This is a genomic window from Levilactobacillus sp. LN180102 (assembly GCF_050106635.1).
GTDB classification, from domain to species: Bacteria; Bacillota; Bacilli; order Lactobacillales; family Lactobacillaceae; genus Levilactobacillus; species Levilactobacillus brevis.
Map to the genome: position 1 here is coordinate 1 of NZ_JBNIIX010000007.1, position 57,671 is coordinate 57,671.

A 57,671-nucleotide genomic window follows, 5' to 3' on the forward strand; every position below is an offset into this window, starting at 1 on the left:
CAATGACAACACGGTTCTGGAATGATAAAATAGTGGTGCTCATCAAGGTCCTTCTTTCTAATGGATTGTGTGGTAACACCATTAAAGACCTTGATGGGTTTTTCTGTCCACTTAAATGTTCAATTTAAATTTTACAATCTGCCTTTCACAAATAAGAGTGTCTCGCCCATAGCGATCTGTGGGGAGACACTCTTTATTTGTGAAATTCCCCTAGTAAATTACATCTATTTTCAAACGACTTCTCTATTAATTTAATTTCCAGTTATTGGACCTAGAGTGTGCCGTGACGCCAGGACTCTTGACGCCAGCTGTAAGGGCCAAACCGGTTAGCATTAGCGTCGACCAAACAGACTGACGCCTAGGATTTGAAGTGACGTCATTGATCCGTCGATCTGGTCGATCTATTTGATGCGTTACTCGGAACGTGAGGAGTCGATGCTGATAATGGTCTGACTTTAACCGTGTGTTAAAAGACGAGACACTAACAAAGCATCAGGAGAAATCTTGTCGCTACTGTCTTTTAATCGATTGCCAATTATTTTCAGATGTAACGTAACAAAAAGCCCGAGACCAATTGTCTCGAGCTTTTGGCGTAACAAACTAGCACACCATGCTACTTAGCGGGTAAGACACTGACACCTTCTGGCACCATAAAGTCTTTTTGAACTAACGTTAACTTGCCGCTTTGCGCATCACGTTCAAATAACGAAGCGTTATCCGAGTTTTGGTTTACCACTAACACTAGTCGCTGGTTGGCAGTCCAGTTAAAGTCACGCGGAAAATCGCCTTCCGTTGAAATCCGCTGAACCAACGTCAACTGACCAGCTTCATCACTGGCAAATACCGCTAGTGAGTTATTGCCACGGTTAGATACATAAACAAACTTACCGTCGGCACTTAACCGAATCGCTGCTGCCCCATTGTGGGCCGTCCAATCGTCTGGAATCGTTGAGACAATGGTCTTTACCGTAAACGTTCCCGTTGCCGTATCGTAGCTTAATGTTGCCACGTTGCTGCTCAACTCACCAACTAAGTAAGCCACACCCTTTTTAGCATCAAACACGATGTGCCGCGGACCATAACCAGCTGGTAAGTCAAGGTGACTAACCGCTGACAACTTGCCAGTTGCGGAGACATCGTACACGTAAACCCGATCAGAGCCTAAGTCACACACGACTAATCGGTTATCTGGCGTTAAATCAGCAAAATGGGGATGGGGCCCATCAGCCTGTTCTGGTGCCGGGCCGACCGGGTCCTGATCGATTACTTGATCTGTCCGCTTCAGGGTGCCATCCGGATTGATTGCGTAGACGTCAACCGCAGCTGTGTGGTAATTGGCCGTATAGACTAATTGCCGGTCTTCATCAACGGCCACATAAGCTGGTGACGAACCCAAATCTAAGAGTTGTTGAATCGCTCGTGGCTTGTCTTCCGACATATCATAGATAATCAGACCACCATGTGTTTGACCATCAGTTTCTTTCTTATTGATAACGTATAACCGCTTGGCGTTAGACTTCGCGATGTAGGTTGGGCTTCCTGCAGAAGCTAACCATTCGCAATCCATCAGCTTGGGTGTGGTCGTATCCACACTTACCCGATAGATCCCGCGACTGATCCGTTTGGTATAAGTCCCAATATAAAACTCTTCCGTCATATTGTGCTACCCCTTTCAACTTACCAATGTTACTTTCAAGTATAGCACAGCTCCCAGTCAAACAGCGATTAAGTCACTGGCTCAACGAGCAAAAGACCGGTACAATATGATTAATGAACTGAAACGGAAAGGATGCACCAGACATGTCTAGCTTTGAAGGGTATCACCCGCTACTAACCCCCATTTTTCGCTTTGATTGGCTAACCCAGTTTAAACTTAAAAATGTCGCCGAATTGACCAAACAAGATCTGGCCGAAACGGCTGACTGGGTAAACGCAACCATGCAACAAACGATGGGCCAAACTGCCCTGACTTGGGGGATTGAACGCCGCCAAACACACAAACTAATTGGCTGGGGTGGCTTTACACACTTAGATCTCAACACACGCACAAGTCAGCTGACCATTCAAGGACGACGACTAACAGCTGTGGAACAACAAGAGATCATTGACCGTCTCGTGCACTTTGGTCAAGACGAGTTACAACTCAAAACCATGACCCTCAGTCAAAGTGCCCACGTTGAACCAACGGTGTTAGCTGCGGCCGGTTTCACCACTCAGAATAACGACTGGATTTGGCAACAACATTAAAAATAGCCACCATCCTCGGTAGACCCACTACCGCAGATGGTGGCTATTTAATTGCATAGATTAATCTTCATTAACCCGCCTGTTCAAATCAACCGCAATCTCAAAAGACTCACTGCGGTAAGCGTCTCGTACCCCTAAGTAGTAGCACACCAGACTCCCGATGACCACCAAAACAAAATCTAAGGGATAAGCCACCCAACCGGTACCACCAAATTCATGGCTTCCAATCAAGGACATGACGGTTAACCAGATCATCTCTAACAACAGCCAGCGACTGCCCCGCAGACTTGCTTGCAGCGCCTGCCAACCAGCTGGACGACGAATTTCATAATAAATATAGAAGATCAGGCCTAGCGCAATGACGCCAAACACCTCAATCGTCGTGGGCCACTTTGCCCAGTAAATTGCTAGACTCGCTAAAACGTAAGCGAGTGGTGCCCACCACCGTAAACCGGCTAAGCGAAAGGGGCGACTAAAATTAGGCGCTTGTCGTCGTAAAGCTGTCACCGTCACCGGCCCCGTTAAATAAGCAATCAGCGTCGATGTCGAGATAACATTCGACAGCGCACTCCAATTACGAAAACCAGCCACCAACACAACCCCCAGCAACATGTTCACAACCATGGCTCGTCGTGGCGTTTGGTATTTACGATTAACTTCACCTAACTTAGTCGGCATGTGCTTACTACCAGTCATCGCGGCGAGTGCTCGACTCGTGGTTGCCACAAATGAAACCCCAGTACCAAATGGTGAAACAAAGGCATCTAGGTACAACAACGTTGACAGCCACCCTAGATTCAGCAAAATCGCCAGGTCAGCAAACGGTGACTCAAAGTTCACCCCTTGCCACCCGTGCTGCAGTGCACTAGCTGGCACGGCACCAATAAAGGCGACCTGTAGCAACGTGTAGATCACCGCACTAATCCCAAAGGCAATCACAATTCCCCATAAGATGTTGCGTTCGGGATGCGCAATTTCATTGCCCATGTTGATCGTGGTTTGAAAGGCGTTATATGAAAAGATAATGCCGGCCGCCGTAGTTGCCGAAAAGATTGCTGCCGTGCCGCTGGGCATAAACCCGGCCGCATGACCAAAATTTTGCGGCTCAAATCCCGTCCCGATCAGTACCAGAATCGTTAACGTAGGAATCGCTAATTTAAAGATCGAAATAAAACTGGTAAACCGCGTGAGCAACTTGACGGACCAAAAATTCAGCAGGGTAAACGCCAGAATAAATAAGAAAACAATGACTAACCCTTCATTAGTGATGTCCCCGTGCCGCAAAAAGCCGCGGGTCCAATTGGCCCACGCCCACGGCCAAGAGCTCATGTACTGCACAGCAGCTACGGCTTCAATGGGGATAATGGTCAGTAGCGATAGCCAATTAGACCACCCCGCAACAAACCCCAACAGCGGACCGTGTGAAAATGCGGCGTATTGACTCATCCCGCCACTCGTGGGAAACATCGTTCCCAGTTCAATATAATTTAAAGCAATTAAGCCAATAATAACGGCACCCAAAATCCAAGAGATAATCGCCGCTGGTCCGGCGATCTGGGCTGCCATCCCCGCGCCAAATAACCATCCAGACCCGATGATGGCACTCAGCGTTAGCATGACTAACGAAAACAAACTCATCTTACGCTTCAAGCCAAATTCCTCATTTCCAAAAGATATTTGACTAATTTTACACTAGCTTTCTGACATTGCAATAAGAAAAGAACAATAGTTTTGTTAGAAGAACTGACCCACGTAATAGTGAATAAACATCGTGATAATTCCCACGATAACGTTTCTGATAATTGCGGTTTTCACGAGTCCATGACCCAATTTGGCACTCAAATACCCGGTTAACGTCACGGACAATAATACGGCTACAATCGTTGCCGGCCACTGGGTAGCTGCTGGAAAGAGTGACATGGCGACTAAAGGAAAAGTTCCGCCCAAGGCCGCGGCAAACAACGAGGAGAAGGCCGCGTTCCACGGATTCATGTAGTGCCCTAATTGAATATCTTCTTTGACGTTAACGACCGTTGCCAGGGCATCCTTAGCCATTAAGTCATTAGCAATAGCTAACGAGGTTTCCGCAGTCACACCCCGATCTTCATAGAATTGCTGCACGGCGGCCAGTTGGTCGGCATAGTTGGTCTTTAACAACCGTTCTTCCTTAGCAACGGCCGCCTTTTCAGTATCCTTTTGTGTACTGACTGAAGCATATTCCCCTGACGCCATGGAAAACGCACAGGCTAGTAAGTCGGCTAGCCCCGCAATAAAAATCGTAAACTGATCGGTCGTTGCGGCGGCCACACTGAATAGCACACCAACAACCGTTAAAATACCATCATTTGACCCTAATACCCCAGCACGCAGCGTGTTGAGCTTCTCGTCCATCGTCTGGTGTTGCTTAACCTTCTTGATTTGTACCTGTTGATTTGCTGCCATTTAACTGCCCCCTAAGCAAATAAGTGCCCGATGCCGTAAGTCACTAGCATCGTCAAAATTCCCGCAATGACGTTCCGCATCGTCCCATTCCGTCGGTTGGCTTTCCCTAATACCGCCGCAATATAGCCGGTAATCGCTAAGGCCACGACCACCGCAATGAAGGTCCCCACGATCCGATAGCCTCTAGGCAATAATGTAATTGAGACCAATGGCAGAATAGACCCAGTTGGAAATGAGATCATGGATGCAATCGCCGCAGAAAATGGATTGGTATATTCACCAACATTAAACCCAAAACGCTCGCGTACCGTGGTTTTTAATGGATCACGGGTCATCATTTCTTTAGTCGCCTGCTCTGCCAATTCCGGCTTAATCCCACTGGCAACATATTTATCACGCACAAAGCCAAACTCCGCCTCATAGTCATCGTCTAAAGCGGTGGTTTGCGTCTCAATCGCCTTTCGCTGGGCATCCTTTTGCGTATTAACTGACACATACTCCCCCATGGCCATGGACACAGTCCCGGCAATCATGCCAGCGATGCCAGAAATAAAAATCGCAAAACTACTGGTTGCCGCACCCGCAACCCCAACAACAATTCCGGCAACCGACAAAATCCCGTCATTGGCCCCCATGACACTCGCCCGCAAGACGTTGATCCGTTGTGCCAACGTTGCAGTCTTCTTCACTTTTGTTTCCATTCTTACGCCACCCCATCTGCAACAATCCCCATCTAATCAGCTTTACTTTCAAAAAGTTAGGGATAGTCAATTTTTATCTCTCTTTAGAATAGTTCTTATCTGCTACTGAATCCATTGTACTCTATCCGTCATAAAAGTAAACCTCTCTAGATTTTATTTTTCATTTTTGTGACGATTTATTCTAAACTAGAGCTTTCTGCTGGAAGTCCTGTTAAAATGTGTTTTAATAGACTTAAACTAGAGTGATTCTTAGAAAGGAGACTTTAGATTTGGCAACGCAACAACAAGAACTTAATGCGGCCATTCAATTACTGCGGGAACATCAAGTACGGGTCACCCCGCAACGCCAGATTATCTTAAAGTATCTGGTCGCACATCACAATCACCCTTCAGTGGAAACCTTATTTCACGCCTTAGAGGATGAACTGCCTAATCTCAGCATGGCGACCGTCTACAACACATTAAATCTCTTTGTTGATCTGGGCATCGTCATTGCCCTCCCCAACGATAAGGGTGGGCTGCGTTATGATTTTTACGGCCGACCACACTACCACATTATTTGTGAAAATTGTGGAAAAATTACCGATGTTTTTGCCCCTAATATCGCCGCAGTTGAGGCTAACTTAAACCACCAAACGCGAGAACAAACCCACTACTTGGTCACTAGCAATCACGTTGAACTTCACGGGATCTGCCCTGAATGTCAACGAAAGCTGCACATCGATCCTGAACAACAGGGATGGACCCAACCAACTAAGTAACCATTACGCACAGGTCGCCGACGCAACGGACGATCTGTTTTTTGCGTGCACTACGCCTCGTGAATGGGAACAAACGGCGCTATGTCAATGTTACAGATAGGTTACGTCCTGTCGTGAAGTTTTAATCTATTTGCAAACACGCTAGGTAAATGCTGTTACCACCGCGCGTTCCCGCGTAATATTACGCAGAAAGCCTGATTTGACGCTTGTCGTTAGCGTCTAACATGTTATAGTGGATAACGAATCGTACAACCACCGACTGAGCAACCAATTTATTGGTTGTCGTAATTAATGACTAGAAAGATTTGAGGGATGATCAGGGTGAACATGCACAAAATCGTTTTAACCACACTGGCTACCCTTGGTGCCGCCGGAATTTTTGGATTATCAACGTCCACAACGACCGCTTCCGCAGCGACTTCCAAGGTTAATAGCTATATTTCAAGTAAAAACATCACGCCAGCTAAAATTACCAAATCAATTTGGAATGGCTTCCCGAAGTACAAGTATCGCCACGGTAAGGGTAAGCCAGAAGGGGTTGTTGTTCATGAAACGGCTAACCCCTCATCAACGATCTATAATGAAATTGCCTATATGAAGAATAATTACCAAAACGCTTTCGTGCATAGCTTCGTTGATGGTTCCCGGATTATTAATATCGCTAATACGGATTACCTGGCTTGGGGTGTTGGTTCCCCTGGTAACTCTCGTTTCGTTCAATTTGAACAAGTTGAAGTCCACAGTAAGTCTGCCTTTGCACACGAAGTTGCTAACGCTGCTTGGTACACCGCCTACTTGCTGAAAGAATATAACCTTAAGCCTAACGATGCTGCTTATGATGGCAAAGGTACCGTATGGTCACATGGGTCCGTTGCCAGTCACTTAGGTGGCTCAACGCATACTGACCCCGTTGGTTATTACTCAGCAACTGGGAAGAAGTATTTTGGCCAAGGCTACACGATGGCAATGTTCTACCAGATGGTGAAAAAGTACTATAACGGTTTCAGTACCTCACACACCAAATTGGTAAACGCAACCTACACGTCAGTGAATAAACAAGCTAAGTTAAGTAGCAAGTACAAGAGCTACTACCTATACAACCACGTCAAGGGGTCCAACAAGAATGCCACTAAACAAAGTTGGTCCAAGATTTCACCTAAGGTTGGTAAGGCTTACTACATCGACATGACGGCTAAGAAGAGTACTGGGTCCATGTGGTACCGTATTCGGCCATCTAAGAACAGTACGAAACGTTACTGGGTCTACTCTGGTAACTTAACCAGCATCAAGGATGTCGCTACCACAACGGCAACTGCAACATCTGCTAGCGTCGAATCATCCAATGCTAGTGCTGCTAGTTCAAGTGTTGCAAGCTCAAGCAGCAGTAACTAATAATGACCGTCTAACGATTACGTTAGGCGGTTTTTATTTAGGTTGTTAGTTCACTAATTTTCTAATTCCACATAAAAAGCGTTAGGACGTGTATCTCCTAACGCTTTTCGTTTACGATAATCTTGTTATAAACCACTCGCATCTACAAATTCATCAAATTCGTCTCCTAACAACTCTCGAAATTCGAAGGTCATATCAGCGTGATAACTATTGTCTGGTAGTCGACCAGTCAAATGGCACTTATTGCCGTCCCTGCTTAAGCTTGTCAAAATATTACTAGCATCAACCCAACGTGGTTTTGCAAAATCCAGAGTTCCTTCATCTTCTGTTCCATCCTGAGCAAACATAATTGTATTAGCTGCTAATTCCCACAAAGGCCTAGTAATATTTTCAAATATTTCAAATCCTTCGGCCTTATTTCCTTCATCATCAAACGTATAAGTCTTGTCCTTATCAGTAATTACTGCATGCAAATTTCTCATATCAAAGGCGTACAGTCCAACTCGTCTTTTATCCAAAGTGAACCGAATCTGATAAGTTGTTGCCAAAGATTTACTCGTACAGCACAACAAATATCTAGCGGCCTTTCCAGGTCCCCTCGAAGTTAGCACAGGCGGATAATAGTCATCATCTTCCCAAAAAATCCCCTTGAATAATAGTCGCCTCATCTTCGGGATCATCATCGTCTTCAATTTCAAAACCTTCTGGCATAATTTCTTCTTTAAAAATATGCCACATAAAATCAGCCAATCGATCATAAGCCGGAAATTCACCCAGCATCTCATAATCTGAAAGCTCCAATTCAGAATATTTCACAGACAAATTTCTTGTTCGTTTAACATTAATGTTTCTTACCATACAGTGAATTCTCATGTTTTTTCTCCATTATCGTCAGTTAATCCTTACTTGGGAGTCTCTTCTTTCGCCGCTCGTTTTCGTTTACCAGCTACCGCGCGGGTCATGACCCAAGTCGTAATTGGCACCGTCAGAATCACGCTGACCATTGCGTACAAGATCATGAGAATCTCCGCTACAAAAATTTTATCATTCAGAATTTCCCCAAATGAGTAGTGCACGCCGGTAAACCAAATGAATAGTGCCAAGAAGCCACCAAAGAACCCAAAGAATAGCGTATTAAAAGTCGTTCCAATAATTTGTTTGCCGACATCGATACCATCTTTTAACAAGTCATTTAACGGGACCTGTGGGTGCTGCTCGAGGATTTCACTCAAGCCCGCAGCAATTGCCATGGCTGCCTCCGCAATCGCCCCTAGCGTGCTTAAAATGGCTGTGGCGGTGCTTACCTGAATGAAGTTAATCCCCACCAAGACCGACAGCCCTTCTAAGTCCTCACTATCTTCGGGACCGAACCCTTGGACCAGTGCCCAATGCTCAACTGGGACAATCAAAGCAATTAAGACCACTAACACCACCGCCGACGCAATAAAGGCGACCGTGCTCGACAGATCATCCCCACTACTCATGAAGATGGTCAGCGCTAACACTAACATTCCCACGACTAACGTCACAATCAAGGGTGAGAAGTGAAACGCCACCAGCACAATAGCGAGATACAAGAGCCCAAAGTTCAAAATGAGGGCTAGAAATGACTGGGCCCCGGCTTTGCCCCCGACCAGAATCATCAGCACTAGCAGGACTAATCCTAACGCCGTAATTGTACTCATGCCATCACCTTCTTTTCCATGAACCGACTAGCCAAAAAGCTCGCCAGAGGAACGGCCAAGACAATGCCAATCCCACTAATCAAGCTTTGAACAACCCCCATCGACATGTTCATCGAAAAGGTGTAGCCCCAACTGTTCCCATTTTTGAGGTACAACATCGCCATAGGAAATGTATCCGCCACAAAAATGAAGAAGAGCACATTAATCAGTGGCCCCATAATCGTACTGCCAATTTGGCGACCAGACTTAAAGACTTGAATAGCTGATAATTCGGGACGCTCTCGTTTTAAGGCAAATAATGACGAGATGATATCAGTCGATTCATCCATGACGGCTCCTAGCGACCCAAGTAAGGTTTCTGCCAAGAACAGTGGTCGTGGCAATTGCGTCACATACTGCATGGATTCATAATACATGCCCTTTTCGTGGGTGAAATGAAAGACGAGTAAGGCCACGATAATAGAGAACGCCGTTCCCCCTAACGTCGTCGCTAAGGTAATCACCATCTGGCGATTGGCCCCTAACACCAACCATAGTGTCAGCGCCGCAAAAACAACGGCCAAGCTACCAAAAATCCATAAGACCTGTGCCCCTTGCGTCGATCCATTTAGTAAAATCGCCAATAAGAACAAGACCCCATTGGCGGCCACACTGAGAAAGGCCATAAATCCACTAAATTGCATGATGAGCAGTAATAGCCCCACAACTAACCACAGCATAAAGACGAGTGGTGTATCACGCTTTATATCCTTAGCCGTCGCACTAAGGTGACCATCCGCATGCGTATGTAGGACCACGAAGAGCTGACTCCCCACATGGTATCGCTGGTCCATAGCCCCCGATTGCGAATAGGTATTCGTAATTGTCAGTTGCCGTCCCCGGTGAGAACCATTTAAAAGCTTGCCGGTTAAGGTCTGCTTAGTCTGGCGATCGACATTATGGAAATCATCGGTCTCCTTAGTTGGTGTCCCCGTCTTAACCTGGGTCACTTGTAAGATCGGATCATGATAAATGCGAGCATCGTGCTGCGTTCCCCAAACCAATAGGCCACCAATGAGTAGCGTGACTAGCCAGGCCCACAGACGTCCGCGCTTCGTTGTCAAAAAATGCATGTTGCCCGTCCCTTCCTTACCTGTTGCTGAATTATTCCCAATATACCACTTTCTGACGGGGGCGTTGACCCGTAATAAAAATTTTAAGCAAATTGCAGTAAACCGCGTGCCAGTAAGCTTGAACATTCATTGATTTACATAGAAACTCCGTAGGCCCTTGCTTTTTCCGTAAATATCCAGTAGAATGACAGTCGATTGTTATTTTAGTTAAGCGAGGGTTTTTACAATGAGAAAAGCACATCCAAATGGCGTTCAAGGCCGGCGGAAGGTTAACCGTAAAAAGGACCGGAAGCGGCGCGACGAAATTTCAGACTTACAACGTTGGTTAAAGAACAAAAAGTAAGTTTGACGCCATATACGTAAAAATGCACTGACAAGTTAATTGCCAGTGCATTTTTGTTTGCATTTAAAGTTTAATCAACAACTAGGACACTACTCTTAGAGTTGTTCACCACATAGGTCGTTGTTGATCCCATAATGGCCCGACCTAGTCCGTGAACCCCTGAACGACCGATTACGGTAAGATCCGTCTTTAATTCATTCGGGAGGGTTTCAGCAATTGTCGGTTTAGGCAAACCAACCTTGAAGCTGGTTTCTACAGGTACCCCCTGCGCCTCAACTTCCTTGACCGCGCTTTGTAAAAACTCAGCCGCTGCATCTTTAAAATGCGTGACAATCTCACTGCCAAATTCCGCGCCGTAGTGGGCATAGGTCTGATCACTAGCGACGGAAACGATGAACAGTTTCGATCCCAATTCCTTAGCGAGTTTGGTGGCCTCCATTAATGCCGCATGGGCATTCTTGCTACCATCCATTGGTACTAAGATCCGTTCATACATAATATCCCGTCCTTCCCATAATAAACCATCGATGTGGTCTGCTTTCAACACTTTTATCATACCAATTCTTTTCCTCACGTAAAAGGGATTTGCACACGCTTTCACGAGATTTTTAGGTTCACCGCTAAAATGTTAGCCAATTCTCATACTCGCTTCCCTAGAAGAATGTGGTAAGATAAACCAAGTAAATTAATCATTGAGGGATGAATATAAAATCATGAAAAAGTTACTGTTGAGCGCCCTGGGATTATTAGCCCTAACCTTAGCCGGCTGTTCAAATAATGCTTTAACCACTAACAAAACCGATTACCATCCAACGGCCTTAACGGCAGTTATTAAGGGTGACGCCAAGACTAAGACGGTCCACTATCGGATCAATAATGGGGCTACTCAGACCGTCAACGTGAAAAGCGGTACTTATTTCTTCCAGGTTCCCGCTTCCACTAAGACCCAAACGGTCAAAGTTAGCGCTGGAACGACCCATAAGACCGTGACAGTTCATCGGGTCAAAGCACTTGGCAACTACCGCAAGTTGGCCGCTAAGTATAACCAAATGACCATTGCTAGCCATTTGCCAGCTAAGGTTCAAAAACAACTGCAAGCCGCACAGAAAAATCAAGCGACGACGCAAAAAAAGCTGACCGCTTTAGCTAAGACAAATCCGACAGCCGCGGCCGCAGCAGCGCAAAAACAGCAAGCAGCAGCCAAACAACTGCAAGCCAAGATGGCAACAGCTAAAAAACAGGCTAAAGATGAGTTACTCCCGACCAGTACATCCGCTGGTGTTAAGAACCTAGTTGCCACTAAGGATGTGACTATTCGGGGCAACGTTCAAAACGGTCAACTGATGGGATTAGCCTTAATCACCCCAACCAAGCAAATGAAGACAACGGCCGGCAAGAAACAATTTGGGACGACCTTCGCTCTGTTAGGTACCTCGCTAGACGCTAAACCTAAGTACGTGATCAAAAAGTTTGAAAAGGTACTGAAGGACGCTAAGAAGAAGAGTACCTCCACGACGACCAAGACCATTTACTCAAATGGTGTGCGCTTCAATACTGGTTTCTCTACCGATCATTTGTATATTTATATGACGAAATAATCCTCTAACCATACTCAAGCGGGCTATTCAGTATATCAATTACTGAATAGCCCATTTTGGGGTTACAGCAAACCACCTTCACTTAGAATACAAGGTGACCTATCTTAGTGACAATGGTCGAGTTCAATTATTTTCATCCCTACCCGTTAGGCCGCATAATAACGGTAGTCTGAGGTAGTGAAGGACCCGACGCGTTGGCGCCGCGTCATTTGCTAAATCGGCCGAATTCGTTTTCCAAGGGGGAGTTATTATGCAAAACGAGGATAGAGTATTTGAAACATTTCTGCGGCAGTACCGTGGTATCTTCCGAGTACTGATCAATGCAGCTGAACAGATCACCAGTCAGTATGCCGTCAGCTTTGAACAGTATCTGTTGCTTAAACAGATTCATGAGCAACGTAATATCACACTGAGCGAACTGGCGGATTCAACACGAACGACCCGTTCCGCTGCCGCTCGGAAGTTACGGGCCCTACTGCTAGATGGCTTTGTCGAACAAGAAGCCAAGCTTGATGACCGCCGCGTAAAATACCTGCGCTTAACCGATAAGGGGACTGACGTTGAGCACGATATTCGGCAAGCCTTTTTGCAAAGCGCTCAGACTTGGGAGCAAATCCCAACCAGTCTGACACCCGCTGACATTACCAGTTTCTTCACCCAGTATCAACAAAGCATTGCCGTTTGGGATCGCAACCGTCCCAAGTTTCAACGCCCCGTGTTACGGGCTAAGAAGGACGAACTAAGTGGTCACTAAAGCTTGGAGGGCTGAGATGCAACTCAGCCCTCCTTTTCGTGTCAGTATTTTGATGAGATTTCGATGATAAAACAATTCCCTTTTGTCGCTGAAAGGGTTAATCTGTTGGTAATCACTAATTTGAGGAGGATTCAGTATGCGACTTAATCATTTTACATCTGATACACCAGCCGGTGGAGCAGCCACCTATCCGGTTGACGAAACCAAGCTCACGCAAGATTTCTACGATGCCGTGAACGGCCAATGGGCTGAACACGCTGAGATTCCCGGGGACCATTCCTCTACCGGGGGCTTCATGGATCTGGTCGATAATATCGAACACACGCTGATGGCTGACTTTGCCGACCTCTTAACTGGCAAACTCACACCAGCCAATCCTGAGATGGCTGAATTCAAAAAGCTCTACACGTTAGCGCGTAACTTTGCTAAGCGCGAACAAGACGGCACCGCGCCACTCAAGCCATTTTTGGATAAAGTAGCCGGGTTAAAGGATTTCGACGATTTGAACGCCCATTTAGCTGAATGGTACCGACTAGGTCTGAGTACGCCAGTAGAACTTAGTGTTGAACCAGATATGAAAGATACCAGTCAATACGCTTTATACGTCGATGCCCCTAGCCTAATTCTACCGGACAAGACGTACTACGAACCGGGTAACGAAGCAGCTAAACAGCTCCTCCCAATCTTTACCCAAACAATCACGAAGCTACTACAACTAGCTGGTTATGATGCAGCCACTGCTGCCAAGATCGTTGACCAGGCCAAGCAATTCGATGCCTTGATTGCGCCACACGTCAAATCAGCAGAAGAATCAGCTGATTACGTGAAGATGTACAATCCCTATCCGTTAGCTGATGTCGATAATAAGATTGACCATCTCGACTTGACGGGAACCATCACGGAACTACTTCACGACACCCCTAAGCAAGTGATCTTGCCACAACCGACCTACTTTGACGCCGTTAATGACTTGCTCACTCCCGAGAACTTTGAGCTCTTGAAGAGTTGGATGTTAGTCGGGGTAGTTTATGATGCGACCGGCGCTTTAACCGAAGAGTATCGCCAAGTCGGTGGCACCTATGGTCGGGCATTATCTGGTCAAAAGCAGGCCCGCTCTCGCGAAAAGGCGGCTTACTACCTGGCAACCGGCACCTTTGGTCAAGTCGTGGGTGATTACTACGGCCGCAAATACTTTGGTGAGGCCGCTAAAGCTGACGTGCGCCAAATGGTTTTGAAGATGGCTGGCGTCTATCAACAACGTTTGAAAACCAACGATTGGTTGAGCGCCGCTACACGTGATAAGGCCATCGTTAAACTGCAAAAGCTCACGATTAAAGTGGGTTACCCAGATGAAATCGATCCACTCTACAGCCAGTTCAGGATTGACGAGAACAAATCGCTCTTTGATAATCTTCAGGCCATTAGTGAAATCATTATCGCTAACCACTTTGGTCACTGGGGTCAACCCGTTGATCGTAAACGGTGGGACATGAGTGCTCAAACGGTTAATGCGTACTACTCGCCGTCAAATAACGAAATTGTCTTCCCGGCTGCGATTCTCCAAGCACCCTTCTATAGTTTGGAACAATCAAGTAGCGCTAATTATGGTGGGATCGGCGCCGTCATTGCGCATGAGATTTCCCATGCCTTTGATAACAATGGTTCTCAATTCGACGAGTTCGGGAACATCAATAACTGGTGGACCGAAGCGGACTTGAAACACTTCCAAGAACTCGCGCAAGCGATGATTAAGGAATTTGATGGCATCGACTTTGCTGGACAAAAGGTCAATGGTAAACTCACCGTTTCCGAAAACATTGCCGATGGCGGTGGACTTAGCTGCGCCTTAGAAGCTGCTAAGTCTGAACCAGACGTCGACCTACGCGCCTTCTTTATTAACTGGGCCAATGTTTGGCGGATGAAAGCTACAACCGAATATATGCAACTCCTGTTGTCCATTGACGTTCACGCACCAGCCAAACTGCGGGCCAACGTGCAGGTCAAGAACTTGGATGACTTCTACACAACCTTTAACGTTCAACCAGAAGATGCCATGTATTTGGCACCTGATGAACGGGTGAAAATCTGGTAATTAGAATACGTTCAATATAAATGAGGCTGTGACATAGCTAGTCCTCGCATAGTGAAATAGGACGAGAAACCGAATTTTGGTTTCTCGTCCTATTCTTTTACCCTTTATATCAAAAGGCTGTCCCATGAGAATCCAAAGGTTCCCATTGGACAGCCTTAGTTATAGCGACTTATGCCACAGCCCCATTTATTTCCACAAAAAAACAAGGATAAAATGTGCTACATTCAATCACGAAATTTTAAAACACTTCATGATCTGGATTCGTATCGTTTTTCAACTTCTTTTGATAAAGAATCACTTTATTTTACGGTATAATTTCCAAATAACGTAAGCGACCCCCACTACCAAAAGAAGAAGAATTAATATGCTCACAATGACGTATATTGAATCAAATACGTAAAATATGCTTAAAGCGTTCATAATTGTCAATCTCCCACTCGCTCTGCTTGATGCAGTGTAGCTGTAGCATTCCTATAACTGTTTGTTCAAGGCTAAATCCGGTTCCTCATTGCCTTAAAAAGCACCTAATTAGTGCTCCCCATTCAATACTCTCATACAAATATTATTTAACGGCGTAATCTTTGTAAGTCTCATATGCGAAAAAGAGACAGATGACCACAAGGGACAGAATTTGAATCCAAGAAAAATACTTGATGTAAAAATTAAAATATATAAAAAGTGCCGTTCCAAGTATTCCTAATGTTAACAGAATCCAATTTGGAATACGTTTAATAAGAATTAAAATCCCCCATAATATATTTATCCATGCTTGAACATTGACAATAGTCCACTTTATTCCCCAAGGGCCCGTTCCCGCCCCCCCGTTGCTTCCTAAGATATCCAATCCATTCCCTAGTGCAATGAATAGTACCAAAAGGCCAAGTATGACGTTAAACCATGTAGCAATAGTCCGCTTCTTATTCATATTATCCTCCTATTTATATGCAATTACTCGATGAATTGCTGTGGGTTTATAGGAACCCTTAAAGTTCCCAACTAATCCATAAGGCGACACTATATGAACTCCTCCCCACCATTGTTTCATGGCCTTTCGAGTTCCCCCCCAATCATAAGCCAAATACACATACTTTGAACAATAACTTGGGCTCTTTTTATACAATTGTTCCCCCTTAAAAATGCTATATTCAGAATTATGGTGCTTCAGCATTTTATAATAAGCATATCTTGCCGCCTTTTTTGCAATATGTGGATGGTGCATAATCCGATACACCATAACATACGCACTTCCACCTGAATGTTGCTTAAAGAAATGCTTTTTTGTTACAATTCGAGCATTCTTTTTTTTACCAACATGTTTAGTGCCTGGCATTTCCATAATATAACCTGATGAATTAACGATTGCAGCGTGCCCAGGGATACTCTTCATACTGTTAGTGTTATGACAAATCAGTATATCTCCAGCCTTCATGTGGTATCCCTTCCGCACTGCTTTTGTTCTGTAATGATAGTATTTTGAAGCTGTAGGCTCCGAAATTGCTGTTGTGACTGAAGCCGGTTTTGAACTTGCTCCAGGATCATCCTGACCATAATAATTATCCCTCATATATTGCGAAAAATTTTCCTCCCCACCATCCTTCAGGTAATTTACATATACTTGGGAAAATTCTTCATTACATTGTTTTTGAAACATAGTAAAAGTTACTTTTTGTTTATTAATAACTTTTGAATTAACACCCTCTTGATATGTTGACACATAGTAGTCCTGATAGTCAGGAGTCGCGGCTGCTCTCCCAATCATGTTACCTGTGGAGATACCGCCCGAAACAGTTGCAACTAATATCGCCCATTTAATCAATATTTTATTCATATCGTAGTCCCCTTATTTTATAAAACGCTCTGTTATTAATTTCCCTAGAAAAAAAACTGGAAGTAGTAGCAGTCCTATCAATGAAACGATAAGGTTACTGTTTTCGTTTGTTTGTGGTAATTCCCGCGTGCCATTTACTACAACAATGCGATTATTTTTGTTTTCTCCAATCACAACTGCTCTCGTATTATTAATCAAATTTTCACGCTTATTGGCCTTTGCCTTAACATTCTTACCTAGTTTTCGCTTCTCATTCGCCGGCCGATTACTTTTAGATATTACTGCGTTCTTGATACTCTTAACAACAATTTTTCCATCTCTAAAAGAATAGGAATAAAGCTTACCAGTGTCGCTTCTAAAGAAACCATTCGATGTTCCATCACTCCATAATTGGATTTTCTGATTATCAGAAAACTTAAATAAGCTCTTCGATGTACCTTTTTTTCCTGTACTATGATTTTGACTAGAAGTAGATGTAAATTTCACCATGGGCTCAGTAATATACTCACCATTATCCAACATATTTAATTTATAAAATGTTACCAAATTGCTGTCATCCGGAAGGGTAAATTGCAAAAACCGAGTCTTGCCACTTGCATCGTAGGCCCATATAACACTAATCCCTTTTGATCTTTTCTCTTTATAAATCAATTCTGAATAGGGAACAGTGATCATTAGATCATGGTCTGGCATGGTCCCTACTAATTGTTTTTCACTAAAATCGTTCCACAGAACCACAAGTTCCCTTTTTTGTAAGTTTGGCACTTGAAAAATGTATTGACTTTGATAATCCTTTTTTGAGACTTGTTCACTAATGACTTTTCCAGTACTTAGATTAACAAGTCTAAGTGTCAATGTGTGTGTGCGCGCTAAAGGATCACTAGTATCATTGGGTACTTCAGTTATTGGTGCCACATATACTGTATCTACGTTATCGCTGACATTAGCCGCTTTATCAATTGTACTGGCACCGGATGCAGAACCGTTTTCTCCATTTGAGACACCCGCATTAACTCTGGTCTTAATTTTCAATGAGTACGTTTCACCAGTTAGCGGCATCGTACTCTGTAGGTAATCACTAGGAAGCGTAACGCTAACTTGGTGGGTTTTGGAATCATATGTAATTAAAGCATCGCTAATCACATTTCCGTTACTGTCTAATAAATTTGCCTGTTGGTAGGTCACTTCACTCGGTAAAGTCACTGTTTGAATCCAAGATTGATAACGCAATAGCGTATCTTCACCTAGAGTATTTACTTGCTGATCTAACTGGTAATTAACGACGTCACCCGCCTTAGCGGAAGTCTTATCAACACTTAAAACCGGTTTAGGTGTCTGCGCTGGGGCGACCGTTGCTGAATTAAAGGTCGTTAAAGCGTAAGACCAATGGTGATTCTTATTTTTTAGGGTGTACCGAGTTGTACCATTCAGGAAAGTAAACGAGTTACCAGCAAGTTGGAAAGTTACAGCCCCATTTTCCGACGTTGGTGCTCCTAATTTATCCGTAAAATCACTTGAGGTCCCTACGTAGGCGTCACCGGTATTGGTAACTGGGTTAGCTTGATACTGAACGACCGAGTCCTCAGTAATATAAACTGACGTATTCGGATTGTCATAGTCAACGTACTCGTTCCCCATCGTGTTAACACTAGGTCCATTTAAGCTGCCTACCGTGATATAACCATCTTTATTGATGATAATTGGATTACCTTGCTCATCGAAAAAGGCAATGGTCACTTCGTCTTGCGCTACGTTATAGGTTTCAATTCCGCCGCCAAAGTCTGGATGAAACTTAATTTGAACCTCATTAGCTGGTAAATTGCTTGGTGCCGGATGATCCTCAGTATGTTTAACTAAGTTGCCCACCGTTACTTTGGCTGTGACGTTCTTTCCCTGATAGGTTCCTACGACACCATACTCGGCAGTAACCATATCTGTGGCCGTTGGATCAGTAATGGTCACGGTCTTAGTAGTATCGTTATAAGCCGAATTATCTGGGTTAGAAGCGGTAACTTTCTTAATATTAGCCACTGAATCCGTACTAATTTTTAACTGATTATCCAAGTGTACGGTGGAATCGTTCTTTTTAATCACCACCAGATTCTTAGGGTCCGCTACTGTCGGTTTAGTTGGATCAGCAATACCTGTCTGGTCGTTATTCGCTCCCGTTGAATTAGTACCGCTAGTGACATTATCCGAAGAATCAGTACCAGTTGCATCGTTAACCGAGGTTGTTTCTGTTACTGATTTTTCGACCTTAGTAGCATCTGAAACGATGCCAGTAGAGCTCCCTGTTCCCGTACTTTCAGTACTCACTTGTCCATTAGAGTCAGCACTTTTTAGTGTATTACTCTTTGGAATGCCAGTATACGTTTTTTCCTGTGAAGCATCACTAACGACCGAACTTTGATCCAAACTATTTGTAGCAGCATGTGCCGTTGTTGATTGACTTTGTAAAAGGGAAAAAGAAAACAACGATATTCCCAGTAAGCCAAGATACTTTGCACGCTCATATCTTACATTCATTTATTCCTGCGCCCCCAAATATTTATTAGTTTGTAAATTATATTACAAATGAAACATTACCACTTTTAAGGATATGTAACAATAAAATTTTCTAATAAACAATATTTTTCCGTTTTATCAATCTTTTCAAACTTCTTTAAATGCCAAGATGATAAGACTTATCAGTTCAAAGAGGCACAAAAGTAATTAATTATCTTCAATTAAGTCATGCACGTGGAAGAGTCATAATTAATATTGGTTAACATAAGAGTCATGTGCGGTGGGCTTAGCTGCGCCTTAGAAGCTGCTAAGTCTGAACCAGACGTCGACTTACGGGCCTTCTTTATTAACTGGGCCAATGTTTGGCGGATGAAAGCCACCACCGAATATATGCAACTCCTGTTGTCCATTGACGTTCACGCACCAGCCAAATTACGGGCCAACGTGCAGGTCAAGAACTTGGATGACTTCTACACAACCTTTAACGTTCAACCAGAAGATGCCATGTATTTGGCACCTGATGAACGGGTGAAGATCTGGTAATTTAGCCACAATCGTTACTGGCAACCACACTAAATAGACTTCCCAAGAATCTTAACGATTCCTGGGAAGTCTATTTGCGTTACCTTTCAAATTCATGGGGGTTATTTACGTTTGCTAGGTACTTCTTGATAGTGGTCTTGGTGATTGACGTAACGTGCTAGAGCAAATAAGTAATCGGATAAGCGATTGAGGTACGTCATGATGGCTGGTTCCAATGTCTGTTCCGTATTGAGCGCCACTGCCGAACGTTCTGCCCGCCGTGCCACTGTCCGGGCGTACTGTAATCGTGCGCCAGCTGCCGAGCCACCAGGTAAGATGAACTCTTTTAGCTCTGGGGTTGCCGCCATGTATTCATCAATCTTACCCTCTAGCCATTCGGTGTCAGCGGGCACCATAGTCTGGTGTCGTTTCACACTAATATCAGCCTGCAATTCATAGAGCTTGCGTTGAATATCACTCAATTCTTCTGCAATCGCCGTTTGCGTGGGTTGTAAGCTCGCTACAACCACACCAAGATAAGACTGCAATTCATCGATATCGCCGAGCGTCACGATTTGAGCGTCCGTCTTCGCCACCATCTTGCCACTAATTTGTTTGGTCATCCCTTGATCACCGACCCGGGTATAAATCTTCATACTACCAGCCACCTTCTTTAGTTAAGTGTCTTTATCATACCTGATTCTGACAAAAACGTCATTTGTTTTTAAAATTATTTATAGGCAAAACCCCTACAACCAGTTGGTTATAGGGGCCTCATCAATTTAAAATATTAGTTGTCAATGTCAGTTTTAACGGATCGGGCAAGCACCACTCTCACAGTCAGATTGATCCACTAATTCAATGTCCTTTTGATCATGATTCCCAGTCATTGCCGCAAACTTCTCCGCCACGTCAGCAGTAATTTCTTGGCATTTAGCGTCATAAGTTGCTGCATCAATTGGTTCCTTAGGTGCTTGCTTGAAATCAGCACCACTATAAGGTAATAGTGACGTTGACTTAATCGTATGCCGATATTGTAACAACAAGTCGCTAATATCTTGGCCCTCTTCGGGTTGGAACGTTACCGTACAACTAACTGCATTATCAGACCAATATGTCTGTAAGAACGCCTGCGTTGCAAACTGTTCCGCCATGGACACCTCACCGGCCGAAGCAAAGGCCGGTTCATCTGCATGGGCCGCTTTAACTGGAAATTCAACACACATCGTATTTTGACTGTAAACATCGGGTTCAACTTTATACCCACTAGCCTTCAAAGCCGGTAGCAACGGATCACTATCTTGGAACCGAATTCGCTGAATCAGGTACCGGGCGTAGTGGAAGTGCATCCCTTCGGAAACACCTGCAAGCTTGGCCACCGTCCCAGATGGCTTCACCGTTGTGTGCTTAATCGATGGTTGACAGCCAAGGGTGTCAGAGTAATCCTGATCCGCTTTAACAACCGCTTGGTAAAGCGCATTGAAACGATTAACCGCCGCTTGATTATAGATAGGTTGCATAAAAGTCTTACCCGTTTCGGCGTCATGCTTAGCTTCAAAGCCCGTCACAACCCGTTGCTTAAAGGTCTTTAAAATCCAATCTTGAATACCAGACATAGAGACCCCAATCCGCCGATTCTTTTGAATAGCCTTACGAGAGACCTCCCAATCGTAATGGCTAAAAGTAACCCGTTTGGTATACCGGGCGCCCAAGCCAAAGGCGTCTTCCAACTGCCAGCCCTGTTCTTCGGCCACACTCGGAAAGACTTCAAACAGGTTGCAAGGCTCACCATTACTTAACGAAATTTCACCACAAGGATTGGTGCCTTCAACAGCCTCATCGATACCTTCTTGGCGACCATCAATTAAGCGCCCGTAGTTACGTGACAATCCCAGATTGACAATACCAGGCTCGCCATTGTGTTGAATAGAGTCCGCAATCGGCGCATAGTCCGTGAAGTCACTGTCAACGGCCACACTGTTATTAGACGCCCACCGGTGATGGTATAGCTGGTCCTTATCCTGCTTCATCGTAATGAACGCATCATCTTCGGCGCCGCCTAAGGCCAATTCTGCCGAACGGCGAACGTTACCAGCAACCACCGTTTTACCAATCATATTCCCCATATCGGTACAGTCCACAGCGGTTAATTGCCGACCAACGGCATTATTTAAAATCTGATTAATATCAAACAACATTTCAACTAAAGGCATTGGACCAGAAGCGGTGCCACCGAACCCATGAATGGGTGCGTTCTTCGGCCGAATATCGCTAATGTCTAAGACAACCTTTGTCTTTTTCTCAGGATTCGTTGAATTGAAGTGGGCATCCATCATGTTGGCATTGGCTAAGACCCAACCTTCGCGGGTGTCTGGGAGCCGATAGAAGCGCACGTCAGCTAAGGAATTGTCATGCATCCATTCGGACCGGTTTACCGCCCCCAAGGCGACAGAGTCCGCGTAAGACGCACTCTCAGGGTCAATAACGATAGTTAAATCAACGGTCTGATCCACAACTGGCATTTGGTGCACGTTATTTGGCGTCACGGAAAAGCCAACGCCGCCGCCCTTCATCAATTGATCAAACATGAAGGAGAACGGCATGGAAACCGCCACCTGATCTTGTGTCAGGTAGCTCGGCAGGATATGGCTGTCACCATACGCTTGCGGCCGAACGGCGATGAACCAGCAGTTATTTAAGGCATCCCCATTGCGGTGTTGATAATCTGTCCCTGAAATCCACAAGTTCCGACCAGAAGGGGTGGCAGCTAAGCCATAAATCAACCGGAATAGGTTCTGGGCTTCAGTGGTTAATTCAGTCAAGACCTCTGGAGTCACTGTATCAGCCTGTAACCGGGGGTCCAAATTAATATTTCCCTCAACGACCCGCTTCACTGTTTCCGGCCATTCTTCATTACGTTGTTGCTCCGGTAACCACCGGGCATAGGTTCGTTTGTAAGTCACCCAACCCAATTCACCCCAATGTGGCGTAATTTCCTTTTCAGTTGCTGCGATAAATTCTGGCGTCAAGCTCACGGACGCTTGGGTTGCTGTGTTCATCATGCGAATCTCTCCCGTTCTTCAAGACTATGCTATATATGGTAGCCGATTCCTGATTAAAATACAATATATAGTTATTTCAAATTGTCCCTAGACTTTTTTATGAGACCCGCTAATAACAAATTCTCCTCAAAATGCAACTGATTTTGACTGGGCAGTTAATTGTAATTGGACAGATTCTTCCATCCGTTATGAGCCACGACCCACAGCATCCAGCAACATTGAACACCTTAGGTAGTAAATGAACTTGGACGGACGCAATTTAGCTATAAAAATATCGTGCTCGTTTTAAAAAAATAAATCATCTGCGGATTAACAGTTGTATAGTCAGTGACCACCCCCTATATCTTGGGGCAGTCGTCGTAAATCAAAAATCGCCACAAGCTGGTGATATTGCCAACCCGTGGCAGTTACTTTTGCAACGCTTGATCTTTTGAATATCCAGCGTTGATTTATCCAACTAAAAAAGATGATCATTATAGTCATCTACCGGTTTTCATCTTGTCTATCTTTAATCAGTTGTGCCAGTGTCGCCAGATCCTCATCACTTGCTATCTTAATAGAACGCTTTGCCGTAGCTTTATAGCTAATATAGCGCCGCTGCTCTCTATGATTCTCGGCCCACTTCCTACTGGCTTTCAGTTGTGTTTCATTGGTCTTCTTTTCTGTCATATTAACCACCACAGTAGTAACCCAATCACTGCAAACCCTAGTAAGGACTCCCAGAACTCCCATCTGGTTGTCCGACGTACACTTATCGTGATATGTTTCTTATCTACCAGCTTCATGCTAATATCTCCCAATATATCTAGTTGTATGTATGAACAAGCGTAAGACTCATTGCAATCAAGTGTATCTTAATCGTTACACTCACTTGTGTGGGCTTTTTTATTTTAAAGTGTCTCAAGGTTGAGCTGGTCACATGAACCACCTTGCTAAACAAAAGATGGTGTCCGGTCGGACGATCACCGTATGTCCGTGAGTCTAGACACGATATATTGCATCCCATTGCCTCCCGTGCTATTCTATATATATAAAAAGTGAGGACTGATTGCGACAGCCCCCACAAGTTCGCAAGTTCAGGTGCGGTAAAAATGGATAAAGCTACTTCTTAATTGAAGTGGCTTTTTTGTATATCAGATATGCCTTTGCTAGATCAATCGCTAATTTACCAATTGCCCTAAGCATAACCGATACCCCTAACAGCATCGCCGTTATGGTCCACCTTTCCGCGTGGCTGATACGTGCAATACTCTCACCCCCGCTTATTCAGGTTGAGAAGGTGTAGCGTCGCACTAACTTGCTAAGCCTCGCTTCGGGTAATTACTCCGTTGCTTAACTGTATGCCCATTGTATGCCAGATGACTTATAACATAAAGGCTTTTATTGAAGATCCTTTACCCAGTCAATGAATCAGAACACCTATACGTAATCACAAGTTTAAACGCCCAACAGTACAGAAATCGCAATATACAACAAACACAATGCGACAATTAACCCTAAGATACCTATTATCATTCTCATCAGTCCCCTTTGCCTTAACTTAAGGACTATCGTGCCCCGCTTAATTATAGTGAACGTTATCACAACGATTATCAAGAAAATTATGATATCCATAGTCACTAACACAAAAACGACACCCTTCCCAACTAGGAAAGGGTGTCGTTTTTGCGTTAATTCTCATAAACTAATCGGTTCTAGTTACTTTCCCGTGCTCTCCCGGAGCATGAGTTCCGTTCCAACCGTCACCAATTGTGGGGTTTTCCGGCCACTTTGAATTCGATTCTCGACCAGATCCACTGCCGTTGCTCCCAACAGCTCCGTATGCACATGCACACTGCTGAGCTCTGGGAACACATACTTTGCAATGGTTGTGTCATTGAAGCTAAACAAGTTCACCCGACCCGGGACATCTAAACCGTTCTCATGTAAGGCTTTCAACGCCCCCGCAGCCATCGGGTCATTGCTAACGAAGAACGCTGACGGGAGATCATCGCCGAGTTGGGCAATGGCCGTTTGCATCTCCTGATAACCCGAATGATTGGTGTAGTCGCCCGCAAAGACCAACTTAGGATCAAAGGCCTGCCGGGCTTCCATTTCCTGCCGAAAGGCTTTGTACCGGGGATCGATGACCTCCAATTGGCCATCCGTCGTCCATTCCGTACCATACAACAGGCCAATTTGTTTTTGCCCCCGTTGCATGAAGAACTCAATGACCTGGTTGACCGCAAAGCGGAAATCGGTGACCACACTGTCAAATCCATGGCAGAGTTGGTCCTGATCCACAAACACCAGGTTCGGCGTCAATTGCGCCATCGTCGTCACCTGTTGATTGCTGAACTTACCAATGGCAATAATGGCATCCACATCGTCCTCAATCGCCTTGAGGTCATTTTGAAACGTCTGCGACACCTGAAACCGCTGCGCCTCACACCGTTTCTCCAAGCCCATCCGAATCGACATGTAGTACAAGTCATCCAGCTCTTTGGTCTTAGAATACCATTGGACGATGGCAATCTTTAACGGCTTCGTAGACACGAGTGCGTGGCGTTTGAGCTTGGTATAGTTCAGTTCCTCGGCAACCTCAAAAATCTGTTTTCGCGTCGACTCGCTCACTGACAAGGTTCGATCATAGTTTAAGACCCGTGAGACTGTCGCTAGGGACACACCCACTGCACTCGCAATATCCTTTAACGTCGCTGCGATTACCATCACCTCCTAACATCTATGTTGCTTAAATCTGAGCAATGAATTTATCTAACGCTGCTTGACCAGCAGGTGTCCGCTTAAAGACCCCGGCGTCAGCCAAGACACGTGCAAAGACATTGCCAATCGCTTCATGCACAATCGCGGTGACATTCTCAGCCGTTACGTGATTGGTCTGTTTCAAGTCATCAGCCCAAGCCTGATGCATCGCTGCCATCTGGTTCGGTTGATCTAACAAATACTTTTCCACTTCGGCCATTTCCGTCTTCAAGCGGGCTGGTAAAATCGCCCGTCCCATGACTTCGATCAGTCCGATATTTTCCTTTTTGATATGCTGAACGTCTTGATGCGGATGGAAGATTCCATCCGGATAAGTGGTGGACGTCTGGTTATCCCGCAGAACCAAGTCAAGCACGTAATCGTCGCCCTGACGGTAAGCAATTGGGGTAATCGTATGGTGCCGCGTACCGTCCGTGTAGGCCCGCACATCCACCTGCTCATCAGAATAATCAATCCAACTGTTAAGCACTTTGGTTGCTGCCGTAATCAGTGGTTCTGGTTGGCTTCCAGTTAACCGAATATCTGTCATCGGCCACTGAACAACCCCCGCCGTCACACCGGCAATCCCTAAATCAATCGACCGATCAATTGGCGCTTTCATCATCGGGAAGGTATGTTTTCCCCCCTGATAATGATCGTGCGTCAACATGGACCCGCCAACGATTGGCAAATCCGCGTTGCTACCAACAAAATAAGTTGGTAACTGACGCACAATTTCCAATAAGTTCGTAAAGGTATGTTGATTAATCACCATTGGTCGATGAATCTGCGATAAGAAAATCGCGTGCTCAGAGAAGTAAGCGTATGGCGAATATTGAAATCCCCACGTCTCACCGCCGAGCATCATCCGAACAATCCGGTGATTGCTACGGGCTGGGTAACCTAATCGACCCAAATAGCCTTCGTTTGTCATACACAACTGATCTAACGGGTAGCTAGTCTTCTTCTGGGTAAGCGCTGCCGCAATCGCCTTCGGGTCTTTTTCTGGTTTGGACAAGTTAATTGTAATTTCCAATTCACCAGCCGGTGTTTTAGCCGGAAAGACCACGTTCTTTGCAATATTACGGGTCTTAATATAGTTATTGACCTGGCTGAGTTGATAGAACCAATCGGTAGCCGCGCCAGGACTTTGTTGATACCGATCCCAGAATCCACGATTCAACGCGGATGGTAGTGGCGTCATCAAATCCATCAATTGCGCCTCTAAGATGTCCTTAGGACTAGGTGCATCTTCAATTTGACCGTGGTCAATGGCCGCTTGGACTAACGCATTAACCAAATCAATCGGTTCATTTGCCGTAGCAGTTGGTACGGAACCCTCGCCAATCAAGGCTAGAATCCGATTCGTCACGTACTGCCGATCCAGCTCCGTATAAGGCGCTGGCGAGGAAACAATGTGATCAATGAATGTTTGAATGGTATCTTGGGTCATGCGTTACTTCTCCTCGTTCCGATCGTTATAGCCAGCTGGATGCGTTTGCTTCCAGTTCCAAGCCGTCCGAATAATATCTTCTACATTATCAAACCGGGGTTGCCAGTTCAATGTCTTGCGGGCCTTATCACTAGCCGCAATCAACGTGCTGGGATCACCAGCCCGGCGTGGCGCCATCTTTGCTGGGATTTCCTTACCGGTAACTTTACGAGCGGCTTCCAGCATTTCCTTGTTAGAAAAGCCCGTGGAAGACCCCAAGTTAAAGGCATCACTGTCATGACCAGCCTTAAGATATTCCAGCGCTAAAATATGGGCGTCAGCCAAATCAACGACGTGGACGTAATCCCGGACGTTGGTACCATCCTTAGTTGGATAATCATCACCGAAGATGGCTAATTGATCTCGTTCGCCAGCAGCGACTTCCAAGATGATAGGTACCAAGTGGGTTTCGGGATGGTGATCTTCACCAATGCTCCCGTCTTCTTTGGCCCCAGCCACGTTGAAGTACCGCAGAGCAACGAATTTAATCCCGTAGGCTTCATCAGACCAACGCATGATCTTTTCCATCATCAGCTTGCTTTCACCATATGGATTGGTTGGCACTTGCGGATCCGTTTCTTTAATGGGAATCTGCTTGGGTTCACCATACGTTGCCGCCGTTGAAGAGAAGACAATTTTTTTAACGTTGTGCTTGTTCATAACTTCCAGCAAGGAAACCATCCCGGCCGTATTGTTGTCAAAGTACTTCAACGGTTTCTTCATAGATTCAGGAACCACGGAGAATGCGGCAAAGTGAATAACCCCTTCAATGTCTTCCTTATCAAAGACACCGTCTAGAAAGGCTTGATCCCGCACATCACCTTCGTAGAACCGAGCTTTCGCATTAACTGCGGCCCGGTGACCCGTTACCAAGTTATCGACAACGGCCACATCATAACCCTTTTCTACTAAACGATCGACGGCGTGAGAACCAATATAACCGGCACCACCTAAGACTAAAACTGTCATTGATCAATTCCTCCTCTTATGTTTAATTCTCTAAATTTATTTTACACTAATCAATCGGCCTAACGCCAACCAATCCTTACTTTTATAATTCAGCAGGACCGTCAGCAATCTCGGCCACGTAGAATTCAGCCGGGTGACCAATGGTGTCTTCGTAGGTCTTGCCAACCTGTGCTTCAAAATCAGCCACGTTGTCTTTCTTCACAATGGCAATGGCACAGCCACCGAAGCCAGCTCCCGTCATCCGAGCGCCTAAGACACCAGGTTGTTGCCAAGCTGTTTCAACTAACGTGTCTAATTCCTTCCCGGTAACGGCAAAGTCGTAGTTGAGCGAAATGTGAGAGGCGTTAACCAAGTGACCGAAGCGTTGCAGATCATTCTTTTGCAGTGCGTCAAAGGCCTTCAAGGTCCGTTGATTCTCAAAGACAGCGTGGCGCGCCCGCTTGATCAGTACGTCATCATTAATCAGATAAGCATTCTCATCAAATTCGTCTTCGTTCAGGTCACCTAATGTCTTAATAGCCAACTTCGTTTGGAGCCGGCGTAAGGCTTCTTCACATTGAGCCCGCCGTTCATTGTACTTGGAGTCAGTAAGTTCTCGGCGCTTCTTGGTATTCATAATAACCACCACATAATCGCCAAGAGCTAGTGGTGCGTACTCGTAATCCATCGTGTTGGTATCTAGCAAGATGGCTTGGTCTTTCTTGCCCATGCCGATTGCAAATTGATCCATGATTCCCGTATTCAACCCGAAGTAATCATTTTCAACCTGTTGGCCAACTTTAACCATTTCGACTTCATCAAGCTTCATGCCATAAGCGGCGTGAAGAATTTCGCCCATCAACATTTCCATTGAAGCGGACGAAGATAAGCCAGAAGCATCTGGTAAGTTACCGTGGACGAATAAATCAAACCCATGGTCGATGGTCAAGTCTTGCTTCGCCAGCTCGAATAGCATCCCTTTCAGGTAGTTCGCCCAGTTATCGGCTTTATCAAAGGCCAAGTTATCCAGTGAGAAGGTTAAGACCCCGGCGTCTGGTACATTGGCCGAGTACACGCGGAATTGCTTGTCATCACGTGCTGAGTAAGCGGCGTAAGTTCCCATACTGATGGCAGCGGGGAATACATGCCCACCATTGAAATCGGTATATTCACCGATTAAGTTAATCCGACCAGGTGAGAAGAACACCCGTTGTGGGGCGACATCAAATTTTTCTTGGTATTCTGTTGCTAAGCTGGCGAAATCCATGGCAATTAGCTCCTTAATAAAATTTTTAGTAAAGTTTTACTCGTAATCATCATAGTCGCTTTATGCGACCGTGTCAATTAAATATAAAACGTTTTCATTAGCGTCATTAACAACAATAGGGCCAAGGCGTTTTCCACCCTAGCCCCATTAAATTTGTTTCTAATTCTGTTTTTCAGCTTCTTGTGCTTCAAGTTTCTTTTCCAATTCAGTGACAATTTGTGCGTGACGCTTTTCAGATAATGAAATCTTGAAGTAGTAGATTAAAGCAGCCAGGATCAATGAAGCGATTGGCATGTAGAACATGAAGGAATGGAAAATGAACAAGCCATGAGCAGAAATATCACTTGGCTTAGCGTTCCCAGTCATACCAGAGTTAACCGCAGCAAGCACTACAATCCCCATGGAAAAAGCACCGGCTAGTTTATCAATCAGCGGACGAACCGCTAAGGTGACGGATTCATTCCGCACCCCATTCTTCCATTGACCATATTCCACACTATCTGTGATCGTCATTAAGGCGGCTAAGAAAATCATTGGGTATGGGAAGAAGAAGACAGCATCGGCAACTAAGGTCATCACCACACTGGTTCCCGCAAAGATGAATAACAGGTAACCCACAAGCATCATGATAATGCCGCCAACGTAGATACCTTTACGGGTAATTGCTTTAACCAAGACTGGGAACAGAGGAACCGAAATAATGCCAAGAACGGTTGTAATTCCCCCAACCATAGAGTATTTGGTGGCTGCCCCTAAAACATATTGGAAATTATAAAGCAGCAGAGAGTTCGTCACAACGTATCCCAAAGCAAACAGAAGATAGGATAGTGCTAACCACATTAACTGGTCATTTTCTCCCAGCACCTTAAAGACATCCCGTAGTCTCGTTTTTTCCGTATTTTCCCGAATCAGGCTGGTATTTTCCTTGGTTCCTGCGACTGTTGCCCAGGCCCCTAAGAAGGAAAGCAAGGCAATGAAGATGGCAAAGCCCAGCCATCCGGCACGGGTTTCGGTTCCATTATGCGTCCCCGAGAACTTTTGAGAGAAGAAAAGCACCATTGGCATAATGATAATGGCAACCCCTTGGGCCCCAATCGTTGAGCCGAACCGGCCAATCGTTCCAAACTTGTTCCGCACTTTAGAATCCACACTCAATGCCGGGAGCATGGACCAAAATGCAATATCTTTAAACGAATAGAAGATATCCAAAATAACAAAGATAATAGCAAAAAGAATAAAGTAAAGTGTCGTGTTGCTATCTGCTAATCCAAATAAACTCGTAAAGATGGCGATTAATCCCAGAGAACTTACGATAGCCCCACCTAAAATCCAAGGCTTAAACTTCCCCATCTTGGTGTCCGTATTATCAACAATCCCACCAATCATCGGATCAAACGCGATTTCGACTAAACGGATAACAACAACCATTGTGGTAACGATACTGGCTAATTTTGCGTCAGTTCCCGCTCCTTTACCAACAAATAAGACACTGGTAACAAACATGGCGAAATACGTACTTAACGTTGCATAAAAGGCATCATGTCCCAATGCCCCAGCGGCGTATGATAAATATTGCTTAACCATTATTTTTATTCACACCTTTCAAAAAGTAGTTCCTAGTGATAACGCCGTTCAATAATCTTCGAGAGCACATCTTCTCGTTGCTGTGAACGGGCCATATCGAATTGCGTTTCTTCAAGATTATTGAAATCTTGTGCCAACAAGGTTGCTTCCAAGTACAAGGTCAATTGCCGCTTGATATACAGCTTATTTTCCTCATCTGGACGTTGCGCGTTACCACCCAACACCGCGGCCGCAAACTCTGCCGGATCCAACATCATTTTGTCATTTTTCTTAGCCATCTGAAACACCCCTTATCTGTTTTCAACATTTATCTAAGGTTAGTAAAACGTTTAGTATTGTTTTACTATATGTAAGCGCTTTACAGTAGCCATCATAAGGTTATTTCGTTAAATAAGCAACCACTTAATTTGTGTAAGATTACACTATAAATAGTAATACAGACTGAAATACCGGTATTGCAACCGGTTGTATTTTACTAAGTAAAAATTTAGTAAATCAATAAATAAATTTGTAAAAAGGGAACGGCCATAAAAAATCTACGGCCGTTCCCTTTTTATATTTATCGCTTAAATCGACGCGACATATTGCTTTAACGCACTTTCATACGTTGCTAGCCGCTGTTGTGCGGCGGCATCAGTCTCATCACTAGTCCCAATATAGAATTTCACTTTAGGTTCCGTTCCTGAGGGCCGAATACAAATCCAAGTTCCATCACTTAACCAGTATTTCAAAACATTTGACTGTGGCAGATCAATCGAACTGGTCGTTCCGTCTGCCAATGTTTTGACACTCGTTGAGAAGTCTTCAACGGCCTCAATTTGATTGCCGGCAAAGGCAGTCGGGGCGTTTTCCCGGAATTCACTCATTAAGTGGGCCATTTGGTCCGCACCGTCAACACCAGGGAATTCCTCAAACGTGGTCTTTTCCGCAAAGTAACCATAAGTTGCGTAAAGTTCTTCGATCCCATCATACAGGGTCATTCCCCGTTGTTTGTAGTCTGCTGCTACTTCTGCCAACAGAACCGTTGATTGAATGGCATCCTTATCCCGAACAAAGGGCTTAATCAGATAGCCGTAGCTTTCTTCAAACCCAAAGAGGAAGGTATGGTCATGCGCCGTTTCATACTGATGAATCTGCTCGGCAATAAACTTAAAACCAGTCAAGACGTTCTTCATCTCAACACCATAAGCGGCGGCAATCTTAGTGGCCAATTCGGTCGATACGATCGACTTCACTACCCGACCATCGCTTGGCAACTGCCCCGCTTGCTTGCGGGCCTTCAAAATGTAGGCCAACAGAATGGAGGCAATCTGGTTCCCCGTTAGTAACTGATAATCACCATTTGGCTGGCGAACTGCGGCACCTAATCGATCGGCATCTGGGTCGGTGGCGACTAATAGGTCAGCCCCCTCTTTTTTACCAAGCGCGATCGCCATATCAAACGCTTGTGAGAATTCAGGATTCGGGAATGGCACCGTTGGAAATTCAGGATCGGCAATGGCTTGTTCGGGAACCATCGTAAAGTTCTCAAATCCGGCCCCCCGGAGTGCCCGTTCGCCGATAACCTTCCCTGTGCCGTGAAGTGGTGTGTAGATCAGCTTCATTGTTTTACCGACACTGCGGATTAATTCAGAATTAATCGTCACACTTTCAACGTTCTGCAAATAAGGTTGGTCGACATCTTCGCCAATAATGCGTAACAATTTGTTGGACCGTAGTTGCGTCTCATCAGCTACGTCAATGGCAAAGACGTCTTTAGCCGAACGGACAAAATCGGTAATCATATCGGATGCTTTCGGTGGCATCTGACCGCCATCCGGGCCGTAAATTTTAAACCCATTATATTGCTTGGGGTTGTGGCTCGCGGTAATCATAATGCCCATGGCCGTCTGTAAATGGCGAACCGCAAAGGACAACTCTGGCGTTGGTCGCATATCGTCAAACACATAGCTTGGAATATGGTGCGCACCCAAGACGTGCGCGGCTTCGTGGGCAAATTCGCGGGAGTGGTAGCGAGAGTCAAAGCTAATGGCAACACCCTGTTGTTTCGTCGCATCATCGAGCGTGTCCAGATACCGGGCCACACCTTCAGTTGCTTGGCGCACCGTGTAGACATTCATTTGCCCAATGCCGGGGCCCATCACACCACGCATTCCGGCGGTTCCAAAGCTCATGGGTGCAGTAAATGCAGCCTGCTTAGCGGCATCGTCTGTAGTGATCGCATCTAGTTCTTGCTTGATGTAAGGAATCAGGTCAGGTTGTTGGGCCCACACCTGGTAATTTTCTTGCCAACTCATATCTAATCTCTCCTCTTAGACTTACTTACGCGTATATTGATAACTAATTGTATGTTCCACTGGTTGGTTAGCCGGCAGAACCACATCGCCGAAATCAGCATGGTGAATCGCGTCAGGTAACGTTTGTGCTTCCATTGCTAAGGCATTGTAATCCCGAACATCGGCCCGTGCATCATCGGTTGGGTTGGCGGTAAAGACCACTAACCCATTGCGATCAGAATAAATGGAAACTTCCCGGTGTCCCGTGGTATCCCCGATTGTCGCAATTGGGGTGTCCTTGCTAGGTTCTACGACAAAGGCATCGTCATATTCAACTTGGCCCATTTGGTGAAGTTGATCCAACCCATCCTTAACCGTTCGTGGCTGACTAAAGTCGTAACCCGTCCCGGCCGTTGGCACCATCTCACCAGTCGGAATCTTCGCTTGATCCAAGACCAACCGCTTGTCGCCACTTAGTTTAACCCACTGCTGGTCTAAATCGTGTTGATCATCAGTCACATTAAAGTAGGTGTGAATCGTTGGGTTGAAGAGTGTTGCCGCATCACTTTGAGCATCGAAGGTGATGTCTAAGCGATTTTCTTCCGTCAGCGTGTACGTAATCGTCGTCTCCAAGTTACCCGGATAACGGTCATCGGCCGGCGTTGACGTGTGCGTTAACACCACGCTAGCGGTATCGGCAGTCTGATTGGTCGTCGCATCCCAGTTCACAAAGGTGAAACCATGAGGACCACCATGACTCGCATTTGGTTCTTCATTGGCTTCCAAATGTACCGTCTGACCGTCTAACTCAAATTGAGCGCCGGCAATCCGACCCGCAACACGACCTAAGGCTTGGCATAAGTAATACGGATTGTGGTCATAGCCTGCTAAATCAGGCTTATTCACAATCAGTGAATGACGCTTGCCATCCTCCACCACACTAAATTCTTGCAGCGTAGCACCCCAGGTTAGAACCGCAACCTGCGTCCCTTGTTGATTCGTTAACACATATTTTGAGACATCCTGCTGGTTCAACGTACCAGCCGCACTCTTCGTAATTTCCATCAAAGTACACCTCCAAAAAATAAAGAATCCGGTTTCATTGTAACCTAACCGGGGGTTGAGTACCAAATTTTTTACTAAAATTCGCCTAATTATTTTACGTCGAACAATTAAAAGCCACTTTACGATTAACCTTATTTGAGTTTAGACGAAGGTGTTTACTCCGTAAAATTAAATCAATACCATTATAATATAATTTAGGAATTCAATATATTCTATATGGGAATATTAAATATTCTCTATTTGCTATTTGCCCCTAGACTTATCATTTGATAATCCGCTATACTCACGTTATTCGCTCACATATGCACAAACAACTTCAAGGAGGCCCACTTATGTCAACAACGACTGCTGCTGAAAAATTACTATTGCAAATGGTGGATGATTATACGCAAAAAGAGATTGCGCCCCAAGATATGCCGATGGACGCGGCTGGTGACTTTCCCGCCGGTTTCATGGAAAAGTTGACAGCGACCGGCTTCTTAGGACTCATGTTACCGCAAGAATTTGGCGGCGCTGGCTTTGGCCCTGAAATTACGGCAACGGTGTTGAACCACATTGCCCGCGGAAACGCCAGCACAGCAGTGACCCTTGAAGGTCATTTCAAAACTATTGATCAACTCTTAAAGTATGGTACACCAGCTTTACAACAACAATTACTACCAACGGCTACCGACCGGATTTTTGCCTTTTCCATGACCGAAGCTAGTGGTGGTTCTAATCCAATGAGTATTAGTTCAACGGCCACTCGTGAAGGAAATCACTGGGTACTCAATGGCGATAAAATTATGATTACGAATGGTGGTCTGGCTGAGGTTTACTGTGTTTTGGTCAAAACCGCCCCAACAGAGCTTTCCGTCTTTGTAGTCGATCAAGACATGCCCGGCTTTTCTTTTGGTAAACGCGAGGACTTTATCGGTTTACGGGGAACGCCAGTCGGCGAAATCGTCATGGACCATATCGTTGTCGATGACGACCACCTCCTCGGAAATCTCGGTGACGGTGGCCTCATCGGTGACTCTGCTCATGACGACGCTCGGGTATTAATGGGTGCCGTGCTCACCGGTATTATGGAACACGAATTAAAGATTGCAACCGATTATGCTAAAGAACGTAAGGCCGGCGATCAACCACTAACGGCCCTTCAAGTTACCCAACGCAAAGTTGCCGACATGGCAATCCGCAAGGAAACCACCAAATTGATCTACCAACAGGCGGCCCATCTCAAAGCGCTTGGTCAACCCTACAGTGAACTCGCCGCTATGGCTAAAGCTCATGGTTCTCGTGCCGCAGTTAGTGCTGGCGATGATGCCCTTCAAATTCTAGCCGGCTATGGCTACAGCCGTGAATATCCAGTTGAACACCTGATCCGTGATGCCCGCGCACTAGAGATAGCGGAAGGAACCGTTGAGAAAATGCGTTCAGCTATTGCCCTCGCCGAATTTAACCACTAGGAGGTTCTCATGAAAATTATCGTTTGTCTAAAACAAGTTCCGGAAACCAATAACGTGACGATTGACCCCATCACACATAACCTTGATCGTCGTGGGCTGGCCGGTGTCATGAATCCATTTGATAAACATGCCATTGAGCTTGCCTTGTCATTAAAAGATACCGCCGACACTGACGTCACTATTACGTTACTCACGATGGGGCCCGATGATTACGCGGATTCACTCCACGAAGGCCTCGCCATGGGCGCTGACGAAGGGGTTTTACTTTCCGATCGCGCTTTTGCAGGTGCCGATACACTTGCTACCGGTTATGTTTTGGCTCAGGCCATTAAAAAAATTGGTAACGCCGACTTGATTCTATTCGGTCGCCAAGCCGTTGACGCTGATACTGGACAGGTCGGTCCGATTGTCGCCGAGTTCCTCCACCAGCCACAGATCACTTACGCTGCCAACTTACGTTTAAGTGGCCCCAATGAAGTCACGGCTGAACGCTTACTGGAAGACACCAAACAAACGCTAGTCGCTCAATTACCCGCTGTAGTCAGTGTCCGCAGTGAGTTGAACACGCCACGTTACCCCACCCCGCGGCAAATTCAACTTAGCTTCGCCAAACCCCTGACTGTCTGGCATCACGATGATTTAGAGCTGGACGACCAACGCCTCGGCCAAGTTGGTTCACCCACAATCGTCACGAAAGTCTATGCGCCGGCACCCGTTAAGCGCGAACTAACGCCATTAACCGGAACACCACGCGAAGCCGCCAGTCAACTGATTACGGCCCTAAAAGACCGTCAGCTCATTTAAGGAGGAAATCGGTATGTCACAACCAGAACTATGGGTCATTTCAGAGCGTCGTTTAGCCCACATCGAACCAACTACACAGCAACTGATTACTAAGGCCAAATCAATCGCCGGCACCACTTTTAAAGTGGTCACGATCCTGCTAGAAGCACCGACTGACCATTTGGAAGACGAGCTGACTCCGTACGCCCCAGATGAAATTCGGATCGCGCGCGATGAACGCTTCCCAACTGCTACCGATGCGGAGCAAGCCGATGCACTGGCCCAACTCGTTACTGCTTATCACCCCAACACGATTTTATTTGGGGCTACGATTACCGGCCGTTCCATTGCCCCACGACTTCAAGCAAAATTGCAAACAGGACTGACTGCCGACTGTTTGGACCTACGCTTTGACGAAGACACCCTCGTTGCCACCAAGCCCTCATACGGTGACAATATTATGTGTGAAATCATTTGTCCTGACCGTCGCCCACAGATGGCTAGCGTTCGGCCCAATACCTTTGTTGCCCACCCGGCAACGGGCACCCCAACGCTGACAGCCGTTACGGTCACCTTCCATCCAGTGGAACGACTACAAATCACGGCAACGACACCAGTCGTCAATACCGCTACTACGGTGAGCGATGCCAGTCGGGTAATTGCGCTGGGTCGTGGTGCTGCAAGTGAAACCACCATCACAACTGCCACTCAATTAGCTGAAAAACTGGGCGGGCGGATTGGGGTCTCGCGGCCACTAACCGACCAGAAACGGTTCACCCATGACGACCAGATCGGCCAAAGCGGCAATACCATTCATCCCGAACTTATCTTAAACTTCGGGATTAGCGGTGCAGTTCAGTACCTCGTGGGCATGCAAACGGCACAGACCATCGTCGCAGTCAATGCCGATGAACACGCCCCGATCTTTGACGTCGCCGACTACGGCTATGTTGGCGACGCGCCAGCATTTATGACAGCCTTGTTAGAACAATTTAACTAGGAATCAATCGCAATTATCAAAAATCTCGACAGTAAAGAACGGATAGACAGTTAAGTTGTCTACCCGCTCTTTTTATTCTGTCATGGTCACAATAATCTTGCCATGTGCTTTACCCAAACGTGAGTAAGTCAGGGCGGCCGCAATTTCCGTTAACGGATAGATCCGATCAATAACGGGGACCAGCTTGTTCTGCTCAACTAGTGTGGTTAGTTCGGCTAGCTGTTGACCACTGGGCTGCATAAATAAGAACCGGTAGCTGACGCCCGAGACCTTTTCCAATTGGGTCAATCGTCGCGTTGCTAGCCGCAACACCCCTCGTTTCCACAATGGCAGACCATACGTCTGAGCAAATCGACCATTGGGACGACCACTGACGCTAACGATAATCCCACCCGGCTTGACAACTCGAAAAGCCCGTTCTAAAGTATTTCCACCTAACATATCAAACACGGCATCATAGTCTTTGAGGACCGTTGCAAAATCTGTACGATGATAGTCAATGACTTCATCTGCTCCCAATGATTGGACAAACGCGGTATTGGCAGCACTTGTCGTGGTTGCTACATACGCGCCCAACTGCTTAGCTAACTGAATAGCCACAGTCCCAACACCACCAGACCCAGCCTGAATGAGAACCTTTTTCCCAGGACGAAGAGCCATCAAATCATGTAAGGCTTGGTAGCTCGTTAAACCTACTAGTGGCAGGGCTGCTGCTTGTTCATAACTTAGATTAGTCGGCATTAGTGCAATGTCACCAGTGTCCACCGCTAAATAGTCTGCGAACGTTCCAATTCGGTCCTTTTGCGGACGACCATACACCGCATCTCCCACTTGAAACGCAGTCACCTGACGCCCCACAGCAATCACATCGCCAGCAAAGTCACTACCCAAAATAAGTGGCATCCGGTAGCGGAGTAGTAATCGCAGGTCTCCTGCCATCGTTTTGGTATCAATTGGATTAACGCTGGCCGCCCTAATCTTAACGAGAACATCATGGGGGTGGATTACGGGTTGGGGAACCAACCGAATCTCCGGGTCAACTTGGTGGTAGTGGTCAATGACGGCAGCACGCATTTTATCTGTCATTTTTATGCTCCTAACGGTTTATTATTTTAAACGATAATGATGGCATCGTAAACTATTGGTTCAAAATTGTCAACGAATGAATTCTATAGTTTCAGAGTTGACAGTAACATTCCATCGTGGTTTAATGGTTTAAAATAATCAACAAAGAAGATGACTATCGATGTCCGACTTAACTAAATTAAAGCATGAATTTGAAAAATCCAGTGACTTTTTGGTGGCACTAGGCGACCAGAAGCGTCAAGCCATCATCCTCGCCTTGCTCGACAAGCAAGTGGTTCACCGGGGATTACGGGTCAGTGAATTAACCGACGTTACGGGGTTATCCCGTCCAGCAGTGTCGCATCATCTTAAACTACTGCGAAATGTTGCCCTGATCGATTACCGGCGAGACGGCACCAAAAATTACTACTACCTCACACATCGCACGAAGCGTATCCAACAACTACAAACGCTACTCACCCACGTCACCACCGTTATGGAGGAAAACGAGCAATTATGAAAAAAATCTTGATTGTCTTAACCAACGTTACCCACTATGCGCACACCACTGATGCCACCGGCTTGTGGTTAGGCGAAGCCACCGAATTTGTAGAAACCGTCCAAGCTGCTGGATACCAGGTCGACTATGTCAGCCCTCAAGGTGGCTTCGTTCCCTTAGATCCACGCAGCATGCGCTATACCGATGAAGCCAATCTCACTCTCTATGAAAGTACTGATTTTCAGCAACGAGCCTTAACCCATTCTCTACGGCCACAAGACGTGCAGGCCAGTGATTACGCCGCCATTTACTACACCGGAGGACACGGCGTGATGTGGGATTTCCCTGAAAATACTGACCTCCAGACGCTGTCACTCGCAATTCTTCAACAAGGTGGCTTTGTCACCAGCGTTTGTCACGGAATCGCCGGATTACTTAATATTCAAGATCGGCCCGGTCACTACCTCATTGCTAACCGCCGGATTACCGGGTTAACCACAGCCGAAGAAATCCTTGCGGGCAAGAAAAAAGTGGTGCCCTTTCTCAACCAAACTGTCGCCACGAACCACGGCGCGCACTTCGTTCACAAGCGCGCCTACAAATCATTTGCGATCCAAGACGGCCAGTTGATTACAGGCCAGAACCCCTTCTCAGCTAAAACCGTTGCTCAGCGCTTACTGACTAATTTAAAATAATCTCATAGCAAAAACCACGACACACCAATTTCTAATGTGTCGTGGTTTTTCACTTGTCTTACAACGCCAACAGTTCTGTCAGTAAAGCCCGCGCTGACGCGTTGAGTTTTTCTTGTGATTTGTCGTTACCCAAGTGCGTATAGATTTCACCGATATACACATCGTCAGCAAATAACTGGTCAAAGACCGCATCGATAATTGGCCGCGTAGCCGCTTCTTCTTGCACTGGACCAAATGGATTGGCAAAGAAAGTGGTACTCATTCCCACCTCGTCCGTGGTGCCTAAAGCCCGACGTTTACCAGCGATAAACGTCTCTTTGGCAAGTACTTGGTCCGCGAACCGTTGCACGCCAACCGCATCATCATAGTTATTGGCGTAGACCCACATATCAATCTCATGGTGGGCCACCACACGTGACCACGTATTAGCCGGAATAATTACCCGCGCATTCTTCTGTTCAGGGTTCATATAAACACCCCGGTCCATGTTGTTGAACGCCACTTCACTACTGAGGTCATCCAAACGGACAAAGGCCCCCGTTTCAGTCCCCTGTGCATACAGATGTCCATCGGCCAAAGTAAAGCTCCCCATGTCATCGAAGATCGTTTCAATATTAGCAATCTGATCATCAGCGACCGCTTGAAGCGCCTCAATAGATTCTGACTTACCGGCCCCCGAGTCACCAAAGAAGACCACCGTCTTGGTTTGTCCATTCGTAAAGGTAATCTTGACCATTGAGCCATGAATTGGGAGGCGTTTTTCCGCAATCATGTGGAGATTGTGCAACGTCAGACACATCTTCTTCATGTAGCCGAAGTAGGTCGTCTGGTCATTGTACGGCACTTGCCCCACATACACGCCATTAGCTTCATCGTAGAAGTAATGCCCATTTTCTGGTTGCTCATCCCCAGCGGCACTGGGAGAACCAAATAGTAAAATCAAATCGGGCTTCTTGCCGGCAATCGCTTGACTATCCGCTAATTGGAATAGGTTAGCTAAGGCAATCCCTGACGCTAAATAATCCCGATGGAAATAAATATAAGCTAAGCTCTCACCGATCATAGCCGGATAGCAGTACCAATCCGTTGCACTCCCCGTGAAGTTAGCGATCGGATTGGTTGCTGACGCCGTGAAGTGTCCCTTTCGCTTATTACTCTTCGTGTGCACCATCATTGGTGGTCGCAGCATCAAGCGACTAATGAACGGAATATCCTGTAAGCTTGTATATTCGGTTGGTGCGGGCCACGCAATTTGCTGGAGTAGCATGCAAGCACTCGACCCCGCATTGACCTGGCGATATACCTGATTGGCATGCCCCTGTAATTTTTCTTCAATTGTTCGGTACAACCGAATGACCAAATCATTGAAACGCTGGTCAATGGTCATAAATTCACTCGCCATCACGTCATTTTGTTGGCTCGTCATCGTTGCCACTCGCAAGAAAGTTCGGTAATACGAGTAGAGGTCTTCAATGCTAGCCAAAATCTCGGCTGGTTGGAACCGCTGGTAAGCATCTGGGCGATCAGTCAAGATAGCCTTAATCGTCGCCAAGTAAACCGCGGGCGTCGCCAGATTAAAGGTTGTGGTTGCATCGGCTTCTGCTGGCACCTTAGTCCGTTGATCGGCTAAGAACACCTGAACGAAACTCGCGAGCTCATCGCTGTTAACCAAATCAAAAATACTGGTAATAAACCGGGCATTGTAGTTCAGAACCGCAACGCTCCGATCTGGATTGGCATAAAACGCGGCTAAATCAACTGTTGCTGGTGTTGGCATGAAAAAACCCCTTTCACGTTATCTTAATATGCCATTTTAGCGTAATTCATCGTCAGTTGGAAGCGTCTTCTGTCGTTGTTCGCGAATTAAATAGCTGAAAGAGCTGTTGAAGTGCGGCATGTTGCGGATTAGCCGCCCGATACATCGCATAAATCACCCGTAAGTCTTCGGGAACCGTCACCGGAATTTTAACCAGGTCAAACGCGGCTAAATAAAGGGTATCTGCTACCAGCCCCACCGCCAGAGATGATTGCACCATCCCCGCAATTGAGAGTTCATCGGGATAAGCCGCCCGTAGTTTTAGCTGCGAAGCGACGCCCTGCCGTTGTAATGTCCGCTGAACCTTTTTCCCAATTAATAGCTCTGGTGAATAGGTTAATACGGGATAGTCGGTTAGGTCAGCTAAATCTAACTGACGACGATTCGCTAGCGGATGCGTTGGCGCCACAATAACAATAAAGGGTTGCTTAAGCAGTGGCTGGTAGTGCATACCTGCCTCGCGCGTATCTGCAGCCGCAATCCCCAAATCAAACGTCTTAGCCGCTAGTCCCGACTGGACTTGTTCAGTGGTCACACTATGTAGTTCAAAGGTCACTTGCTGCGGATGAGCTTGTTCAAATTCATGCAAAACTTGGGGCAAAAAAGTCCCAATAACTGTGGGAATACAACCAACTCGTAGCTTAATCGGTTGCTGACTATTGGTCGCTATCACCTGGGCTACGCCATCATCTAACGTCTGTAAGCTCTGTTGAACGACCAACAACAGTTGCTGTCCTGTGCTAGTCAACACAATATGCCGACCTTGCTTCACAAATAAGGTTAATTTGAGTTCGGCTTCTAGCTTATGAATGGCCGTTGTCAGACTGGGCTGACTCACGTGTAATTCCCGGGCTGCTCGCGTATAGCTCTCCAATCGACCCACACATTCAAAGTAACGTAATTGATTTAAGTTCATGACGACCTCCTCGTTCTATTATTCACAATCTATAGTCGGTCGCTATAGATCCACTAAAAATCGGTATTGGTATTCTCTTAACTTCCAGCCTATCATAAAAGTCATAGAAAACGTTTTCTAAATTTTGCACTTATCCCTAGTTAGGCGGTGTTTCATATGGAAACAACTCATGTCCCCACAGTCTCCGGTCATCGGCGGCTTATCTTTACCGCAGCTTTTATCATTATCTTTTGTTGTTCAGCTTCCGCTGCTTTCTCTGTTTTTGCCGATACATTGGTTAAGGCAACGCGTGCCACGGCCTCGCAAGTTGCCCTGACGTTAACCCTTTATCAATTCTTTATGGCGGCCTTTGGCATCATCTCCGGTCGGGTCATTGACCATGCATCGCCGAAACGGTTGATGTACGTTGGTGGCTTTATCTTCGGTCTCGGCTGGTTCTTGGGCGCATTCGCCCACAATATCTGGTTTTTATACTTTGCTATTGGGCTACTTGCCGGTAGCGGCAATGGTCTGCTCTATAACCCAGCATTACTGACGACTCTCAAATGGTTCCCAGAAAAACGGGGCACCATCTCCGGACTATTACTTGGTGCCGCTTCGCTAGGTCCGCTGGTCTTAGCGAAAGTGGGGGCTTGGCTCTGTGCTACGATGGGCGCCAACGGCCTGATGCCGATTGGTGCCGCCTACCTGATCTTAATCTGGCTAGTTGGCTGGCTGATGGCCTCACCAACAGCACCGACATCAACGAATGCAACTCCCGTCACAACTGGCAAATCACCCAAGGAAATGATGGGTTCACTTAATTTTTGGTTGCTACTACTCCTCTTCGCGATCGCCTGCACGGCCGGAATTATGCTAATTGGCTCGCTATCATCAATCGCCCAGATTCAACTGCAACTGACCCCCATCGTGGCCGCTAACTTTGTCGTCGTCAATACCCTAGCTAATTTCTTTGGCCGGATGATTACGGGTCGGGCTGTGGACAAGCTCGGCGAAACTCGTACCCTACTGATGATTCTCACCTTAACGATCATCGGGCTGGCTGGGTTACGTTTTGCTACCAGCATTGCCATGTTTACTATTTTCCTGATTATTCTTGGTGCCTCATTTGGCGGCGTGCTGGTGGTTTTCCCCACTTTAACGGGGAAAACATTCGGTCAAAAATTTTCTGGTACGAACTATGGCATCATGTTCTTCGGCTATGCCATTGGTGCCTTGATTGGTCCACAGATTGCCACCTTATCTATGAATCAGGCAGCTGGAACCCAGGCCTATAATGGGTCTTACCTTGTCGCGATTGGCGTGGCAGTTATCGGGATCTTAATTGACTTATACTTAATTCACCAAGGCATCGGTCGCCATACAACGACGACAGATTAATCGTTAGGAGGAATATTTTATGGAAATTGATGGTCATACCAAATTAGTCGGGCTAATCGCCCACCCCGCGGGACATTCACAATCCCCCGCCATGCACAACTTAGCTTTTGCTCAGGCCAAGATTAACGCCCGCTTTTTAGCCTTCGATGTTACCAATTCCCAACTGCCCGCTGCTATTGCTGCCATTCGGGCCTTTAACATGTTGGGAGCCAGTGTATCCATGCCCTATAAACAGGCCGTAATTCCCCTGCTTGACCACCTCGACCACACGGCTGAATTGGTTGGCGCAGTCAATACTATTGTTAATCACGACGGCGAATTGACCGGCTATACCACTGACGGGCTTGGTTTCGTCGATGCTTTAGCGGACGATGGCGTCCAACTAACTGGCAAAACAATGACGCTGGCCGGGGTTGGTGGGGCTGGAACACCCATCGCCATTCAAGCTGCCCTTTCCGGCTTGAAGACCTTAAACGCCTTCAACATTAACGACCCTTCGGTTAAAAACGCCCAGCAAATTGTCCAAATCATTAATGACCAAACAGCCTGTCACGCAACCTTCTATCCGTTAGAGGATCGCGACCAGTTCCAAGCAGCTATCGCGACTAGTGATGTTTATACAGATGCCACTGGCCTCGGGATGGGCAAATTAGTCGATCAATCGTTAGTAACTGACCCCACTTGGTTTCATACCAACATGACTGTCTTTGATACGGTCTACGCACCCAGTGTGACTAAACTCATGACAATCGCCCAACAGGCCGGGGTCGCGCATGTTATTAACGGTCAAGGAATGTTACTCAATCAAGGAGCCGCCGCATTTAAGTTGTGGACAGGACAGTCAATGCCGTTGGCTCCCGTTAAAGCTGCTATCTTTTAAAGGAGCGTGTTATGATGTCAGATTGGTTAGGATTAAAGGATAAGGTCTGTGTTGTTACCGGAGCCGTTGGTGGTATGGGCGTCCAAATTTGTCAGGCTTTGGCCGCCCAGCAAGCGACCGTGGTAGCTCTTGATATGGATCAGGCTAAGGTTGCCGACCTGGTCACGCAATTGATTAACGAAGAACACATTGCTGGGTTGGCTGTCAGTTGCGATGTTACCAAAGAAACCAGCGTCCAACACGCCGTGGATCAAGTCAAGGATACATTTGGTCATGTGGATGTCGTCATCAACACCGCTGGCATTTTAAAATTCGATCCACTAGAAAACCTTGATTACGCAACATGGAAACAGGTACTCGACGTTAATTTGAACGGCTATTACTTAGTTACCCATGAATTCGGTAAGCTAATGATTACCCAAAAACACGGAACCTTCGTCCATATCTCGACCGTTGCCAGCGACATTCCCGAAACCTATAGCGGCGCTTACAGTACCAGCAAAGCGGGGGTCAATATGCTGTCCAAGCAAGTCGCAGCAGAATGGGGAATGTTTGGCATTCGGAGTAACGTCTTAGAACCTTGTCTGGTTAAGACGCCAATGTCGGCCGCCTTTTATGCCGACCCACAAGTTGAAAACGGCCGTAAGACCTTGACCGCTAGCAAACGCATCGGCACAACAACGGATATCGCCAACGCCGTTCTCTTCTTGGCTAGCGACCGCTCAAGTTACATCAACGCTACTGGTCTCGTGATCGATGGCGGTTTCAGCGTCATGATGCAAAATCAAATTCCTAAGCCCGGTGGTCGCCGCGGTTTCGCTGAAACGCATTAGTCATATAACGTTGAGCTGTTAAATCGTCTTGTCAGTTAAGCCACTCTGGTGTAAGCTAACGCTAAGTTATCAAGGAGGCAGCAACTATTGGACGTAAAGACCTATTGGCAACACTTTAAAGCCCATCACCCAGAAATCACCACCGATCATTATGACGCCTATGCTTTTGGCAGTTCAGACGCAACCGCTGATTTGCTAGCGCACCTCGTCAAGATTGGACAAAAAACCGCAACCACTTCAGCAGTCGAGTTGTATGAAGCCGATGAACCCTTTCCGTTCGTTGGCGAATACAATATCATCTTAGATGCGCAAGGAAACCCGGTCTGTGTCACGCAAACTAAGGTCACCGAAACGGTGCCTTTCGATCAGGTCAGTCAGGAACACGCCTACCATGAAGGCGAAGACGATCGCACGTTAAGCACTTGGCGCAAAGAGCATCGCGCCTTCTTCACCCGTGAATACCAGGTGGCTGAACAAACATTTAACGACCAAATTCCCTGCTTCTGTGAGGTCTTTGAAGTGGTACGGTAACTCTCAGTTAGAAAAATAAAAGCTAGGTTCAACCAAAAAGTGGTTGAACCTAGCTTTTTTGACAACTTATGACTTAGTCGACTGACGACCATCACGCAACATGGCGGCAAAAATCCAACCAACTACGGCGACCGCCAAGAATGTCAGGAAAACCGCCTGATACCCAGCCAGACTCGCTGCCGTTCGCGACATTCTCGGCAAATGACTACTGGTGACCAGTGCCAAAACAAGCGTTGCCACCGCCACACCAGTTGACCCTAAAATTTGTCGCACAGTGGTAATCACTGCGGTTCCATGTGAGATTAACTGATCTGGTAGCGAGTTGGCGCCTAGCGTCACTGCTGGCATCATCACGAAGGCATTGCCCCCTTCAATTAATGCCGCAATCACCATCATGGCAACCAGTGATTGCCGCCCACCGACTAAGACTAACCATAACCACCCCAAGACAATCATGGTCATCCCGGTTAGCATGGTCGCCTTAAACCCAATGCGATCGGCTAACTTGCCAGTTAAGGGATTCAGCAAGCTCAAAACCACGGCCCCAGGAACTAAGGCCATCCCCGAAGCAAATGGCGAAATTCCCAAAACCTCTTGATAATACAATGGGAAAATGATTGTCACCACAATTAACGCAATATAAGACGTTCCCGTCAGTAATACGGCAAGATCAAAGTTAACGGTCTTGAGCACCCGTAAATCCAATAGTGGCGTTGCCACGTGAAATTGTCGCCAAACAAAGTACGCCACCGCCAATAAACTGACGATAAGTAGGCCGCTCATCCAGCCCCAATTGACAGCCGTCTTACCAATTTGGTTTACCACATACAACAACCCGATAAACCCGACGCTACTTAGAACCGACCAGTAGTCTAAATGGGCCTTGTGTTGGGGCATCACATTCTTAATCGTCTTGAGGGCCACTAGAAAGACCACCGTAACAACTAACATAAAGACCACGAATAACCCTTGCCAACTGGTGTACTTCAACACAATGCCGGAGATAATCGGCCCCACGGCTAATGCGGACCCCATGACTAGGCCTGCCATGCCCATAACACTCCCCCGCTGGGTTTCTGGAGTGATGCGCAACATGACCGTTTGATAGGACGGAAACATGATTCCCACGGCCATGGCTTCCATCACCCGCCCGACCATCATCAAGGGAAAACTGGTGGCTAGGTAAATAATAAAGGTCCCCACATCGAATAAGGCCAAAACACTAACAAATAAAATGGGAAACTGAATGTTATTTAAGAGCCACGGACTAACGGGCATCATGACCACCATGACTAACATAAAGCCAGTCGTCAGCCACTGCACCGTAGATGCTGGAATATTAAAATACTGCATCAACGTTGGGTATGCCGTTGACAGTGATGATTGACTAATCGACATGGTAAAGGTTCCCGCCAGTAACGTCCAAATAAAGGCTAGGTGGCTATACGGCCGCCCTTGTAAATCAACTGCTTCTTCCATCACAACCCACTCCCTTATGCCACTTTAGAAATATTCTTAACTAGAGTTTAGTTTAGTCCATTTTTCTTGGCCTGTAAACCATCCCGCAAGCACAATGACATAATCCGGTTACTTCTGGTTTAATCTTTGGTACAATGAACCTAGTTAACGAATACACCGTTAGGAATCGAGGATAGATCATGGACTTAGTCAGCTACTTAACCGATGAAATTAGCTTTTTAACCGAACAAATGGATCGCGCGGAAAATGAGAAGGATAACGCCATGCATTTCTTATGCGATGCGCGCATCACCGAAGCCAAACGCGTCTTAGAGCAGGTTAATGCGGGAAAGATCACCAGTTTAAAAGCTTAAATCGTCAACGGGCCCAGGCAGCTTGCCGCGGTCCGTTTTTTACTTTTAAGATTTAACCACATCTATTCGCCGAAAGAGCAGAATTGGTGTACATTAGAACTAGTCAAAATTTTTGAGGAGGTAACACGTTGATAACCATTAAATCAGCACGTGAAATTGAAAAAATGGCAGCCTCAGGCGCTGTCTTAGCCGGTGTTCACAAGGGTTTACGAGACATTATTAAACCCGGTATCTCAAGTTGGGAAATCGAACGCTTCGCGAACAAATACATTGAAGAACACGGGGCAACCCCTTCAGAAAAGGGCTTTGAAGGCTACAAATATGCCACCTGCGTCAGCGTTAACGACGAAGTCGCCCACGCCATTCCTCGTAAGGAACTAATCTTAAAGAATGGCGATATCGTTAAAGTCGATATGACGGTCAACTTAGACGGGTTTGAAAGTGACTCATGTTGGACCTACGCGGTCGGCGATATCAGCCCCGAAGCAAAGCATTTAATGGACGTCACCAAAAAAGCCCTTTATCTGGGGATTGACCAAGCGGTGGTTGGTAACCGTATCGGTGATATTGGTCATGCCATTCAGGCCTACACAGAAGGTCAAGAACACATGGGTGACGTCCGGGAGCTGATTGGTCATGGTATTCAACCAACCATGCACGAACAGCCTAACGTCCCTAATTATGGAGAAGCTGGCCACGGCTTGCGTTTACGCGCCGGTATGACCATCACCATCGAACCCATGATTAACTTGGGAACTTGGGAAATCATCACCAAAGAGGTCGCTGATAAGTCTTGGAACTACTATGCCACGGCCGATGGCTCCTTATCTGCCCAGTATGAACACACGCTCGTCATCACGGACGATGGTCCTAAGATTTTGACTTCACAAGATCCTGAATTCGATAAAGACTACCTACTGTCGTAAAAAGGAGCGCCGACCATGCCATTGACCAACCACACGCCCGAAGATCGGGTACAGGATATTTTTGATCACATCGCACCACAATATGACCAAATGAATAGTGTCATTAGTCTCGGTACCCACCATTGGTGGCGTCAGCGGGTAATGCAGGCTATGACGTTACATGCTGGTGATTTTGCCTTAGACGTGTGTTGTGGTACCGGTGACTGGACCATTGCTTTGGCCCAAGCCGTTGGCCCGGCTGGACACGTTGTGGGGTTCGACTTTAGTGGTGTGATGCTACAACATGCTACCACTAAGGTTCGCCAAGCCCAGCTTGACGATCGGATTACCTTACGCCAGGGAGACGCCATGCAGTTACCCTACCCTGATAATTATTTCAATGTGGTCACGATTGGCTTCGGCTTGCGCAACGTTCCTGATGCCACTCAGGTGCTACGAGAAATGGCACGCGTGGTGAAGCCTGGTGGTCAAGTGATTTGCCTTGAAACCTCCCAACCAACTAATCCACTGGTCCATGCCGGTTGGCAGGTTTACTTTGGCCATGTCGTTCCTTTAATGGGTCGGCTAGCCCACCACTACCAAGCCTATAATTACCTGCAATCATCCACGCACCACTTCGTTTCCGCAAAAGAACTCAGCCGGTTATTCACGGCTGCTGGTTTAACTCAAGTTCATTACGACTTATTTAATCTGGGAGCCGCGGCCGTCCACTGGGGACGAAAACCATACTAAATTTGCTATTAATAAAAACAGCGATATCAGAAAAAATTCTGATATCGTTGTTTTCATTAGTTGCATCTGCTGTGGGTCATGTGGCTCCTCACTGACGCCTGTCAAACACGCGACTCATGCAAGTCGCTGTCGGCACGACTGGTTGGAATCAGCTATAGCCACGAGTAATGACCAACACGAAAATATCAATGTTCACAAACAGTGCGATTAAAGAAGCTAAAATAAAAAATGGAATTATTCTAATCGGGTTTAAAGGTTAACCAACGCGACCGACCACGCCACACACCACAGTAGCCCGGCGGGAAGCGACAAATGGGCTCAGTACCGTCGTTATCCTTGGCGCGCGTTTTTAGCGCGCTTTAGGATAAGACCGAGCTTTAAGATAAGCGAGTTACTTGGCTTAAAGTCGTGTCCGGTACGTTCCAGCCCATTTTCCGCGACCAAAGGGCGGACAATTGAGACTAAAAAGTAATTGCTTTAGCCGCCCTAACCTAGTGGGACAGACGATTTCATTAGCCGTTATCTATGCCCCCGCATTGAAAGCCGCAATCTGGGCTAGTAGTTTTGTGTTGCGGTTCAAACGAGCGAATGCCGCCGCATCCTGAATGTCTTGCGTAATCTGGGCAGTTGCGCCATTGGTCTGCCGATAATTGCGCGCTCGTTGATACAAAATCCGTGCCAAATAATACGTCACATGGTAGTCCTTACAGATTTCGACGCCATAGCTAAGTAGATCGTTACTACGTGCCACCTCACCCGTTTCGCCAAGGAACTGGCCAGTGTAATAGATAATGTTCAGCGTTCGCCAGATATTGTGGCGGTTTTTAAAAGTGGACTGGTGAATTTGGCTAGCGCCCTTATTAAAGTAAAAGGTCGCTGCATCCAGATCCCCTTCCTGACTGTAGGCCAGTCCCATTCCCGTATAAGCCAGCAGCGTGTACATTGAATGGTGACCTTCGTCCAAGCGATTTAAAATTTGGGAAAAATCGTAGAGCGCATCCGCAATAGCGCCGCCACTCAATGCGGTCACATATCCCCGGATAAAGTAAAAACGAAGTTGAAATGTCGAGGTTCCCTTCGTGGGATCACCCAATTTGGCCAAATTGGCTCTTACCTGATCGTACTCCTCAACCAGTAGCTGAAACTCGGCTTCCTCTAGCGTCCGCGACCGCACCGAATCTTCATCATGATTCAACGGAAATAGGTCATTGAGCGTCAATTCCAAACGATCACATAGTTGCAGTAAAATTTTGAGTGATGGCACCTTGCCGTTACGCTCAAACTTACTTAGCGTTGCCTGCGTACAGATTCCAGCAGCTAATTGGTTTTGTGATAGGTGAAGCCGTTTACGCGTTTCAATGAAAATATCAATATTCATGAAGTCAGCCATCCCTTAAACATTATCGGCCTATTATAACAAATTTCGTGAGACTAATGGGGCATTTGCCAGCCATGATTTTCTCGATCCCAATCCCGTTTCCGACTATCAGAAACAAACGGATTCCCCGCAACAGTATAACGGAGTGGCTTGTCCTGCCAACTCCCAGCACTGACCCCTACTCGTGAGGTAGCCATAACCTGACGTGGGTGCCGCGTAACCGTTGGCGTAATCGTTAGATTCTGTGCACCCAACGGTGTCCGATTCAACGCTTTAGATTGTAAACCTAAGGCCGCCGTTAATTTTCCCGGCCCATTGGTCAGATCAGGTAACGGTTTATCTCGGTGGGTCTGCATCAACTCAATCCCGCGGTTCGGTTCAATCCCCCGAATTAAGATTCCTTGGGGAATACCATTCGCTTGGGTTGCCACATCTAACATGTAATAGCCCCGTAAGACATAAATGTAGATGGTCCCAGGATCATCGTACAGTGCCGCATTTGCGGCCGTATACCGGCCATTAAACGCATGCGCCGCGGTATCCTGTTCTCCCAAATAAGCTTCTGCTTCTACAATCCAGCCGCTCATGATTCCAGCTGGTGTTTGATAAATCAATTCATGCCCCAACAACTCTTGTGTAATTTGTTCAGTGGGCCGCCCGGTAAAAAAATCGGCTAATAAAGACATTGTCGCAGTCGCTCGCTTTCTTTTAGACTATGGTACACTAACCGTATGGAGATGATTTTAAATGGCAATTAAGTGTGAACGAATCTACACGAAACCTGCTGACTTAACTGGATTTCGCGTGCTAGTTGATCGATTATGGCCACGGGGCATCTCAAAAGTTAATGCCCAACTTGATACTTGGGAGAAAGCGATTGGTCCGAGCACCGACCTACGGAAATGGTTTAATCACGACCCCGAAAGGTTTGCCGCATTTCAGACCAAGTATCGCGCTGAGTTACAAGCTAACCCAGCACTTCCGGATTTCTTGAAGGTCATCGCAACCCAAGTCGCCAAACAAGACGTCATCCTTCTCTTTGGGGCCAAGGACGAGACTCATAACCAAGCAATTGTGCTTAAAGACTTTTTGAAGACCCAATTGGCTGGGAAAGTACCCGCCGAACGGTTGCAAGACTAAGCTCCTGAGTACTCGTCAGCTGTGCGGTGACACCTGGAAGTGGCTGCGAATTGATTCCAATCGTTAAGCACCCCGCTGCCCGTGCGGCTTGAACTCCCGTCACGGTATCTTCAAAGGCCACACACCGTTCAGGCGGCAATCCTAAGAGACCAGCGGCCGCAAGGTAAACATCCGGCGCTGGCTTACTGGCTTTAAGACTCCCCGCCGGAACAATGTGCGTGAAGTAACTCGTTAAGCCGAGGTGGGCAATCTCTGCTGGCGCATTCGTGGAGGCGGACGCTAACGCCATCGGATACCCAGCAGCCACAATTTCATCCAAAAAAGCGGTCACACCCGGCAAGCGGTTAGCTGGTGTCAGCTCAGCCACGTACTGTTTGTACAAAGCATTCTCATGATCGGTCAGTGACTGCCGTTGTGCCGCCGTAAATGCCGCCTGTTGCTTTCCCGCTGCCAAGATGGTCTCTAGCGAATCCGCCCGACTCATTCCGGGTAGGACCGCTGTCAAATGGTCGGTCCATGGGATATGCAACTCATCAGCAATTGCTCGCCATGAGGCTAAATGATATTGCCAAGAGTCAGCAATAACCCCATGTAAATCGAATAGAAAACCCTGAACGACTGGCTGTTGCATCGACGTCTCCTCCTTTTGAAAGCGTTTCATTTAGCTTACATTATACACCAAATGACCCACTGACCAAACGAGTTGGTCGCATCAAAAAGGCTCCGTGAAATCCATTTAGATTTCGCGGAGCCACTTTTTGTAACCCTAACGAATGACAATGACCGAAACGTCGGCCTTTTTAGTCAACCGCAAACCAATGGCACCTGGATGACCATGACTCGCAAAGTCCACGTCAGCACCACACACAATCAAATCTGGTTGGAAATCTGGGACAATCTTTTGCAAGATCACATCATCCACATCGCCGCCCTCAGCAATGATTGGTTGAACATGCTCAACCCCAAATGCCTCGGCCTTCGCCGCATATTCTTGGACAATTGTTTTGAGATGCTCCCGCTTTTCATTTAACTTAGCCGGCATCAATGATTCATAAATACTAATATCGTTACTTTCTAAAACTGATGCAATACCCAAGTGGGCCTGGTAATCATGCGCCAACGTCAAAGCAAACCGGAATGCCCGGCTGGTTGACGGTCGGTCGTCTTCATCAATCGTAATCAAAATCCGGCGAAAGACTAATGGACTATCACTTTCATCTGCCATAAATTAAATTCCCTCCATCTGGATGATTCGGCTTAATTGTATCATATCTCATTTGAAAATTGGGACACAAAAGGCCGGTTAAACCGGCCTTTTTTTTACCGCGATTCATGATTAATTAGCATGGTCGGGTGATAAAATCATCGGTCCACGCACCGCCCGGGGTAATTCAACTGTAATCCGGCGAATAACCACCGGTTGAGGAACCACCACTGGTACTGGCTTGGGCTTTGCCGCTAACATGTGCCAGATGGAGTGCAGTAACAGCAAGCAGACTACCATGAGTGGGAAGCCCGCAATCGTTGAAACCGTCTGGACTGTCTTGAAGCCACCGACCATCACAATACCGAAGGAGAAGAAGATGAACACAACCACCCAAATCATTCGATTCCAACGACTTGGTTCTTGCCCGTCATCCAAATGTAAGCTGGTGAAGGAAGAAACAATAAACGCTGAAGATGAAATGGTTGTGGCCAAGAAAATAAAGCAAGAGATACAATACAAGGCTAAGATAATCATCTTAAATGGCAAGGTCGCAATGACTGTTGCCACAACGGCAGCTTGGCCCTGTGTATTTAAGATATGTACCAGATTGACGGCACCTGTCCGTTGTAACCACAATGAGTAGCCACCAAAGATGGCATAAAAACTCATGCAGCCCAAAGCTCCGTAAGTTAACATTCCTACTAAAACCTGACGGATGGTCCGCCCTTTAGAAATTCGGGCGATGAACAATCCCATAACTGGCATGTATGACAACCACCAGCCCCAATAAAAGATGGTTTCTTGTTGGGCAGTACTCCCGCCGCCACCATTAGGCAAGGTGTTCGTTGACATTGAAACAAACTTTTGAGCCATCAAGCCCAAGCTATTCGTTTCTGAATTTAAAATATAAATAGTGGGTCCTAAGACCAAGATAATGGCTAATAAGCCCAGTGCAGTCCAAATATGGGCAGAGCTTAGCCGGTTAATTCCACCGTTTAAGCCATGGAATACTGTGACTGCAAATAAAATAAAGAGAATTACGAAGAGTTCAATCTTTAGCATTAAATTATCTTGAACACCGGTAAGTCGGCTTAACACTTTAGAGATAATCGGAATTTCCATTCCGACAGATGAGCCAATCCCGCCCATGATCCCAAAGACCACGAGGAAGTCAATGACATGGCGCGCCACAACTTTTCCTTTGCTATCGCCTTGCAGACTTGTAATTGCCGCACTGACACGTTGAACCTTCCCATGCTTCACATATAACACATAGGCAATCGCAATGGTTGCTGGCGCAAACATCATCCACGCCATCGGCCCCCAATTAAATTGGCCCAACATGTGAGCAGAGCTATACGCCGCACTCGAAAATGGCTTGGCGCCAAAAGCGGGGTGCTGCACATAACGCAACGGATCAACGATCGACAGCATCAAGATGCTGGCATCAATCGCCGTGGCGAACACCATGCTTCCCCACTGAAAGTTACTGTAGTGAGGCTTATCATCGGGATCGCCCAATTTCACTTTACCAAACTTACCAAATGCCAAATACATAAAAAATAAAAAGTTGACGACGTACACCATCAGATAAGCCCACGACATGTTCGTATCGATCCAGTTCAGTAATGAACTCAAAGTGGTCTGTAATTGACTACCACCAAAAATAAAGATAGCTGACGCGAGAATAAATAACACGATGGTTGGCACGAATACTAACTTATCAATATTTTTACGCGCTAAAATAAATAATCCTCCTCATTTGTTTCCTGAAAGTCAAACTTTCAGCGGATGAATCGCGGCGCAGACGGTACAAAAAAAGCGCAGTTCCAGGGTCGTTAGCCGAGCCACCTGTACAGCGCATTACCGTTAAATACAAATTGCCTGCGAAATCTTTTAAAGCGATATCCATGTCTTATTATACGCAGGCTCATCAATTAGTAAAATCTTGCTCATGGATAAGTTTTTTCTATTGAAAATAAACCGGTTACATAGCCAGTTATCATAGTAATCTAAGAATTCAATGAGAATTTGTCATTTCCCGCAGAATGTCCAGTTTCAAGTCAAATTATTCATCACTAATCGCAACTTTTTAAATGACCATTGCCAAGTTAATGACCCAATTGATCCGGCCATTGCTGACGTGCTTGTGCGTTACCCGTTTCACTGTTATCAATTTCTTTAATCACTCGAGCTGGATTACCCGCAATCACCACATTATCCCCAAAGGACTTCGTTACAACCGAACCAGCGCCTACAACCACGTTGTTCCCTAACGTCACGCCAGGTAAAATGGTCACGCGGCCCCCTAGCCAAGCATTATCCCCAATTGTGATTGGGGCACCCATTTCGACATCCGCATTGCGGGCCATCGCGTTCAAAGGGTGAACTGGCGTATATAAGCCAATGTTGGGGCCAAAGTAACAGTGACTACCAATCGTAATCGGACAGGTATCCAAGAACGTCATATCGTAATTACCATAAAAATGATCACCAATGTGAATATTCCAGCCGTAATCAAACGTAAAACTGGCCTCCACAAAGAAATCTGGACCAACATCTGGTAATAATTGACGGTAAGCCGCCATACGAGCATCGTTATCTGCCAGTTGATTAGCCGTTTGCAACGTTTTTCGGGCCAAGACGCGCCGGTTGATCAGTTCTGGATCAAATTGATTATATGGTTGCCCAGCCGTCATTTTTTCCCGTTCTGTTGTCATTTATCAATCACTCCTCTGTAATCATCATACCACTTTGCTTTTGTGGACAAAAAAATGACGGAACAAGCCCGTCACAACATCCCTAATTAATCTGATTGGTAATAGTTGCCGTTTCCAGCGGTGGCGTCATGGGTTGTTCACGTAAAATCCACGTAATCCCGTAAGCGTCCACGATTTGCCCCATTTTGCCCCCAACTGTTTGCCCAGTAAAGGGGCTAATAACCTTCACATCTGATTTGACTAGCCGTTGATAGAGCGCGGCCAATGCCTTAACGCTGTCGCCGTCATTCTCATCCACCGCCAGCATCAGTGAGATTAGTGTCGAAGATGTGGGTTGCCCCATTAAGGCGTCGGCACATTGAATATCCAATCCCATGATCCGAAAACCGCCGCGCATTGTCATCTTTTCTAAATCTACCGTGGGTTCTAGGCCAAACCGTTCCGCTTCAGCCGCGGTTGGGCTAACACGGTAAACATCGGTTGCACCAAAGACGGACTGATAATACACAATCGCCTCTTTGGCATTTTCAAATTCCAAATATGGAATTAACTTTGCTTGCATCGTTGGTACCCCATTCGCATACTAAATTTTTGAAACTCGCCTGATTCTCTAAAAGTTGAATCAGTACCCCCACGAGACAACACCGCATTTAATCTCTAGTCGCTATTATACCCTTAATTATCGTCAAGTGGTAGATCTTGCAAGCTCCGAGCAATGTCTGCGACTGACTGATCCGGGGATTGATGACGGCCGGCCGCCGACTTTCCCGTTGGTTCGTCAACCGTCATTTGGTCCATCGTCTGGTTCAATAAATGATCGACAAAGACATTACCTTGATTCGTAGCGTGCCCCTTAGTCCATTGGTAACTTAACTGTGAAAACTGGGGGAGCAGTCGATCAACGTCTTGCCACAATTCTGCATTAGCTAATGGTCCCGCACTCCGCCGCCAGCCCCGCCGTTTCCAACCAGCCAACCAACCCTGTGTGACCGCATTGAGGACGTACCGTGAATCTAAAATAAATTGAATTGATTCCTGTGTCTTTTCTAATGCAACTAGCCGCTGTAAGGCATTGCGGAAGGCCATAATTTCCATTCGGTTATTGCTAGCCCCAAATTCACCAGCAGATCCCGTCACTACTTGGTCGGGTAGTTCAATGCGGTAAGCCCAAGCGGCCTTATCTCCGGTTTTCACGTGACCGCCAGCCACGTTTCCCGTATTCCGGGAACCACCATCGGTATAGACTGTAATCGTTGCCGTTGTCACAGTAGTCGTTGCACCAACTGACCGGGCTGGCTTGGAACGCTGAGTCGTGCTCTGCCCGTTCATGAAGGCCTCTGCCTCGGCTTGAGTGGTAAAGCTCTTATATTGCGCGCCAGAAAAACCACTAACTTGACGTTGAGTTTCCGGCCAAGTCCGATAGATTCCTGGCTTCTTTCCTTTTCTGACTGCATAGTATTTTTGTGCCA

General features: G+C 46.4%; 54 protein-coding genes and 1 pseudogene (1 of these 55 running past the window's edge). 20 read left to right on the top strand and 35 right to left on the bottom strand.

Annotated features, from left to right (window positions below; genetic code table 11):
* Positions 1–613 precede the first annotated feature (613 nt).
* The gene (locus ACP4IT_RS05565; protein ID WP_011668559.1) at positions 614–1,657 is read right to left on the bottom strand and encodes a lactonase family protein; all 1,044 of its coding nucleotides are present in this window, start codon (positions 1,655–1,657) and stop codon (positions 614–616) included.
* Between the two features lie 143 nt (positions 1,658–1,800).
* Here ACP4IT_RS05565 and ACP4IT_RS05570 point away from each other — a divergent pair, with 143 nt between their 5' ends.
* The gene (locus ACP4IT_RS05570) at positions 1,801–2,247 is read left to right on the top strand and encodes a GNAT family N-acetyltransferase (protein ID WP_021741775.1); all 447 of its coding nucleotides are present in this window, start codon (positions 1,801–1,803) and stop codon (positions 2,245–2,247) included.
* Between the two features lie 60 nt (positions 2,248–2,307).
* Here ACP4IT_RS05570 and ACP4IT_RS05575 read toward each other — a convergent pair whose 3' ends face one another.
* From ACP4IT_RS05575 to ACP4IT_RS05585, 3 genes are all read right to left on the bottom strand, one after another.
* Positions 2,308–3,897, bottom strand: a complete 1,590-nt coding sequence (locus ACP4IT_RS05575; RefSeq protein ID WP_080769700.1) for an APC family permease — start codon at positions 3,895–3,897, stop codon at positions 2,308–2,310.
* 84 nt (positions 3,898–3,981) lie between these two features.
* On the bottom strand, positions 3,982–4,689 hold the full coding sequence (locus ACP4IT_RS05580; protein WP_021741773.1) for a VIT1/CCC1 transporter family protein: 708 nt from the start codon (positions 4,687–4,689) through the stop codon (positions 3,982–3,984).
* A gap of 11 nt (positions 4,690–4,700) precedes the next feature.
* The gene (locus ACP4IT_RS05585; RefSeq protein WP_065201640.1) at positions 4,701–5,390 is read right to left on the bottom strand and encodes a VIT1/CCC1 transporter family protein; all 690 of its coding nucleotides are present in this window, start codon (positions 5,388–5,390) and stop codon (positions 4,701–4,703) included.
* A 269-nt stretch (positions 5,391–5,659) separates the two neighbouring features.
* Here ACP4IT_RS05585 and ACP4IT_RS05590 point away from each other — a divergent pair, with 269 nt between their 5' ends.
* Together ACP4IT_RS05590 and ACP4IT_RS05595 are read left to right on the top strand one after the other, a co-directional pair.
* Positions 5,660–6,151, top strand: coding sequence for a Fur family transcriptional regulator (locus ACP4IT_RS05590; protein WP_011668564.1), 492 nt, complete (start codon positions 5,660–5,662; stop codon positions 6,149–6,151).
* A gap of 327 nt (positions 6,152–6,478) precedes the next feature.
* Positions 6,479–7,543: a peptidoglycan recognition protein family protein gene (locus tag ACP4IT_RS05595; RefSeq protein WP_065201798.1), complete on the top strand. Its 1,065-nt coding sequence runs from the start codon at positions 6,479–6,481 to the stop codon at positions 7,541–7,543.
* A 125-nt stretch (positions 7,544–7,668) separates the two neighbouring features.
* On the opposite strand, the gene ACP4IT_RS05600 is transcribed toward ACP4IT_RS05595, so the two are convergent.
* From ACP4IT_RS05600 to ACP4IT_RS05620, 5 genes are all read right to left on the bottom strand, one after another.
* Positions 7,669–8,091 carry a hypothetical protein gene (locus ACP4IT_RS05600; RefSeq protein ID WP_225356088.1) on the bottom strand — a complete coding sequence of 141 codons (423 nt, stop codon included), beginning with the start codon at positions 8,089–8,091 and terminating at the stop codon, positions 7,669–7,671.
* Positions 8,092–8,170: 79 nt separating this feature from the next.
* Positions 8,171–8,401 (bottom strand): hypothetical protein, encoded by a 231-nt coding sequence (locus tag ACP4IT_RS05605; protein WP_225364027.1) that lies wholly within the window; start codon positions 8,399–8,401, stop codon positions 8,171–8,173.
* A 44-nt stretch (positions 8,402–8,445) separates the two neighbouring features.
* Complete coding sequence (locus tag ACP4IT_RS05610; protein WP_011668567.1) at positions 8,446–9,228, bottom strand: YibE/F family protein; 783 nt, start codon at positions 9,226–9,228, stop codon at positions 8,446–8,448.
* On the bottom strand, positions 9,225–10,340 hold the full coding sequence (locus tag ACP4IT_RS05615; protein ID WP_011668568.1) for a YibE/F family protein: 1,116 nt from the start codon (positions 10,338–10,340) through the stop codon (positions 9,225–9,227). Before ACP4IT_RS05615 ends, ACP4IT_RS05610 begins: the two co-directional genes overlap by 4 nt.
* Positions 10,341–10,753: 413 nt before the next feature.
* Positions 10,754–11,239 (bottom strand): universal stress protein, encoded by a 486-nt coding sequence (locus ACP4IT_RS05620; RefSeq protein ID WP_011668570.1) that lies wholly within the window; start codon positions 11,237–11,239, stop codon positions 10,754–10,756.
* A gap of 157 nt (positions 11,240–11,396) precedes the next feature.
* Here ACP4IT_RS05620 and ACP4IT_RS05625 point away from each other — a divergent pair, with 157 nt between their 5' ends.
* From ACP4IT_RS05625 to ACP4IT_RS05635, 3 genes are all read left to right on the top strand, one after another.
* Positions 11,397–12,281, top strand: a complete 885-nt coding sequence (locus ACP4IT_RS05625) for a hypothetical protein (protein ID WP_011668571.1) — start codon at positions 11,397–11,399, stop codon at positions 12,279–12,281.
* 250 nt (positions 12,282–12,531) lie between these two features.
* Positions 12,532–13,035, top strand: coding sequence for a MarR family transcriptional regulator (locus tag ACP4IT_RS05630; protein WP_015474214.1), 504 nt, complete (start codon positions 12,532–12,534; stop codon positions 13,033–13,035).
* 136 nt (positions 13,036–13,171) lie between these two features.
* Positions 13,172–15,127: a M13 family metallopeptidase gene (locus ACP4IT_RS05635; protein WP_011668573.1), complete on the top strand. Its 1,956-nt coding sequence runs from the start codon at positions 13,172–13,174 to the stop codon at positions 15,125–15,127.
* A 562-nt stretch (positions 15,128–15,689) separates the two neighbouring features.
* Here ACP4IT_RS05635 and ACP4IT_RS05640 read toward each other — a convergent pair.
* The 3 genes from ACP4IT_RS05640 to ACP4IT_RS05650 are packed head-to-tail and all read right to left on the bottom strand — an operon-like array spanning position 15,690 to position 19,481.
* On the bottom strand, positions 15,690–16,052 hold the full coding sequence (locus tag ACP4IT_RS05640) for a hypothetical protein (protein WP_011668575.1): 363 nt from the start codon (positions 16,050–16,052) through the stop codon (positions 15,690–15,692).
* A gap of 9 nt (positions 16,053–16,061) precedes the next feature.
* On the bottom strand, positions 16,062–16,955 hold the full coding sequence (locus ACP4IT_RS05645) for a hypothetical protein (protein ID WP_426855265.1): 894 nt from the start codon (positions 16,953–16,955) through the stop codon (positions 16,062–16,064).
* Positions 16,956–16,967: 12 nt separating this feature from the next.
* Complete coding sequence (locus tag ACP4IT_RS05650; protein WP_139560167.1) at positions 16,968–19,481, bottom strand: hypothetical protein; 2,514 nt, start codon at positions 19,479–19,481, stop codon at positions 16,968–16,970.
* A gap of 258 nt (positions 19,482–19,739) precedes the next feature.
* Here ACP4IT_RS05650 and ACP4IT_RS05655 point away from each other — a divergent pair.
* Positions 19,740–20,003, top strand: a pseudogene (locus tag ACP4IT_RS05655) (M13-type metalloendopeptidase); the annotation flags it as partial.
* 101 nt (positions 20,004–20,104) lie between these two features.
* On the opposite strand, the gene ACP4IT_RS05660 reads toward ACP4IT_RS05655, so the two are convergent.
* The 11 genes from ACP4IT_RS05660 to ACP4IT_RS05710 all read right to left on the bottom strand — a co-directional run bounded on the left by ACP4IT_RS05660 (position 20,105) and on the right by ACP4IT_RS05710 (position 34,418).
* Positions 20,105–20,638 (bottom strand): cob(I)yrinic acid a,c-diamide adenosyltransferase, encoded by a 534-nt coding sequence (locus tag ACP4IT_RS05660; protein WP_011668578.1) that lies wholly within the window; start codon positions 20,636–20,638, stop codon positions 20,105–20,107.
* A gap of 153 nt (positions 20,639–20,791) precedes the next feature.
* Complete coding sequence (nrdJ, locus tag ACP4IT_RS05665) at positions 20,792–23,041, bottom strand: ribonucleoside-triphosphate reductase, adenosylcobalamin-dependent (protein WP_011668579.1); 2,250 nt, start codon at positions 23,039–23,041, stop codon at positions 20,792–20,794.
* 486 nt (positions 23,042–23,527) lie between these two features.
* The gene (locus ACP4IT_RS05670) at positions 23,528–23,713 is read right to left on the bottom strand and encodes a hypothetical protein (RefSeq protein WP_011668580.1); all 186 of its coding nucleotides are present in this window, start codon (positions 23,711–23,713) and stop codon (positions 23,528–23,530) included.
* 1,029 nt (positions 23,714–24,742) lie between these two features.
* Positions 24,743–25,753 carry a LacI family DNA-binding transcriptional regulator gene (locus ACP4IT_RS05675; protein ID WP_011668582.1) on the bottom strand — a complete coding sequence of 337 codons (1,011 nt, stop codon included), beginning with the start codon at positions 25,751–25,753 and terminating at the stop codon, positions 24,743–24,745.
* 22 nt (positions 25,754–25,775) lie between these two features.
* Positions 25,776–27,239, bottom strand: coding sequence for a UDP-glucose--hexose-1-phosphate uridylyltransferase (locus ACP4IT_RS05680; protein WP_011668583.1), 1,464 nt, complete (start codon positions 27,237–27,239; stop codon positions 25,776–25,778).
* A gap of 3 nt (positions 27,240–27,242) precedes the next feature.
* On the bottom strand, positions 27,243–28,247 hold the full coding sequence (gene galE / locus ACP4IT_RS05685) for a UDP-glucose 4-epimerase GalE (protein ID WP_011668584.1): 1,005 nt from the start codon (positions 28,245–28,247) through the stop codon (positions 27,243–27,245).
* Positions 28,248–28,329: 82 nt separating this feature from the next.
* Positions 28,330–29,493 (bottom strand): galactokinase, encoded by a 1,164-nt coding sequence (locus ACP4IT_RS05690; protein WP_086231690.1) that lies wholly within the window; start codon positions 29,491–29,493, stop codon positions 28,330–28,332.
* 159 nt (positions 29,494–29,652) lie between these two features.
* Positions 29,653–31,077: a glycoside-pentoside-hexuronide (GPH):cation symporter gene (locus ACP4IT_RS05695; RefSeq protein ID WP_156646277.1), complete on the bottom strand. Its 1,425-nt coding sequence runs from the start codon at positions 31,075–31,077 to the stop codon at positions 29,653–29,655.
* Positions 31,078–31,109: 32 nt separating this feature from the next.
* Positions 31,110–31,355 (bottom strand): hypothetical protein, encoded by a 246-nt coding sequence (locus tag ACP4IT_RS05700; protein ID WP_011668587.1) that lies wholly within the window; start codon positions 31,353–31,355, stop codon positions 31,110–31,112.
* A gap of 288 nt (positions 31,356–31,643) precedes the next feature.
* Complete coding sequence (locus ACP4IT_RS05705; protein WP_156646276.1) at positions 31,644–33,374, bottom strand: phospho-sugar mutase; 1,731 nt, start codon at positions 33,372–33,374, stop codon at positions 31,644–31,646.
* Positions 33,375–33,395: 21 nt separating this feature from the next.
* Complete coding sequence (locus ACP4IT_RS05710) at positions 33,396–34,418, bottom strand: aldose epimerase family protein (RefSeq protein ID WP_156646274.1); 1,023 nt, start codon at positions 34,416–34,418, stop codon at positions 33,396–33,398.
* A 332-nt stretch (positions 34,419–34,750) separates the two neighbouring features.
* Here ACP4IT_RS05710 and ACP4IT_RS05715 point away from each other — a divergent pair, with 332 nt between their 5' ends.
* The 3 genes from ACP4IT_RS05715 to ACP4IT_RS05725 are packed head-to-tail and all read left to right on the top strand — an operon-like array spanning position 34,751 to position 37,652.
* Entirely contained in the window at positions 34,751–35,869 is a 1,119-nt protein-coding gene (locus ACP4IT_RS05715) for an acyl-CoA dehydrogenase family protein (protein ID WP_156646271.1), read from the top strand.
* A gap of 9 nt (positions 35,870–35,878) precedes the next feature.
* Positions 35,879–36,673, top strand: coding sequence for an electron transfer flavoprotein subunit beta/FixA family protein (locus ACP4IT_RS05720; protein WP_011668591.1), 795 nt, complete (start codon positions 35,879–35,881; stop codon positions 36,671–36,673).
* A gap of 13 nt (positions 36,674–36,686) precedes the next feature.
* On the top strand, positions 36,687–37,652 hold the full coding sequence (locus ACP4IT_RS05725; protein ID WP_011668592.1) for an electron transfer flavoprotein subunit alpha/FixB family protein: 966 nt from the start codon (positions 36,687–36,689) through the stop codon (positions 37,650–37,652).
* Between the two features lie 72 nt (positions 37,653–37,724).
* Here ACP4IT_RS05725 and ACP4IT_RS05730 read toward each other — a convergent pair whose 3' ends face one another.
* The gene (locus ACP4IT_RS05730) at positions 37,725–38,738 is read right to left on the bottom strand and encodes an NADP-dependent oxidoreductase (RefSeq protein WP_024855451.1); all 1,014 of its coding nucleotides are present in this window, start codon (positions 38,736–38,738) and stop codon (positions 37,725–37,727) included.
* A 160-nt stretch (positions 38,739–38,898) separates the two neighbouring features.
* Between ACP4IT_RS05730 and ACP4IT_RS05735 the strand changes: the two genes are divergently transcribed.
* Together ACP4IT_RS05735 and ACP4IT_RS05740 are read left to right on the top strand one after the other, a co-directional pair.
* Entirely contained in the window at positions 38,899–39,237 is a 339-nt protein-coding gene (locus ACP4IT_RS05735; protein WP_011668594.1) for an ArsR/SmtB family transcription factor, read from the top strand.
* Complete coding sequence (locus tag ACP4IT_RS05740) at positions 39,234–39,911, top strand: type 1 glutamine amidotransferase domain-containing protein (protein ID WP_426855275.1); 678 nt, start codon at positions 39,234–39,236, stop codon at positions 39,909–39,911. The genes ACP4IT_RS05735 and ACP4IT_RS05740 overlap by 4 nt, the downstream gene beginning before the upstream one ends.
* A gap of 58 nt (positions 39,912–39,969) precedes the next feature.
* Here ACP4IT_RS05740 and ACP4IT_RS05745 read toward each other — a convergent pair whose 3' ends face one another.
* Entirely contained in the window at positions 39,970–41,688 is a 1,719-nt protein-coding gene (locus ACP4IT_RS05745) for a hypothetical protein (protein ID WP_015474229.1), read from the bottom strand.
* Between the two features lie 52 nt (positions 41,689–41,740).
* Positions 41,741–42,643 (bottom strand): LysR family transcriptional regulator, encoded by a 903-nt coding sequence (locus ACP4IT_RS05750; RefSeq protein WP_085769283.1) that lies wholly within the window; start codon positions 42,641–42,643, stop codon positions 41,741–41,743.
* Between the two features lie 156 nt (positions 42,644–42,799).
* On the opposite strand from ACP4IT_RS05750, the gene ACP4IT_RS05755 reads away from it, so the two are divergent.
* From ACP4IT_RS05755 to ACP4IT_RS05770, 4 genes are all read left to right on the top strand, one after another.
* Positions 42,800–44,023 carry an MFS transporter gene (locus ACP4IT_RS05755; protein ID WP_156646267.1) on the top strand — a complete coding sequence of 408 codons (1,224 nt, stop codon included), beginning with the start codon at positions 42,800–42,802 and terminating at the stop codon, positions 44,021–44,023.
* A 19-nt stretch (positions 44,024–44,042) separates the two neighbouring features.
* Complete coding sequence (locus tag ACP4IT_RS05760) at positions 44,043–44,903, top strand: quinate/shikimate dehydrogenase (RefSeq protein ID WP_156646265.1); 861 nt, start codon at positions 44,043–44,045, stop codon at positions 44,901–44,903.
* A 14-nt stretch (positions 44,904–44,917) separates the two neighbouring features.
* The gene (locus ACP4IT_RS05765; protein WP_035464462.1) at positions 44,918–45,736 is read left to right on the top strand and encodes an SDR family NAD(P)-dependent oxidoreductase; all 819 of its coding nucleotides are present in this window, start codon (positions 44,918–44,920) and stop codon (positions 45,734–45,736) included.
* Positions 45,737–45,823: 87 nt separating this feature from the next.
* Positions 45,824–46,267 carry an ASCH domain-containing protein gene (locus ACP4IT_RS05770; protein WP_024855449.1) on the top strand — a complete coding sequence of 148 codons (444 nt, stop codon included), beginning with the start codon at positions 45,824–45,826 and terminating at the stop codon, positions 46,265–46,267.
* A gap of 66 nt (positions 46,268–46,333) precedes the next feature.
* Here ACP4IT_RS05770 and ACP4IT_RS05775 read toward each other — a convergent pair whose 3' ends face one another.
* Entirely contained in the window at positions 46,334–47,746 is a 1,413-nt protein-coding gene (locus ACP4IT_RS05775; RefSeq protein WP_011668598.1) for an MFS transporter, read from the bottom strand.
* Between the two features lie 179 nt (positions 47,747–47,925).
* On the opposite strand from ACP4IT_RS05775, the gene ACP4IT_RS05780 reads away from it, so the two are divergent.
* The 3 genes from ACP4IT_RS05780 to ACP4IT_RS05790 all read left to right on the top strand — a co-directional run bounded on the left by ACP4IT_RS05780 (position 47,926) and on the right by ACP4IT_RS05790 (position 49,757).
* The gene (locus ACP4IT_RS05780; RefSeq protein WP_011668599.1) at positions 47,926–48,099 is read left to right on the top strand and encodes a hypothetical protein; all 174 of its coding nucleotides are present in this window, start codon (positions 47,926–47,928) and stop codon (positions 48,097–48,099) included.
* Between the two features lie 128 nt (positions 48,100–48,227).
* Positions 48,228–49,025, top strand: coding sequence for a type I methionyl aminopeptidase (map, locus tag ACP4IT_RS05785; RefSeq protein ID WP_011668600.1), 798 nt, complete (start codon positions 48,228–48,230; stop codon positions 49,023–49,025).
* Positions 49,026–49,040: 15 nt separating this feature from the next.
* Entirely contained in the window at positions 49,041–49,757 is a 717-nt protein-coding gene (locus ACP4IT_RS05790) for a demethylmenaquinone methyltransferase (protein ID WP_156646258.1), read from the top strand.
* Between the two features lie 523 nt (positions 49,758–50,280).
* Here ACP4IT_RS05790 and ACP4IT_RS05795 read toward each other — a convergent pair.
* Together ACP4IT_RS05795 and ACP4IT_RS05800 are read right to left on the bottom strand one after the other, a co-directional pair.
* Entirely contained in the window at positions 50,281–51,135 is an 855-nt protein-coding gene (locus tag ACP4IT_RS05795; RefSeq protein WP_041815576.1) for a helix-turn-helix domain-containing protein, read from the bottom strand.
* 53 nt (positions 51,136–51,188) lie between these two features.
* On the bottom strand, positions 51,189–51,821 hold the full coding sequence (locus tag ACP4IT_RS05800; protein WP_015474233.1) for a DNA-3-methyladenine glycosylase: 633 nt from the start codon (positions 51,819–51,821) through the stop codon (positions 51,189–51,191).
* A gap of 61 nt (positions 51,822–51,882) precedes the next feature.
* Here ACP4IT_RS05800 and ACP4IT_RS05805 point away from each other — a divergent pair, with 61 nt between their 5' ends.
* Positions 51,883–52,275 (top strand): DUF488 domain-containing protein, encoded by a 393-nt coding sequence (locus tag ACP4IT_RS05805; protein ID WP_015474234.1) that lies wholly within the window; start codon positions 51,883–51,885, stop codon positions 52,273–52,275.
* On the opposite strand, the gene ACP4IT_RS05810 is transcribed toward ACP4IT_RS05805, so the two are convergent.
* The 6 genes from ACP4IT_RS05810 to ACP4IT_RS05835 form a co-directional block, all read right to left on the bottom strand.
* Complete coding sequence (locus tag ACP4IT_RS05810; RefSeq protein WP_041815579.1) at positions 52,214–52,906, bottom strand: beta-phosphoglucomutase family hydrolase; 693 nt, start codon at positions 52,904–52,906, stop codon at positions 52,214–52,216. The two genes, ACP4IT_RS05805 and ACP4IT_RS05810, sit on opposite strands and share 62 nt — an antisense overlap.
* A 135-nt stretch (positions 52,907–53,041) precedes the next feature.
* Positions 53,042–53,500 carry a universal stress protein gene (locus ACP4IT_RS05815; RefSeq protein ID WP_011668607.1) on the bottom strand — a complete coding sequence of 153 codons (459 nt, stop codon included), beginning with the start codon at positions 53,498–53,500 and terminating at the stop codon, positions 53,042–53,044.
* A 111-nt stretch (positions 53,501–53,611) separates the two neighbouring features.
* Positions 53,612–55,192 carry a BCCT family transporter gene (locus ACP4IT_RS05820; RefSeq protein ID WP_011668608.1) on the bottom strand — a complete coding sequence of 527 codons (1,581 nt, stop codon included), beginning with the start codon at positions 55,190–55,192 and terminating at the stop codon, positions 53,612–53,614.
* A gap of 401 nt (positions 55,193–55,593) precedes the next feature.
* Positions 55,594–56,202, bottom strand: a complete 609-nt coding sequence (locus ACP4IT_RS05825) for a sugar O-acetyltransferase (protein ID WP_011668609.1) — start codon at positions 56,200–56,202, stop codon at positions 55,594–55,596.
* 82 nt (positions 56,203–56,284) lie between these two features.
* Positions 56,285–56,764: a VOC family protein gene (locus tag ACP4IT_RS05830; RefSeq protein WP_011668610.1), complete on the bottom strand. Its 480-nt coding sequence runs from the start codon at positions 56,762–56,764 to the stop codon at positions 56,285–56,287.
* A gap of 113 nt (positions 56,765–56,877) precedes the next feature.
* Positions 56,878–57,671: the 3' portion of a ribonuclease H family protein gene (locus ACP4IT_RS05835; RefSeq protein WP_011668611.1), read on the bottom strand. The gene runs 1 nt beyond the window's last position; the window shows 794 of its 795 coding nt (coding positions 2–795); the start codon is cut by the window's right edge — 2 of its three bases fall inside, at positions 57,670–57,671; its stop codon occupies positions 56,878–56,880.

Coding starts and splice junctions, on each gene's coding strand:
- ACP4IT_RS05740 (WP_426855275.1), top strand. CDS start 39,234: ATGAAAAAAATCTTGATTGTCTTAACCAACGTTACCCACTATGCGCAC.
- ACP4IT_RS05760 (WP_156646265.1), top strand. CDS start 44,043: ATGGAAATTGATGGTCATACCAAATTAGTCGGGCTAATCGCCCACCCC.
- galE (WP_011668584.1), bottom strand. CDS start 28,247: ATGACAGTTTTAGTCTTAGGTGGTGCCGGTTATATTGGTTCTCACGCC.
- ACP4IT_RS05615 (WP_011668568.1), bottom strand. CDS start 10,340: ATGCATTTTTTGACAACGAAGCGCGGACGTCTGTGGGCCTGGCTAGTC.
- ACP4IT_RS05825 (WP_011668609.1), bottom strand. CDS start 56,202: ATGACAACAGAACGGGAAAAAATGACGGCTGGGCAACCATATAATCAA.
- ACP4IT_RS05610 (WP_011668567.1), bottom strand. CDS start 9,228: ATGAGTACAATTACGGCGTTAGGATTAGTCCTGCTAGTGCTGATGATT.
- ACP4IT_RS05810 (WP_041815579.1), bottom strand. CDS start 52,906: ATGCAACAGCCAGTCGTTCAGGGTTTTCTATTCGATTTACATGGGGTT.
- ACP4IT_RS05710 (WP_156646274.1), bottom strand. CDS start 34,418: ATGGAAATTACGAAGAGTGCGGCTGGTACGTTGAACCAGCAGGATGTC.
- ACP4IT_RS05630 (WP_015474214.1), top strand. CDS start 12,532: ATGCAAAACGAGGATAGAGTATTTGAAACATTTCTGCGGCAGTACCGT.
- ACP4IT_RS05585 (WP_065201640.1), bottom strand. CDS start 5,390: ATGGAAACAAAAGTGAAGAAGACTGCAACGTTGGCACAACGGATCAAC.
- ACP4IT_RS05650 (WP_139560167.1), bottom strand. CDS start 19,481: ATGAATGTAAGATATGAGCGTGCAAAGTATCTTGGCTTACTGGGAATA.
- ACP4IT_RS05660 (WP_011668578.1), bottom strand. CDS start 20,638: ATGAAGATTTATACCCGGGTCGGTGATCAAGGGATGACCAAACAAATT.
- ACP4IT_RS05730 (WP_024855451.1), bottom strand. CDS start 38,738: ATGACAGATAAAATGCGTGCTGCCGTCATTGACCACTACCACCAAGTT.
- ACP4IT_RS05595 (WP_065201798.1), top strand. CDS start 6,479: ATGCACAAAATCGTTTTAACCACACTGGCTACCCTTGGTGCCGCCGGA.
- ACP4IT_RS05580 (WP_021741773.1), bottom strand. CDS start 4,689: ATGGCAGCAAATCAACAGGTACAAATCAAGAAGGTTAAGCAACACCAG.
- ACP4IT_RS05725 (WP_011668592.1), top strand. CDS start 36,687: ATGTCACAACCAGAACTATGGGTCATTTCAGAGCGTCGTTTAGCCCAC.
- ACP4IT_RS05695 (WP_156646277.1), bottom strand. CDS start 31,077: ATGGTTAAGCAATATTTATCATACGCCGCTGGGGCATTGGGACATGAT.
- ACP4IT_RS05750 (WP_085769283.1), bottom strand. CDS start 42,643: ATGAACTTAAATCAATTACGTTACTTTGAATGTGTGGGTCGATTGGAG.
- nrdJ (WP_011668579.1), bottom strand. CDS start 23,041: ATGAACACAGCAACCCAAGCGTCCGTGAGCTTGACGCCAGAATTTATC.
- ACP4IT_RS05735 (WP_011668594.1), top strand. CDS start 38,899: ATGTCCGACTTAACTAAATTAAAGCATGAATTTGAAAAATCCAGTGAC.
- ACP4IT_RS05680 (WP_011668583.1), bottom strand. CDS start 27,239: ATGACCCAAGATACCATTCAAACATTCATTGATCACATTGTTTCCTCG.
- ACP4IT_RS05670 (WP_011668580.1), bottom strand. CDS start 23,713: ATGACAGAAAAGAAGACCAATGAAACACAACTGAAAGCCAGTAGGAAG.
- ACP4IT_RS05690 (WP_086231690.1), bottom strand. CDS start 29,493: ATGGATTTCGCCAGCTTAGCAACAGAATACCAAGAAAAATTTGATGTC.
- ACP4IT_RS05805 (WP_015474234.1), top strand. CDS start 51,883: ATGGCAATTAAGTGTGAACGAATCTACACGAAACCTGCTGACTTAACT.
- ACP4IT_RS05815 (WP_011668607.1), bottom strand. CDS start 53,500: ATGGCAGATGAAAGTGATAGTCCATTAGTCTTTCGCCGGATTTTGATT.
- ACP4IT_RS05775 (WP_011668598.1), bottom strand. CDS start 47,746: ATGGAAGAAGCAGTTGATTTACAAGGGCGGCCGTATAGCCACCTAGCC.
- ACP4IT_RS05795 (WP_041815576.1), bottom strand. CDS start 51,135: ATGAATATTGATATTTTCATTGAAACGCGTAAACGGCTTCACCTATCA.
- ACP4IT_RS05800 (WP_015474233.1), bottom strand. CDS start 51,821: ATGTCTTTATTAGCCGATTTTTTTACCGGGCGGCCCACTGAACAAATT.
- ACP4IT_RS05570 (WP_021741775.1), top strand. CDS start 1,801: ATGTCTAGCTTTGAAGGGTATCACCCGCTACTAACCCCCATTTTTCGC.
- ACP4IT_RS05700 (WP_011668587.1), bottom strand. CDS start 31,355: ATGGCTAAGAAAAATGACAAAATGATGTTGGATCCGGCAGAGTTTGCG.
- ACP4IT_RS05715 (WP_156646271.1), top strand. CDS start 34,751: ATGTCAACAACGACTGCTGCTGAAAAATTACTATTGCAAATGGTGGAT.
- ACP4IT_RS05830 (WP_011668610.1), bottom strand. CDS start 56,764: ATGCAAGCAAAGTTAATTCCATATTTGGAATTTGAAAATGCCAAAGAG.
- ACP4IT_RS05620 (WP_011668570.1), bottom strand. CDS start 11,239: ATGATAAAAGTGTTGAAAGCAGACCACATCGATGGTTTATTATGGGAA.
- ACP4IT_RS05645 (WP_426855265.1), bottom strand. CDS start 16,955: ATGAATAAAATATTGATTAAATGGGCGATATTAGTTGCAACTGTTTCG.
- ACP4IT_RS05625 (WP_011668571.1), top strand. CDS start 11,397: ATGAAAAAGTTACTGTTGAGCGCCCTGGGATTATTAGCCCTAACCTTA.
- ACP4IT_RS05565 (WP_011668559.1), bottom strand. CDS start 1,657: ATGACGGAAGAGTTTTATATTGGGACTTATACCAAACGGATCAGTCGC.
- ACP4IT_RS05745 (WP_015474229.1), bottom strand. CDS start 41,688: ATGCCAACACCAGCAACAGTTGATTTAGCCGCGTTTTATGCCAATCCA.
- ACP4IT_RS05675 (WP_011668582.1), bottom strand. CDS start 25,753: ATGGTAATCGCAGCGACGTTAAAGGATATTGCGAGTGCAGTGGGTGTG.
- ACP4IT_RS05780 (WP_011668599.1), top strand. CDS start 47,926: ATGGACTTAGTCAGCTACTTAACCGATGAAATTAGCTTTTTAACCGAA.
- ACP4IT_RS05635 (WP_011668573.1), top strand. CDS start 13,172: ATGCGACTTAATCATTTTACATCTGATACACCAGCCGGTGGAGCAGCC.
- ACP4IT_RS05765 (WP_035464462.1), top strand. CDS start 44,918: ATGTCAGATTGGTTAGGATTAAAGGATAAGGTCTGTGTTGTTACCGGA.
- ACP4IT_RS05605 (WP_225364027.1), bottom strand. CDS start 8,401: ATGGTAAGAAACATTAATGTTAAACGAACAAGAAATTTGTCTGTGAAA.
- ACP4IT_RS05720 (WP_011668591.1), top strand. CDS start 35,879: ATGAAAATTATCGTTTGTCTAAAACAAGTTCCGGAAACCAATAACGTG.
- ACP4IT_RS05640 (WP_011668575.1), bottom strand. CDS start 16,052: ATGAATAAGAAGCGGACTATTGCTACATGGTTTAACGTCATACTTGGC.
- ACP4IT_RS05705 (WP_156646276.1), bottom strand. CDS start 33,374: ATGAGTTGGCAAGAAAATTACCAGGTGTGGGCCCAACAACCTGACCTG.
- ACP4IT_RS05755 (WP_156646267.1), top strand. CDS start 42,800: ATGGAAACAACTCATGTCCCCACAGTCTCCGGTCATCGGCGGCTTATC.
- ACP4IT_RS05790 (WP_156646258.1), top strand. CDS start 49,041: ATGCCATTGACCAACCACACGCCCGAAGATCGGGTACAGGATATTTTT.